The following is a 56,335-nucleotide window of genomic DNA, read 5'->3' as shown; positions in this document are numbered from 1 at the left end:
TTCCCCCAAACCCCTGGACGGGGATCAAAGGGGCATCCGCCCCTTTGCGGGTCCAGGGCAGAGCCCTGGCCTCCTTACGTCCACCCCTTTCAGGGTCTTGTTTTCGCATATGCAAGGACGCGTGCGGTTGCGACGTGGGCGCGTGCGGTTTTGCCATCGACGCAGCCCTTTGGTTTGAGGGTGTTGGGGCCGCGCTTGCTGGTGGCGACCTGCCGCGGGTTGATGTGACGGGCGAGGGCAAGCAGCCGTTGGGCCAGGCGTTCGGGATCGGCGCCGTGCCCGGGCGGCCAGTGCTCAGGTGGCACGGCGATGAGCAGGCCTTCGTAGCTGCCCCTGACCTTCGCAGCTGCCCCTGACCTTCGTAGCTGCCCCTGACCTGCTGGGCCAGGTGGGAAGGTGGACACCTCGGGCGGCGGCTCGTGTTGCCGGTGCGCCTGCTCCACGCAACGGCCCAGCAGGGCAAGGACGTTGTAGGCCAGCACCGAAACCGCAAACCCGAGCAGCGCCGCGCGAGGGTGGCCGAGGCTTGCGATCTCGCTGTGCAACACGCTTTCCCGCCGCCCGAACATGCCTTCGATCTGCCAGCGCGTGCGATACAGCTCGGCAATCCGCCCGGCGCCCACCGCTGCGGGCAGGTTGCTCCATATCCGGATGGTGGCGTCGCCATCCTCGGTGGGCTGATCCAGCGCAAGCTCGATGCGGCGCCACAGTGCTTGCGAGCCGGCCACCGCGATCTCCTGCTCGCGCACCTCACCTGTTTCGGTGCGGCCACAGCCTTGCCATCCACCCTGCCGGACCAAACAGGGATGGCGGCCGTGCTCGCGCACGATGAAGCTGGCGCCTGTCTCCTGCCAGCCGCCCAGGATCGCCCCGGTGCAGAAGTGGCGGTCGGCAATCCACAGCTCACCCGGACCTGCGCCCTCCAGCAGCGGTGCCACCGCAGCGCGCTCACTCGCGTGCGCATCCTCGCAGGCCACCAAGTCCACAGCCAGGCCCATGTCCGGGTCATACACCACCAGCGACTGCCCCGGCAGGGCCGCGCCGCGGTGGCCTCGCAACGGGGCCAGCCGTTGCTCGCTTGCGGGCAGGTGGTTGCCGTCCAGCACACGCAGCCGCCAGCCGGGCAAACCGGCAGGGCCGCCATGGCCCACCGCCGCCATCAACGGCGCCAGCCGCTCCGCACTCCCGCGTATCAGCGCACGCAGGACGCCGGGCTCCGTGTGGTTCACCTTGTCATACAAGGCGGCCAGCGACACCGGCAGCGCCGCCATCTGCCGCGCCGCAGCGTGCAGCGAAGGGCGCAGGCCAAGGCACACAAGCGTCATCAGTTCAACCACGGTGGAGAACAGCAGCTCCCGCGCATACGGCTTCTGACGATCGGCCTCGAAGACCTCGTCCACCCAGCCCGCCGGCATCGCGTGCTCCAGCGCAAGCCGCGCCATCACACTTGCTGGCGCGCGCCGCTCAAACCGATCCAGAACAACAGACCATACCAACCCAGTCCCGTCCGATGCACCGCTCATCCACCAAGGCTGGGAATGAAATGACCACCCTGAAAGGGGTGGGTCTTACATGCCTCACGCCGCGCGGTTTTCGCTGCTGCTCGCGCTATCCGGCACGTCAACCACGCTTTGGCCACTCATCCGCGGATATGGGTGCGAACCGCATGTCACACGGCGCCGCATGCGGTCGCCGCCGGATTGCTGGCGCTAACGCCGGCGCCGACGCCGAACCGGCCGATGACGACGACTTCTCCTCCGGCGATCGCCGTGGATATGCGTCCGTCCGACGGCCTTTTATCGGATCTTTCGGCCATGGACGGTTCGGCACACATGATAGGATTGGATGATCTAATACACACCAGCCCAGTCGCGAGGCTGCCGGCCAGCACGCGCGCCACGATCCCCGTCGAGCAGTCGAAGACTGACGAAATCGCCGTGTTGGATGCCGCCTTGCCCGTGCCATACCTGGTGTCTGCCGCGATCAATGATCTGCCGCCGACAGCATTGGCGGTTTCGTCGCCATTCCTGCCGAGAGCCAGTCCCGTTCCCGAACCGTCATCCGCGCTCGTGCTGGCGGTAGCGCTCTGCGGCCTTAGTCTGCTTGGCCGCGGCGTGCGGTAAGGTTGCCCTTGCCGGACAGCATGCACAGTGGGCTAATGCGGCTGACCGAGACGCGATTGGCGGGGAAGATGACAAAGTTTACCTGGGAGCATATCCATCTGCGTTCGCCCGATCCCGAGGCGACCGCGACATGGTACAAGGACAAGCTGGGCGCCGAGATCATCCGAACGCCGCAGGCCGGCGGCGGTATACGGCTTGATCTCGATCTCAGCGGCCAGAAGATCTTCATTGCGCTGGCGCAGCCAGGCAAGGCGGCGGACGCACCGCATTCCCCCTATCTTGGGCTGGACCATTTTGGACTGACCGTTGATGATATCGATGCCGCGGTCGCTGAACTGAAGGCGAAGGGCGTGACGTTCACCATGGACCCGACCGTCAATCGGCCGGGGGTCAAGATCGCCTTCCTGACCGCGCCGCAAAACGTGTCGATCGAGTTGATCCAGCGCGGATAAACCTCGGCTAACCTGCCTCCATCAACCCGCGCACGGTCTTCAGGTCAGCGACGAACGCGGCATATTCGCGTGCCTTGGCGGCAGCGTCAGGGATGCGCAAAAGATAAGACGGATGGACGGTCACGAAAACGGTCTGCCCATCCTCCATGGGGATCGGGCGACCACGCTCGCGGCTAATCGTGACGGCCCGACGCAGAACGGCGCGTGCCGCCGTCGCCCCCATCAAGACCAGCAGCCGCGGCTTGACATGTACCCGCTCGACATCCAGCCAGAAGTCGCAGGCACGGATTTCCGGCGTCTCCGGAGTCTGATGAATGCGCCGCTTGCCGCGCGGCGTGAACTTGAAGTGCTTGACCGCATTGGTGACGTAGACCGTGCGGCGGTCGATACCAGCTTCCTCCATCGCCCGGTCCATCATCTGCCCGGCGGGCCCAACGAACGGGCGGCCGATGGTGTCCTCCTGGTCGCCCGGCTGCTCACCCAGGAACATGACGGTGGCGCCGGCCGGACCCTCGCCGAATACCGGCTGAGTGGCCGGTCCATACAACGAGCAACGCTCACAGGCCCAGGCCTCTTTCGCCGCCCCCTCCAGTCCCGGATCGGGCGCGAAACGCACGACAACCGGGCCAAGCGCGGCGCGGTTGGGCGGCCGCGGCGCTTCGTCCAAAGCCTCGGCCATCGGGATTGACGTGCCTTCGACTGCGCTGTCCAGAACCTGCGCCCGGTGCGCATCCCACCAGGCCACAAGCGTCGCATCATCCTCGACCTGTCGCGGGCCGGAGCCGAACAGCAGCCTGGTTCCATCCCAATGGGCGCTGCCATCGGGGGTGGCGATCGACCAGAGCTGATCAGGAAAACGCCGTGCCATCAGTTGAGCATTGGCCGGCAGCACGAAATGCGCCGGCGCGAACCACCCCAGGAACCGTTGGCCCGCATCGTCCCGCACCGGCATGAACCGCACAAGGGTCCGCATCCGATGAGCATCCGCCCGCACCGCCAGCGCCATGCGACGCGCCAGCGACAAATCGGGATCCTGGTCATCATCCAGCAATTTTTCGCCATGATGCGCCCGCCAGACCAGGCTGTAGAGCAGGCCGAAGCGATCCGGCTGACGCGCCTGGATGGCGACCGAGGCAAGCTCGACCAGGGCGCGCGGCAGTTGAAAGCTGCCGTCGGCATCCGGCAGGGGGTCCGTTCGGCCGCCAACTGACCAGGTAAGTTCGGCTGGTTCGATGCCTGCCAGCACAAGGAGGCGGGCGGTTCGGCGCCAACCCTGCCAGTCCGTCTCATCAGTCAAGGCAATGTGTCGCATGAAAGCAGAAAAGGCTAGGAAGGCTGGCTTTCCAAGTGGCAGGCCACGGTGCAACCGCGCTTTTTGACGTGGTCGCCAACAACTGCTGTTGAGGCCGGCCATTATGCCTGAGGTATACGCCGTTCATGCGATCGATCTGGAACTCGGCCTGGAGCCTGCTGGCACTGGCCAACCTCTTTTGGGCCGGCAACATCGTGCTGGCCAGGGGACTGGCGGGCCGGGTGCCGCCGGTCACCCTGGCTTATCTGCGGTGGACCGGCGCCTTCCTGGTCGCGATCGGCTTCGCCTGGCCGCTGTTGCGCCGCGACCTGCCGGTGATCCTGCGGCATTGGAAAATGATGCTGCTGCTGTCGGCCACCGGGATCGCGTCCTACAACACGATGTCCTACATCGGGCTGACCAGCACCTCGGCGCTGAACGCACTGCTGCTGCAGTCGGCGACGCCGCTGGTCATCATCGTCTGGGCCTATCTGCTGTTCCGGGAGGTGCCGTCATTGCGGCAGGCGGCCGGCGTGCTGCTGTCGCTGTGCGGCGTGGCCGCCATCGCGGCGCATGGGTCGCTGCAGGTCCTGGCGCATCTGCAACTCAACCGGGGCGACCTGTGGGTCATTGGCGGTCTTGCCATCTACGGCATCTACTGCGTAATGCTGCGCCGGCGGCCGAAGGTCCATCCACTGAGCTTCTTGGTCGCCGCGATGGGGATAGGGTCCTGCATGATGCTGCCCTTCATGCTGATGGAGCTTGCCGCGGGTGCGACAATCCACGGCGGAGCAACGTCCTGGCTCGGGATCGCCTACACCGCGGTCATGCCGTCGCTGGTGGCTTACCTGCTCTTCAATCGCGGGGTTGAGTTGATCGGCGCCGGGCCGGCCGGGCAGTCAATGCACCTGATGCCGCTGTTCGGTTCCATCCTGGCGGTCATCTTCCTGCACGAAAATCTGCAACGCTTTCACCTGCTCGGTATCGCGATGATCGCGGCGGGCATCCTGCTCGCATCATTTCGGCGCGAACAGTCCAGCGTTCAACGGAATGTGATTGCGCCGACGCGTTCCTCCAGTTGATCTCGCTGGGAATCCTGCTGCGCCGAATTGCAAAATGCGGAACGGTTTGGGGACGCCAATGCGACGTTGTGCCTATCTTGCGGTGCTGACTGCCGCCGTATCGCTGTGTTCCGTCGCACGCGCCGATAACACGCCGCCCAAGAGTTCAGTCCAGACCGTGGCACCCGAGGACGCCGAGGCCATTCTGGGTCGGGCGGTGGTCGATCAGTCGGGCAAGGAAATTGGCCGTCTGGTTGACATATTGGTGGACGACTCTGGGCGGCCACAGGCCGCGGTCATCGATTTCGGTGGTTTCCTGGGTGTCGGCAGCCGCAAGGTCGCGGTGCACTGGAGCACGATGCATTTCAATCCAGCAGATGGAAAGCACAAGATCGCCCTGGATATGACGCCGGATCAGATCAAGGCCGCTCCGGAATATGTCAATGGCGACAAGCCGGCGCCGGTCGTTACACCAACGGACGCCTCGCCAACGGACGCCTCGCCACCGGCGCATTGAGCCGGTTATGCGACGTCTCGCCTTGTCCTGGCCCGGCAGCAATCGTGCTCTTGATCTGGTCAATTTCTTCGTCGCCGACGTGCAGACCGGGTTTGGCCCGTTCGTCGCGGTCTATCTGACGACGCACAAGTGGACGCAGGTGCAGATCGGCTTCGCGTTGACCTTGGGAACCGTGACATCCCTGGTCAGCCAGCTTCCGGCCGGCGTGCTGGTGGATGCCGCGCGCAACAAGCGGGCCGTGGCGTCGGCCGCACTGATCGGCATCATCGCCGCGGCACTTCTGCTGGCCTTGATGCCGCAACAGCTACCCGTCCTGGTGGCGCAGATGCTGCACGGTTTCGCCAGTTGCGTGCTCACGCCGGCGATCGCGGCGATCAGTCTGCGCATGGCCGGCCACGCCGCGCTGGGTGAGCGGCTCGGCCGCAATGCCCGCTACGCCTCCATCGGCAACGGCATGGCTGCGGCGGTGCTGGGGGCAACAGGGGCTTACCTGTCCAGCCGAGCCGTCTTCTTCCTGACTGCTGGGTTGTGCGTGCCGGCGTTGATCGCGCTGTGGTCCATGAGCGCGGGCGGTTTCGCGCGGGCGCAGACCACCACCAGGTTTCTGGATGTTGCCAGCCTCAGGCGGCTTGTCGCCGATCGCCGGCTGCTGATCTTCGGCATCTGCGTCCTGCTGTTTCATCTGTCCAACGCCGCGATGCTGCCACTGGCGGGGGCAGCGGTGACCATGCGGGCGGGCGATCTGGCCAATCTGATCATCGCGGCCTGTATTGTCGTGCCGCAGATCATCGTGGCCTTGTTCTCACCCTGGGTCGGCCGGACGGCGGCGCGGATCGGGCGGCGCCCGCTTCTGCTGCTGGGATGGGGTGCGCTGCCACTCCGCGGCTTGCTGCTCGCGGTGTTGCCGGGAGCATGGCCGCTGGTCGCGGGGCAGGCGGTCAGCGGCATCAGTGCGGCGGTCTTCGGCGTCATGCTGCCGTTGCTGGCGGCCGACCTGACGCTGGGTTCGGCCCACTTCAACCTGTGCATGGGTATCCTTGGCCTGGCCTTGTTTACCGGGGCGGCAATTAGCACCACGTTGTCGGGCGGCATCGCCGATACGGCGGGCATGCCGATCGCCTTCCTGACCCTGGCCGGCATCGGCCTCCTCGGCTTTGCCATCGTATGGCTGGTGATGCCGGAGACACGTCCGGCCAGCGAGGCAGCCGATGGAAAACTCAATCCCGCAGTTCGGGAATAATCCACAGCGGCTTCTCGCCGCGCACGACGCGCTGACAGTTGTCGAAGGCGTTGCGGAACCGGGTGTACTGGTTTTCCCACGTCGGGCCGGCGAAGTGCGCGGTCAACACGACGTTCGGCAGCGCGAACAGCGGGTTGTTGGGCGGTGGCGGCTCCTGATCGAACACATCCAGGCCGGCGCCGGCGATGGTGCCGCTGGTCAGGGCCTCGATCATCGCTGGCTCATCGACCACCGGGCCGCGGCAGGTGTTGATCAGATACGCGGTCGGCTTCATCATCGCGAACTGCGCCGCGCCGATCATGTGCTTCGTCTCCCGGCTGAGTGGCACGTGCAACGAGACGACGTCGGAGGTGCGCAGCAGCTCCTCGAACAGCGCGAAGCGCACATCCAGGTCGTCGGCCTGCGCCTCGCTCAGGCGGGCGGTGTCGTAGTACTGCACGGTCATGCCGAAGGCCCTGGCCAGACGAGCGGTCTTCTTGCCGATGGTGCCCAGGCCGACGATGCCAAGGGTGCGGCCCTTCAGCTCATACAGCTTGACATCGTCCACGTTGTTGCCGCGCCAGCGGCCGGCGGCGACGTTGCTGTGCTGCCAGACGATGCGCCGGCAGACCGCCAGCATCAGCAGGATCGCATGCTCCGACACCGCGGTGGAATTGGCCCCGCCGTTGTTGCAGATCGGCACGCCGGCGCGGCGGGCGGCGCCGATATCGCAGCGGTCGTAGCCGGCGGAGAGTAACTGGATCAGCTTGAGCCTTGGTGCCGACGCATAAAACGCGTCATCCATGGTGCCGTCGCCGAAGCCGACGAGGCAGACGGCATCAGCCAGGGCGTCCTTGAACTCCGGGCTGCCATGGCGGGCGATCACCGTGTCCAGGCTGGGCGGCAGCAGTTCACGGGCGATGCTGATTTCGTTCAGCGGATTGTCGGCAATGATGATCTTGGCCATCGGTTTCCCCCATTCCGTCGGGCCAGCAGCCTAAACCAAACGGGCCGCACCATCCAAACGCGTGCGCGGCGGCGGCTTAAGGCGTAGGCACCGCATTGCGGTCCACATCGGCGCAATCAATGAACAGTTTATAGGCATCTTGTGTAAAACGGACATGCCTATCGTCGCCGATTCGCCCAGTTCCGCGGCTTCGCTCATTGGCACATCGATTGCACTTCCAATGCTTGTCTCCTTGAGGCGGGGAAACTTGAACGACAACAGGCACGGGGGAACAGGCACGCGATGTCACCGGTTGAACCAACTCTATCCAGACGGGGTCTAGGCCGGCTTGGCGCTGCCGCGGCGACCATCGCCGCTGTCGGTGCGGTCAACGCCGCCACCTCGCCCGCCGCCGCCCAGGCCACCGGCGGCACCATCAAGGTCGGGATCCTGCACTCCCTGTCCGGCACCATGGCAATCAGCGAGACCACGCTGAAGGACGTCATGCTGATGCTGATCGACCAGCAGAATGCCAAGGGCGGATTGCTGGGCAAGAAGCTGGAGCCCGTGGTCGTCGATCCAGCATCCAACTGGCCGCTGTTCGCGGAAAAGGCCCGTCAGCTTATCTCGGTCGACAAGGTGGCGGCGGTGTTCGGCTGCTGGACCTCGGTGTCGCGCAAGTCGGTGCTGCCGGTGTTCGAGGAACTGAACGGCATCCTGTTCTATCCCGTGCAGTACGAAGGCCAGGAATGCAGCCGCAACGTGTTCTACACCGGTGCGGCGCCGAACCAGCAGGCGATCCCGGCGGTTGACTACCTGTGGACCGAAAACAAGGTAAAGCGCTGGGTCCTGGCCGGCACCGACTATGTCTACCCGCGCACCACGAACCAGATCCTGGAAGCCTACCTGAAGTCCAAGGGCGTCGCCGCGGACGACATCATGATCAACTACACGCCGTTCGGTCATTCCGACTGGCAGAACATCGTGTCCTCGATCAAGAAGTTTGGCTCCGCCGGCAAGAAGACCGCCGTCGTCTCCACCATCAACGGCGACGCGAACGTTCCGTTCTACAAGGAACTCGGCAACCAGGGCGTCAAGGCGACCGATATTCCCGTGGTCGCGTTCAGCGTGGGTGAGGAAGAACTGGCCGGCATCGACACCAAGCCGCTGCTCGGTCACCTCGCGGCCTGGAACTACTTCGAAAGTGTCGACACGCCGGAGAACCAGGCGTTCATCAAGACTTGGAAGACGTTCACCAAGAACCCCAAGCGCACCACCAACGACCCGATGGAGGCGCACTACATCGGCTTCAACCAGTGGGTGAAGGGTGTCGAGAAGGCCGGCACGACGGCGCCGGATGCGGTGATCGACGCGCTGATCGGCGTGTCCGTGCCGAACCTGTCCGGCGGATACTCCACCCTGATGCCGAACCACCACATCACCAAGCCGGTTCTGATCGGCGAAATCCAGGACGATGGGCAGTTCAACATCGTCTCGCAGACGCCTGGCCTGATGGTGGCGCAGGAATGGTCGCCCTATGTCGCCGACACCAAGGATCTGATCGGCGACTGGCGGGCGCCCATGCGATGCGGTGCGTTCAACGTGAAAACCGGCACGTGCACCGCCGGCAAGAAGGCTTGACCGCCTGATTGCCAGAAAGGGGGCGGCCGTTTTCCTCCCGGCCGCCCCCTGTTCTTTTTCGGGACCATGATCGTGCGAAGCGTTATGCTGCTGATGGTTTCGCTGCTGTGCCTGCCCGTCATGGCTCGGCCCATCATGGCTCAGCCCGTCGTTTCGCAGCCCGGTATGCCGCAGTCGGACGACCAGCCGCTGGCGGCCTTCGCATCCGGCAGTTTCGACACGGTGCGCCAGGGCGTCGAGGACTTGGCGCTGTCCGGCAACAAGCGGGCCGCGACCATCATCTCCGCGCTGCAAGGCGGACAACTGTTCTACACCCCGGATCACCGCGTGCTGATCAAGGTCAATGGATCGTTCACCAGCGCCGCGACGGGCCAACCGGTGGCGGATGCCGGGTATGGCGTTAAACCGGTGCGCCTGAACAACGGTATACGCAGCGCCATTGATGCGGCGTTGGGCAGTCTCCGGTTGTTCGACGCCAACCCGGCGGTGCGCCTGGGCGCGGCGGAGGCAGTTTTCAACTCGCATGACCCGGCGGCGCTGCCGGCATTGAACCGTGCCCTGGCGAGGGAGACCGATCCATCGGTGAAGACTCGCATGCGGCAGGCGTGGGCGGCGGCTGTCGTGTCGTCCGACGACGCCAGCCAGACCGATCGTCTGGCCGCGGTTGCCGCGCTGCGGGGGCGGGGCGACCAGGACGCGCGCGGCCAGCTGACTGCCCTGTCGACGCAGTCCGGGCCGGTCGGTGCGGCAGCGCATGCGGCGATCGTCTCCATCGATCGCGTGCTGTGGATGTGGAGCATCGCGCAGAGCGTGTTCTACGGCATCAGTCTGGGATCGGTCCTGCTGCTCGCCGCGGCGGGACTTGCCATCACCTTCGGCGTCATGGGCGTCATCAACATGGCGCACGGCGAGATGGTGATGCTCGGCGCGTACGCCACCTTCGTCGTCCAGCAGGTGATGCACGCCTGGTTGCCATCGCTATATGCCCTGTCCCTGCCGATCGCGGTGCCCATCGCCTTCCTGTTCACCGGTCTGGTGGGCGTATTGGTCGAGCGCAGCCTGATCCGCTGGCTGTACGGCCGTCCGCTGGAAACGCTGCTGGCCACCTGGGGCCTGTCACTGGTGCTGCAGCAGGTGGTACGGTCGATCTTCGGCGCCAACAACCGTGACGTGGACACGCCAGGCTGGATGAGCGGTGCGACGCAGGTGGGCGGCCTGACGCTGACCTGGAACCGGACGTATATCATCCTATTCGCGATCGCTGTCATGGCGGCGCTGATGGCGGCGCTGCGCTTCACGCCGCTGGGTCTGCGGATGCGGGCGGTGACGCAGAACCGGCGCATGGCGGCGGCGATGGGCATCCGCACGCCGTGGATCGACGCGCTGACCTTCGGGCTGGGATCGGGCGTCGCCGGCATCGCCGGCGTGGCGCTGTCGCAGATCGACAACGTCTCGCCGAACCTCGGGCAGGGCTACATCATCGACAGCTTCATGGTCGTGGTGTTCGGCGGCGTGGGCAATTTGTGGGGCACCACCGTGGGCGCACTCACCCTGGGCATCGTCAACAAGTTCCTGGAGCCGATCGCCGGCGCGGTGCTGGGCAAGATCGTCGTGCTGGTGCTGCTGATCCTGTTCGTGCAGCGTAATCCGCGCGGCATGTTCCCGCTCAAGGGCCGAGCGGTGGAGGCATGAACCTCGGCCCCAGTTTTTATATTACGATCCTGCTGGTCCTGGGCGGCGCCATGCTGCTGGCCGTATTGAACCAGATGACCGGTCCGGCAGCGGCGGCGCACGTGCCGACCTATGTGCTGGCGCTGGTGGGAAAGTACCTGTGCTTCGCGATGCTGGCGCTGGCGGTGGACCTGGTGTGGGGCTTCGCGGGCATCCTGTCGCTGGGTCATGCGGCGTTCTTCGCGCTGGGCGGCTATGCGATGGGCATGTACCTGATGCGCCAGATCGGCACGCGCGGGGTCTATGGCAACGCCATGCTGCCGGACTTCATGGTGTTCCTGGGGTGGAAGGAATTGCCGTGGTATTGGTACGGCTTCGACTGGTTCGGCTTCGCCATGCTGATGGCGGTGCTGGTGCCCGCCGTGCTGGCAGGGGTCTTCGGCTGGCTGGCGTTCCGATCCCGCGTCACCGGCGTCTACCTGTCGATCATCACTCAGGCATTGACCTACGCGCTGCTGCTGGCGTTCTTCCGCAACGACATGGGGTTTGGCGGCAACAATGGGATGACCGACTTCAAGGACATTCTGGGTTTCAACGTGCAGGCTGATTCCACCCGGGCTGCTCTGGTCGTCATCACCGCGCTGTTCCTCTGCGGCCAGTTCCTGCTGGCCCGCTTCGTGGTCGATTCACGCTTCGGCAAGATCCTGGTCGCGGTGCGCGACACCGAAAGCCGCACGCGGTTCCTGGGCTACCGGCCGGAGTCCTACAAGCTGGTGGTATGGGTGCTGTCGGCCATCATGGCCGGCATCGGCGGCGCGCTGTACGTGCCGCAGGTCGGCATCATCAACCCCAGCGAATTCGCGCCGGGCAACTCGATCGAGGCGGTCATCTGGGTCGCCGTCGGTGGGCGCGGTACCCTGGTCGGCGCCATCCTCGGGGCGCTGCTGGTGAATTTCGGCAAGACCTGGTTTACCGGCGCGTTTCCGGAAGTTTGGCTCTACGCTTTGGGTGCCATGTTCATCTTCGTCACCCTGTTCCTGCCGCGCGGCGTGATGGGCCTGTTCGACAGACGGATCCGCAAGCAGGCGGAAGCCGAAACGCCGGCCGCCGCCGCGGCGCAGGAGGTCACTGGATGAGCGAGGCGGAGACGCTGCTGTATCTGGATGGCGTCACCGTCACGTTCGATGGCTTCCGCGCCCTGAACGCCTTGTCCCTTGTCCTGAACGCCGGCGAGATGCGCGCGGTGATCGGCCCGAACGGCGCCGGCAAGACCACCATGATGGACGTGATCACCGGCAAGACCCGTCCTGACAGGGGAAAGGTCGTGTTCTCGGCAGCGACCGACCTGACCAGGCTGGACGAACCCTCGATCGCCGCGTTGGGCATCGGCCGCAAGTTCCAGAAGCCGACAGTGTTCGAGCCGCTATCGGTGTGGGACAACCTGCTGCTGGCGCTGGCCGGTGACCGCGGACCCCGCTTCAGCCTGTTCGCCAGGCAGACCAGTCAGGAGAAGGCGCGGATCGAGGCCATTCTGCAAACCACCCGGCTGACCGACCAACGCCACCGGCGGGCCGCCGATCTGTCGCATGGCCAGAAGCAATGGCTGGAGATCGGCATGCTGCTGGCGCAGGAGCCACGGCTTCTGCTGGTCGACGAGCCGGTGGCCGGCATGACCGATGCTGAAACCGAGCAGACCGCAGCGTTGCTGCGGGAGATCAACAAGACCCGCAGCGTGGTGGTGGTGGAGCACGACATGGCTTTCGTCCGCGCGCTGGATGTGAAGGTGACGGTGCTGCACGAAGGCTCGGTGCTGTCGGAAGGCTCGATCGACCATGTCAGCAAGGACCCGAAGGTCATCGAAGTGTATCTGGGACGCTGATGCTGCAGGTCGACAAGGTCAATCTGTACTATGGCGCGGCGATCGCGCTGCGCCAGGTCTCGATCACGGCCGAGGCTGGCGCGGTGACCTGCGTGCTGGGCCGCAACGGGGTTGGCAAGACTTCGTTGCTGCGGGCGATCGTCGGCGCGCATCCGATCGCGTCCGGCACGATCCGCTGGGACGGCGACGATATCTCGCGGCTGCCGCTGTATGAGCGGGCGCGCCGGGGCATCGCCTGGGTGCCGCAGGGGCGTGACATATTTCCGCTGCTGACGGTGCGGGAGAACCTGGAGACCGGGTTCGCCGTGCTGCCGCGCGCGGAACGAAAGGTGCCGGATGAAATATTCGATCTGTTCCCCATACTGAAAACCATGCTGCGCCGGCGCGGCGGCGACCTGTCCGGCGGCCAGCAGCAGCAGTTGTCGATTGCCCGCGCGCTGGTGATGAAGCCGCGGCTGATTGTGCTGGATGAACCGACCGAGGGGATCCAGCCGAACATCATCAAGGATATTGGGCGGGTGATCGCGCTGCTGCGGGCGAGGGGAACAATGGCCATCGTGCTGGTGGAACAATATTTCGAATTCGCCCAGGAACTGGCTCAGACGATGGTGGTGATGGATCGTGGCGACGTGGTGCTGTCCGGCCGGCGGGAGGACCTCGACGAGGCTGATGTGCGACGGCGCCTCTCTGTCTGATCCGGTTCGGCTGCAGCGCGCCATCGGGGAACTTCGGGTTGGCGTCAAGCGGCTCGGTTCGGAGACTGTGCTGGATGAACTGCGGCAGGCAGGCTGCCTAAAGGCGCGATTTCCCCGGCGGCTCGTGCCTGGCTGGATGGATGTCGTCACGCTGAACACCGGCGGCGGGATCGCCGGCGGTGATCGGCTAGATCTGGCGTTCCAGATCGGCGTCGGCGCCCGCGCGACCGTCGCGGCGCAGGCGGCGGAGCGGTTCTATCGGACGCTGCCGAGGGATGCGCCGTCGCAGGTTCTAACCCGATTGGCTGTGAGCGAGGCGGCGGCACTGGAATGGCTGCCGCAGGAGACGATCCTGTTCAACCACAGCGCGCTGGAACGGCGGCTGGAGATCGATCTTGCCCCGGATGCGTCCTTTCTGGGCGTGGAAACCCTGGTGTTCGGCAGAGCGGCCATGGGAGAAACGGTCCGGCTCGGCCGCCTGCGCGATCTGATCCAGGTGCGGCGCGGCGACGATCTGCTGCTGCATGACGCGGTCCGGATGGATGGCGATCTGGCAGCGCGGATGCGGCGGCCCGCGATAGGCAAGGCCGCGCATGTGCTTGCTACCCTGGTGTACGCGGCGCCGGACGCTGAACGGCGGCTGGATGCCGTCCGGGCGTCGCTGGGTTGCCTCGAGGCGGCGGCGAGCGCCTGGGACGGCATGTTGATCGCGCGCATCCTGGGTGCCGACAGCGCCCGCGTCCGGCGCACCCTGATCGGTGTGCTGGACGTGCTGCGGGAGTCTCGCCCGTTGCCGCGCGTATGGTTATGTTGATCGCCTGAAGGAAGCCACGCCGAAGGAAGTCACGCATGAACCTGACGCCGCGCGAGAAAGACAAGCTGCTGATCAGCATGGCCGCGATGGTGGCAAGGCGGCGGCTGGAGCGCGGCGTGAAGCTGAACCACCCGGAGGCGGTGGCGCTGATCACCGACTTCGTGATCGAAGGGGCGCGTGACGGCCGCACCGTCGCGGATCTGATGCAGGCGGGGGCGAAGGTGCTGACGCGGGATCAGGTCATGCCAGGAATTTCCGAGATGATCCACGATGTGCAGGTGGAGGCGACGTTTCCAGATGGGACGAAGCTGGTCACCGTGCACCAGCCGATACGATGAAGACGCAACTCGTCTGTTCCTGAGTGTGAATACATCCGTCGCGTCACGACCCGACTATGCAAGTTATGATCTGCCGACGAACGCCGGCCGCGTGTCACGGTCGCCATAGGCCGTTCCCACGGGCGATGCGGGACACCTGATGAAACTCTGTGCCTGATGATCTCGAAAGACAACAGCTGTAGACGCAGATGGCGGCCTCATCCCGCAGGTTTCACCTGTTACCAGATTCCCCGCCGCCACCTTTCGCTACAGGAATGCTGTCACCCGCCGTACGTGAATGTCGGCATCGCATTCAGCGCATCCTTGCTCGCGCCCGGCATAGCCACCTTCGTCCCGTTATTATCCGTTTCAAGATGAATCTGATCATACGGCACAGCGACGAGCTTGTTCCCTATGCCAAGAAAACCCCCAACCGAGACAACAGCCATGACAATTTGATTGCCATCCTTCATGATCAGGTCGTCCACGGTGCCGACCTTTTCGTTTTGATCATTGTAGACCGCTGAACCGATCAGCTTGCTGATGCGCAGACCGCCCTGCAGCTTCACTGTCGCCACCGTCAGATCGGGGCTTGTCGGAACGCCTGACGGCACCGATGATGTCGCCGCCGGGGACGGATTTGGCGGACTGGATGCCTGTTGCGCCAGTGCTGGCCCGACGGAGATAACCAGGGACATCAAGCCGAGCAACGCAGAACGGATCATTAAAGACTTCCTGGTGTCCTGCCCCTGAAGTTCGTCGCATCTTGTGACGGACGTAGGGGATAAGCAGGCCGCTGAAACAAAAAGCTTGTGGCCTGGATCAGGGGTTTGCCCACTTGTGGTGGACTTCTGACCCAGGACGCAAGCATCAGCGTCGTTTGCTGTCGGTTCACCCAGCACCATCGTCACCTGCCGGTATTTGAGCGGCAGAGGCGTATCCCGACGCCATGACCGTCGGGATACCTGCCACTGTCCGCGATCAGCGAATGATGATCTCCACGCGCCTGTTCTGCGGCTCACGTACGCCAGGGCCGGTGGACACCAGCAGGTGGGTTTCACCAAACCCTTGAATGTTGATGGCGCTTTGCGGCACGCCGTCGCGCACCAGTTCGGCAGCCACGGTTCGGCCACGCCGCAGCGACAGGCCCTCATTGTATTTCGGCGTGCCCGATGTATCGGTATAGCCATTCACCTCGATCCGGGTGTACTGCACGCGGGTGGAATTATCCGCGGCCTCCTTGACGATCGCACGCGCGCGGTCGGTCAACGCAGCCTTGTCCCAGTCAAAAAACACAAGGTAGGAGCGGGCGGCAGCGGGTGCCGGAGCGGCGACCGGCGAGGGCGCCGAGGGCGGGGCCACGGGCGGCGCACCAAAGTTGTAGCGCAAGCCAATCAGCAAGGAATGATTGAAGTCGTTGCCAAACTTTTGCTTGCCATCGACGACGACGCCCGGAGCGATGGTCGCGGCGGTGTCATAGTTCCTGTCCGCCAAGCCGAGAAAGCGATATTCGATCGTCGTTGCCAGATTCGGCAGGAATTGGAACGGAATGACCGCGCCAATGATCGCCTGATAGGCAAGGGCGCCACGCGTATCATCCGAATTGGTCAGCGGATACCGAGCTGAGCTGTAGGAGTGTACGGAGTTGAACTGCCCCCATTGCCAACCAACGCCCACGCCAGCATACGGCGCTGCGTAAGGAAATGGAATAAGGCCTGTCAGGTCGTACAGCACGTTGAACATCGGGCCGTACTTGATCTCGTTGCCACCGGCCGCGGCCGGGTAGCCAAAATTCCGCCCCTCGGAAAAACGGTTTTGGCGATAGTCGCCTTCGAATTCCAGCCGGATCCCATTGCCAAGACCATAGCCGACGGCGCCCACGACAACAGGTCCGATGCGGGACCGAAAGGCGGCGTCCGATGTGTTGCCGCCGCGCCCGATCAGATGCTCGTCTTGCAGGTAGTTGCCGCCAGCGCCGAGGCTTATGTAGAGCCCGGTGACCGGCGGTGGGTTGACCGCCTGAGCGTGCACGCTCAGTGGCGCCCCGATCATCGTGGTGGCAACCAAGACATTTCTTAGCTTCATCATTCAGTTCCTAATCCTGCACGAGTGCTTGTTCTATCCCAAGATAGGACGACGGGACAAAAAACATGCGGGAAACAAGCGATTCTTCATCATTGTGTCTAGAGTACAACAGGATAGTCCAAATGCCGGGATACCAGAACCTTGCCGTCGGGCAGGGCGGATGCCAGCAAGCCAATGCCGGCACCGGACCAAGCTAAATCCACTTGCGGCGACCTCTGCTGTTCACAGGCCGGCTGCTGCGTTTGTCGTCGGTGGTGCTCGATGGCGCAGTGCCGGGTTCATACGATAAGCAGCCGATCGTATCCCACCCCAGGTCGCCTTTTGTTGGGAGAGTGATGTCAGTGCCGCTTGCCAGTCGCGTCAGACGGACATGGTTCCCTCATCCGGAAGCTGTCCATTCGGCGTCATGCCATCGACCGCGCGCGGCAAGTGCTGGCTGAGCTGCGATAGAAAGTCCTGCGGCGCCATGCCCGACTGGCTTGCCATGTTCTGCACTTGGTTATCGCCGAGGACGCTCTGCAATTGCTGCGGCGAGACGGCCTGGTTCGGGCCGTTCCCCACCCAGGACTGAGCGATATGACCAAGCCCTGCCTGTTCAAAACCTGAGATCAAGCCCCCAAGTCCGCCGGCCATGCCCCCGCCCTGGCCGGCCATGCCTGTGCCGGCCTGCGGGTTGCCGCCGCCAAGCATGTTCATCAATACCCCCTGCAGGGGTGACGCGCCGCCAGCACCTCCCATGAGGCTTCCGAGCACCTGATCCAAAAGTCCCATCTCAATGATCCCTTATTGCCGGTTCGTTCCAACGGTCACAAGTGGTTAGTGGACCGCTCGGCGACCGGTAATCGCGTGATAGATCGCCAGGACAACGATCGCACCGATGACCGCGACGATAATGCTGTAGATGTTGAGGCCGGTGACCGGCGCTGCTCCAACAAGTGAGAACAGGAAACCGCCCACCACGGCGCCGACAATGCCAAGGACGATGTCCAGCAGGGGTCCCTCGCCGCTCTTGTTGACGATCTTGCTGGCGATGAAGCCCGCGATGAGCCCGAGTATGAGCCAGATGATGATAGACATTCCATATCCCCGTCTGCACAACGTTGGATGACGACTAGCAGAATGTCCCGTCAGCAAACCAGCCGGACCGGCTGACACGACGGAGTGAGTGACGGCCATACGGTGCCAGATCACAAGAAAATCACCAGTCGTCGAGGGTCGCCAGTAGGGGCGGTGTTCCAAAACTTGCTCAGCCACGGAAAGGGCGTGTCGCGGTTGTCAAAGATAACGTTGATCCCCTGCAGCAGCAGCACAAGTCGTCGCACAGGCTGAATGAAGTTGCGAACCTGCGATTTATAGCGATGATTTCCTCAGCCCGTCTTTCTCGAAGGTGACCATTCCTGACAAATGGCACATGGTAGCCTGCTTCACATCGCCAGCCCGCCGCGCGCAAAGGACCGCTTCATGATTCCCGGTGAACTGCTGCCCGAACCTGGCGACATTGAACTGAACGCCGGCCTGTCGCGCACCATGCTGGCGGTGGCCAACACCGGCGACCGGCCGATCCAGGTCGGCAGCCACTACCACTTCGCGGAAACCAATCCCGCGCTGTCTTTCGACCGCGCCGCCGCCAACGGCCGGCGTCTCGACATCGCCGCCGGCACGGCGATACGTTTCGAACCAGGTCAAAGCCGAGAGGTCACGCTGGTGCCATACCGCGGCTCCCGCCACGTCCATGGCTTTCGCGGCGCTGTCATGGGAGCGTTACCCTGATGGCTCGCATCACCCGCGCCGCCTATGCCGACATGTTCGGTCCCACCACGGGCGACCGCGTGCGCCTGGCTGATACCGATCTGATCGTGCAGGTCGAGAAGGACTTCACGGTGTACGGAGAGGAAGTGAAATTCGGCGGCGGCAAGGTCATCCGCGACGGTATGGGTCAGTCCCAGGCATCGCAGGCGCAGGGTGCCGTCGATACCGTGATCACCAACGCGCTGATTATCGACCATTGGGGCATCGTCAAGGCCGATGTCGCCATCGTCAACGGCCGCATTGCCGGGATCGGCAAGGCGGGCAATCCCGACATCCAGCCGGCGGTCGACATCATCATCGGACCGGGCACCGAGGTCATCGCCGGTGAAGGAAAGATCCTCACCGCCGGCGGCATTGATTCGCACATCCATTTCATTTGTCCACAGCAGGTGGATGATGCGGTCGCCGCCGGCATGACGACCTTGGTCGGCGGCGGCACCGGCCCGGCCACCGGCACCGCCGCAACCACCTGTACGCCCGGCCCATGGCACCTGGCGCGCATGCTGCAAGCGGCGGAAGGGTTGCCGGTGAACCTGGCCTTCGCCGGCAAGGGCAACGCCTCTCAGCCGCAGGCGCTGGAGGAAATGATCCGCGCCGGCGCGTCCTGCCTGAAACTGCACGAGGACTGGGGCACCACGCCGGCGGCGATCGACACCTGCCTGTCGGTGGCGGATCGTTTCGATGTTCAGGTGATGATCCATACCGACACGCTAAACGAGTCTGGCTTTGTCGAGGACACCATCGCTGCCTTCAAGGGTCGCACCATCCACGCCTTCCATACCGAGGGCGCCGGCGGTGGCCATGCACCCGACATCATCAAGGTCGCCGGGCTGGCGAACGTATTGCCCAGTTCCACCAATCCGACGCGTCCCTACACCGCCAACACGTTGGACGAGCATCTGGACATGCTGATGGTCTGTCATCATCTGGATAGCGCGATCCCGGAGGATGTCGCGTTCGCGGAGAGTCGTATCCGAAAAGAAACAATCGCGGCCGAGGACATCCTGCACGACCTGGGCGCGCTATCCATGATGTCCTCCGACAGCCAGGCGATGGGGCGGGTCGGCGAGGTCATCATTCGCACCTGGCAGACCGCGCACAAGATGAAGACGCAGCGCGGCTCGCTGCCCGGCGACAGTGATCGTAACGACAACGCGCGGGTAAAGCGTTACATTGCGAAGTACACGATCAATCCCGCCATTGCCCAAGGGTTCGCTGATGAAGTCGGTTCGGTCGCGATAGGCAAACTTGCCGACCTGGTGCTGTGGTCGCCGGCGTTCTTTGGCGTCAAACCCGACCTGGTGATCAAGGGCGGCATGATCGCCTGCGCGCCGATGGGCGACCCGAACGCCTCGATCCCGACGCCGCAGCCGGTGCACTACCGGCCGATGTTCGGCGCGTTCGGGCGAGCGCTGGGGGCGAGCTGTGTGACATTCGTATCGGCTGCCGCAATCGAGGCTGATCTTAACAAGGCATTGGGCTTGCAGCGCCGGCTCGCGGCCGTGAGCAACACCCGCGGCGGCATCGGCAAGGCGTCGATGATCAACAACGACGCAACGCCGCTGATCGAGGTCGACGCCGAGACGTATGAGGTCCGCGCCGATGGCGTGCTGCTGAGCTGCGAACCCGCCATTGTCCTGCCGATGGCGCAGCGGTATTTCCTGTTCTGATGCGCGCCACTGACATCCTTCCCGCCGGAAGCTGGGACACGGCACGCGAAATCGATCAGGTGCTGATCGACTACGATCGGCGCTTCCGTCGTCGTATTGTTCTGACGACGGTCTCCGCTGCCGAGGTGCTGATCGATCTGCCGCGAGCCGTGCGACTGAGGGACGGCGATGGCCTGGCCGTGGAAGGCGGCATCATATGCGTCCGCGCCCAGGCCGAGCCGTTGATGGAAATCCATGCGCACGACGAGGGCGCGCTGATCCGCATCGCCTGGCACCTCGGCAACCGTCACCTGCCGGTGCAACTGCTGGGCGGCCGCATCCGCATCCGCGCTGATCACGTCATCCGGGACATGGTGGCGGGGCTTGGCGGTTACGTGGATGAAGTGCGGGCTCCGTTCGACCCGGAAGCCGGCGCCTATGTTGCCGCCAGCCATCATCATCACGACGATGACGACCATCACTGACCGCACGCCGCTGCTGCATTTGCTTGCTTGGTTGTCGCCGGCGTTCCCAACCGGCGCCTTCGCCTACTCGCATGGACTGGAATGGGCGGTTGAGTCGGGCGACATCAACGGCGGTGACACGCTGCTTGACTGGCTGACAGATGTCCTGGCGCACGGCGCCGGGCGGTCCGACACGATCCTGCTGCGGCACGCCCATCGAAACGCCTGCGACGCCCTTGTTCTGCGTGCGATCGCCAACCTGGCGATGGCCGCGACGCCCGCCCGCGAACGCCGGGATGAAGCGCTGAACCAGGGCCGCGCCTTCCTGCTGGCCGTCGCGCCCTGGACCAGCCGTCCGCTGCCCGAGCACTTGCCTTATGCGGTCGCCGTCGGCGCGGCGGCAGGCGCCCACGACATCCCTGAAGCGGATACCGCCGTCGCCTACATACAGGCTTTCGCCGCCAACCTGATCTCCGCCGCTGTCCGGCTGGTGCCGCTGGGCCAGACCACCGGCCTGCGGGTGCTGGCGGCGCTGGAGCCTGTCATCGTTTCTGTTGCAGGTGAAACCTGTCACGCGACGCTGGACGATCTCGGCGGCTGCGCCTTTCGCTCCGACCTCGCCGCGATGCGGCACGAAACCCAGTACACAAGGTTGTTCCGTTCATGACCAGATCTCCGCATGGTCCACTTCGCGTCGGCATCGGCGGCCCCGTCGGTACCGGCAAGACCGCGCTGATGGACGCCCTGTGCAAGCATTTCCGACATCGCTACGACATTGCCGCCATCACCAACGACATCTACACCAGGGAAGATGCCGAGTTCCTGACGCGCGCCGGGTCCTTGCCGGTGGAGCGGATCATGGGCATCGAAACCGGCGGCTGCCCCCATACCGCGATCCGTGAGGACGCCTCCATCAATCTGGCGGGCGTGGCCGACCTGCGCCGCCGGTTTCCCGACCTCGACCTGATCCTGATTGAATCGGGCGGCGACAATCTTGCCGCGACGTTCAGTCCGGAACTGGCTGATCTGACGATCTACGTCATTGACGTTTCCGCCGGCGACAAGATTCCGCGCAAGGGTGGTCCAGGCATCATCCGCAGCGACCTGCTGGTCATCAACAAGATCGACCTAGCGCCCTATGTCGGCGCCAGCCTGGAGGTGATGGACCGTGACGCGAGGAAGATGCGCGCCGACCGGCCCTTCGTCTTTGCCAACATCCGCGCCGGCAAGGGCGTCGCCGACATCGCCCGCTTTATCGAACATCAAGGTGCTCTCCACTCGGCCTAGCATGATCGCGCTGAGCGGAACGTTCAAAGCGCGTGAAGCATGCGATCAAACCAGGAGTGACACCGCTTCACGCTGCACTGTCGGCCTAAGCCGGCCTAGCCAAACCGCCGCCGTTGTCGGACACTGATCCTGGCAACGCACGGGGGAGACAACCATGGCCAATGATAGACGCGCGCAAGGTCAGGCAATGCGGCGCAAGCTGATGGGGGAGGCCTATGCGGACAAGCTGGACAAGGGCATCTATAACCATCCGATCATGGAGAAGTTCGCCGCCTACACACAGGAAGCAGTGTTCGGCACGCTGTGGACGCGGCCCGGGCTGGCCCTGAAGACGCGCGCGCTGATCTGCGTGATCTCGGACGTCGCACAGGGTCGGGATCCTGAACTGAAGGTGCATCTACGCTTTGCCCGCAACCAGGGCTGGACCGAGGACGAACTGTCGGAAGCCCTGCTGCATCTGGCTGGATATATCGGTGCGCCCTTGGTGCGGGAGTCGCTGCTGACCGCGATCGAGGTGTTCAAGGAAATGGCCGCAGAGTGACTGTCATTATCCTGGCCATGACGAACAGGCGAAGGCTCGGCAATCCTCAACCGTGCGCAATGGATTGGCCTTCTTGATGTCAAACGGGCCAAAGTTTGTCCGGACCAGAGAGCGGCGCGAAGTCCGCGCTGGGGAGGAATGCAGATGCGCGACATAGCAGGGAAAACCGCCACCGTGACGGGTGCCGCATCCGGCATTGGCCTGGGCATAGCCAAGGCACTGGCGTCGGCCGGCGCGAACCTCGTGCTGGCCGATCTGCGGCCCGAACCGCTGGAAGCCGCCCGTGCGCAGATCGCATCGATGGGTGCCCGCGCGGTCACCGCCGTCGTCGATGTGTCGGACCCGCCGTCCGTCGAGGCCGCCGGCCGGGTCGCGCTGGACAGCTTTGGCGCGCTGCATATCGCGGTGAACAATGCCGGCGTGGCGATGCACGGCACGCCGGTCGAGCAGGTGACGCTGCAGGAATGGAACTGGGTCATCGGCGTCAACATGATGGGCGTCATCAACGGTATCCGTACCTTCGTGCCGATGATCCGCGCGCACGGCCAGGGCGGCCACGTCGTCAACACCGGCTCGGTGTCCAGCCTGTTTGTCCGCGAAGGTCGCGACCAGGGCGCCTATGCCATGACCAAGTATGCCGTGCTGGCGCTGTCCGAAGCATTGGAGCAGGAACTGGCCGGATCGGGCATCGGCGTATCGGTGCTTTGCCCGGGCGGTGTCACGACGTCGATCTTCGACTCGGCGGCGACCCGCCCGGACCGCTTCGGCGGCAGCTACAGCCGGCCGCAGCAGGAGACGCTGAAATCCGCCTTCGCGGCCGGCGCGCTGCCGCCGGAGACGGTGGGCCGGCGGGTCCTGCAAGCCATCCAGGACAATGAATTCTACGTCCTGACCCACACCGGCGAACGCGATGCCATCACCGCGCGGTTCGACCGCATCCGCGCCGCCTTCGACCGCGCCGATGCGATCATGCCGCGGATCATCGGATCATAGATCCAGACGTTCCTGCGCCGCCGGCGGCCGAGACTTCGAGCCGCCCTGCGCCACCGCGTCCACCTGACCGTCGCCGAACCGCAGCCGCAACCGCGCTCCCGGCTTGACCGCGGCCGCGCTGATGACCGGCAGTCCGGCCGGGTCGGTGACCAGCACGTAGCCGCGCTGCAAGATCGCCAGCGGCGAGGCCGACTCCAGGCGAGCGCTCAGGCCCGACAGGTGGGCGTGGGCTTCACGAACCGCGAAGCGTAGCGTCGTCGTCGTGACCCGGGCGGTCAGCCGCTCCGTCCTGCCGCGCGCGGCGGCGACCGTCCGATGCATGGCGGTGACCAGCCGATGCGACATCAGGTCCAGACCGGACCGGCGGCTCGTCACCAGCCCGGGGGCAGCCATGAACAGCCGCAACGTTTGGTCCCGCAGCATCCCGGCGGCCGCGGCGGTCAGGCGGTGCGGGTCCGGCAGGCGGCGTTCCGTCGCGGTCAGTAGCATCCGCCGCCGCGCGACCAGGGCCGGCAGCGCCAGTACCGCGCGCTCCGCCCGGTCGTCCAGCCGCTGGCGTGCCGATCCCAGCAGCGCCGGCAGATCCGGCAGGCCGCGTTCCACCCGCGACAGCCGTAGCCGCTGCTCCTGCGTCATGCGGTTCAGCGCGCTGATCAGCCGGGATCCCTTGTGGCCCAGGTCGGCCACCAGGTCGGATCGCGCCGGGATCGCCATCTCCGCCGCCGCGGTCGGCGTTGGCGCGCGCCGGTCCGACACGAAGTCGATCAGCGTGGTGTCGGTTTCGTGCCCGACGGCGGAGATCAGCGGTATTCGGCAGGCGGCGGCGGCGCGGACGACGATCTCCTCGTTGAACGCCATCAGGTCCTCCAGGCTGCCGCCGCCGCGGGCCACGATCAGCACATCCGGGCGGGGCGGGTCGCCGGCCGTCGGCATGGCGTCGAAACCGGCAATGGCGGCGGCGATGCGTCCGGCGGCGCCCTCACCCTGCACCGGCACCGGCCACACCAGGATGGTGCGTGGGAAGCGGCGGGCGATGGTGGTGCGGATGTCCTGGATGACCGCCCCGCGCTCGCTGGTGACCACGCCGATCACCCGCGGCAGGCCGGGCAGCTTCTGCTTGCGGCCGGCATCGAACACGCCCTCGGCCGTAAGGCGCTGGCGGATCATCTCGATCCGCGCGAGCAAGGCGCCGGCGCCGGCGTATTCCAGCCGTTCGATGATGAGCTGGTACGACGACCGCTCCGCGAAGGCGGAGATCCGGCCGGTAGCGATCACCTCCACCCCGTTCTCCGGCACCATGCCCAAACGGGGGACGGCATTGCGCCAGACGATGCCGGACAGTTTCGCAGCCTCGTCCTTCAGCGACAGGTAGATGTGGCCGGAGGGATACTTCTTCACCTCGGTCAGTTCGCCACGGATGCGGATACGACCGAAGGTCGTTTCCAAAGTGCGCTTCACCGCGCCGGAGATTTCCGACACGGTGTATTCCGGCATGTTGGAGATCGGGACGTCCATGGGTCTCGCCTGGTTTGAGGAAGGCGAGGGGCACTGCCCCTCGACCCCGCCAAGGGCGGATGCCCTTGGAACCCATTAAGGGGTTTGGGGAAGAGGGGGCAACCGAGGTGGTTGAAACCGCTGCGTTGCCCCCTCTTCCCCAAACCCCTAATTAGCGGGGATCAAAGGGGCATCCGCCCCTTTGCGGGTCCAGGGCAGCGCCCTGGCCGTCCTCAAGACAGGAGATGCCCATGAACGTCCTGGTCATCGGCTCCGGCGGGCGGGAGCACGCCCTGTGCTGGTCCATCGCCGCCAGCCCGCTGCTGGAGAAACTCTGGTGCGCGCCCGGCAATCCCGGGATCGCGGCGGTGGCGACCTGCGTGGACATCGCCGCGCTGGACATAGTGGCGCTGGTCGCCTTCGCCCAGGACAACGCGATCGATCTGGTGATCCCAGGCCCCGAAGCCCCCCTTGTCGCCGGTATCACCGATGCGATGGAAGCCGCCGGCATCGCCTGCTTCGGTCCCACCGCCGCCGCCGCCCAACTGGAAGGCAGCAAGAGCTTCACCAAAGGTATCACGGACGCGGTCTCGATTCCCACTGCGCTGTGGGAACGCTTCGAGGATGCCGCTTCCGCCCGCGCTTTCATCCGCCGCCGCGGCGCGCCGATCGTGGTGAAAGCCGACGGCCTCACCGCCGGCAAGGGCGTTGTCGTCGCCACGACCGAGGACGAGGCGATGGCCGCCATCGACGCGATGATGGACCAGCAGGTCTTCGGCGCGTCCGGCGCCGCCGTCGTCATCGAGGAGTGCCTGGTGGGCGAGGAAGTTTCCCTGTTCGCCCTGTGTGATGGCGAGGATGCGCTGGTGCTGGGATCGGCCCGCGACTACAAGCGCGTCGGCGACGGGGATACCGGTCCCAACACCGGCGGCATGGGCGCCTTTACGCCGGTGACGAATTTTCCGCCGGTTCTGGAACAGGCCTGCCTGGAACAGATCATCCGCCCGGCGCTGAAGGAGATGGTCCGCCGCGGCACGCCGTTCCGGGGTATCCTGTACGCCGGCCTGATGCTGGCCGAGGACGGCGCCAAGCTGATCGAATTCAACGTCCGCTTCGGCGATCCTGAGTGCCAGGTGCTGCTGCTCCGGCTGAAATCCGACCTGCTGTCCGCCTTCCAGGCCGCCTGCGAGGGCGAATTGCGGAATTTCGATCTGCGCTGGCACGATACGGCGGCGATTGCGGTCGTCATGGCGGCGCGTGGCTATCCGGATGCGCCCGAACAAGGCAGCGTGATCCGCGGACTGGATCATGCGGCTCGGCCCGGCGTCGAGATCTTCTGCGCCGGAGCGGCGGCCGGTCCGGATGCCGCACTTCTGGCGGCGGGCGGCCGCGTGCTGACGGTCTGCGCCACCGGCCCGACCCTGGCTTCGGCGCACGACCTGGTCTACGCGGCGATTGACGCGATCCAGTGGACCGAAGGCTTCTGCCGTCTCGACATCGGCGCCGGCGCGGCATGAGCGACGATGTGGAGCAGGTTCGCGGCGACCGGATCGCCAAGTACCTCTCCCGCGCCGGGGTCGCCAGCCGGCGGGACGCGGAGAAGATGCTGGCCGGCGGCGCGGTGCGGCTGAACGGCAGGACCGTGACGCATCCGGCGACCTTTGTGTCCGTCGGCGATATCGTGCAGGTCAACGGCCACGTCGTGGACAAGCCGGAGCGCACTCGCATGTGGCGCTACCACAAGCCGGAAGGTCTGGTGACGACGCATCGCGATCCGCAGGGCAGGATGACCGTGTTCGACAAGCTGCGGCAGCAGTTGCCTCGGGTGATCAGCGTCGGGCGGCTGGACATCACCAGCGAGGGGCTGCTGCTGCTGACCAATGATGGCGCGTTGGCGCGCCGGCTGGAACTGCCGACGACCGGCTGGGTTCGCCGCTACCGGGTCCGGGTGTTCGGTGTGCCCGATCCGGCCGCTCTGGCGTCCCTGGCGCGCGGCGTGACGGTGGAGGGCGTGCGCTATGGGCCAATCGAGGCAGCGGTGGACGCGAGGACAGGCGACAACACCTGGCTGAGTGTCAGCCTGCGGGAAGGGCGCAACCGCGAGGTTCGCCGGGTGATGACGCATCTGGGGCTGTCGGTGTCACGCCTGATCCGCATCGCTTACGGGCCGTTCCAGCTTGGCACGCTGGAGCGGGGCGGCATCGAGGAAGTGCCACCCAGGGTGCTGCGCCAGCAGCTGCCGACGGATGTCGTGCCGCCGACGCCGGTGCGCGCCGGCCGGTAGGATGCGGATTGTCGCCGGGGCATGGCGTGGCCGGGGACTGGTCGCGCCGGCGGGACAGACAACGAGGCCGACGGCGGATCGGGTGCGTCAGGCGCTGTTCAATATGCTGATGCATGCCCCTTGGGCGGGCCGGGGGGCGGTTGAGGGCGCGGTTGTGCTGGATGGCTTCGCCGGGACCGGGGCACTGGGGCTGGAGGCGCTGTCGCGCGGCGCGGCGCGGGCATGTTTTGTCGAGTCCGATCCGGCGGCCCTGCGAGCGCTGCGTGACAATATCGCGGCGTGTGGGGCGGGCGATCGATGCAAGGTGGAAGGGGATGTCCTGCGCTTGGGTCCGGGAGAAGCGGCGACGCTGATCTTTCTTGATCCGCCCTATGGGCAAGAGCTTGTGCCCCAGGCGTTGGAGCGGTTGCGGCAGGCGGGGCGGGTTGGCCTGAATGCGCTGGTGGTCGCGGAGATGGGACGGGAGGAGACCTGGACGCCGGGGCAGAACGTGCTGGCGGAACGGGCGCATGGCGCGGCGCGGGTGTTGGTATTTCGAGCGTGACTGAAGCAAGCTCTTTTCGGAGCTGACGGCGTGGTTATTCAATGGCCCATAATGCGCGTCGCCCCCCACCGATACTTGAAAGATCGCCACTGAAAAGAAATGCAGGCGGCGGATCAGGCGAGGGCGCAGGCGCCGAGCGCGTGATCGCCTGAGGCTGATCCAGTCAGAAGGCGTGAATCACGCGATCAAACAATGAGGTAAAGCGCGATCCGTAGGTCAACCTAAACCAATCGCGCTTTATTGTGGCTCAACGGCAAAAGCATCGCCCGCGAAGATCGTGGCAAAGCCAGTTTCGAGCTGGAATCCGCACTTTTCTGGCCCGACCCGGTCATTCTTGGCCATGTAGCGGCGTATATGCCTGTTTTGCCACCTGCGGACATTGCGTGCGCCGCCGATTGCGCGCACGATCTCTGCTTGTCTTGGCGTAGCCCTATAACAAATGGAGCCTGACGCGAGCAATGACTGTTCGGGCAAGAGGCATGGCGAGCACGAGCGCGGCGACTGAGCGACTGCCTCGGGAGCTGGCGCCTTTTCGAAAACGCACCGTTCCATGTCCGGTTTCTCAAGCCGATTTCCTTGATGAATGCAGGCGTCACGGCGCGGGCGCGACCTGCGAAACAGTCCGGATCATGCTTATAAATCGTTAACCGCTACAGGAGAGTTCATCATGCCGACACGTGTGCAGTATTCCGAAGCCATCGAACCTCTGGTCCAGTTCATCGAGGAAACGCCGCCGGCCGAGATCGTCGACCTTACCCTGGAAAAGCTGCGGGCCGGTCAATCGGCACAGACCATGCTGACAGCCTCGGCGCTGGCGGTGGCGCGCTCCTCCGACCTGCCGCCAGGCCACCACGGCGGCCCGCTGCATCCCCTCGCCGGGCTTTACGCGGTATCGCGGATCGTCGGGCGCCTGGAGGGTGAGGAGAGTTTTCTTCCCGTCGTGCAGCACGTTGCCCTGTCCAACAAGCATATTCATCACCCGGCAATGGGGCCGTACAGCCTGCTGGCGTTCGAACCGCTGGATGTTGGCGGGGTGGAGGCCAACAAGGAAGCCTTCTTCGCCGCGGTCAAGCGCGGTGAAACCAACAAGGCGGACCATCTATTCCTCTGGCTGTGGGAGAATGTACCGCCGGTCGAGGCGCTCGATCTGCTGCTGACCGTCGCCATCCCCAAGAACGGCCTGGACGATCATTACTTCATCTTTCCCGCCTATACTTTCCGCGGCCTGGAGGCAATGGGCCGCCCGGACCTGCTGCCGACCTTGATGCGGCCCGCCGTACGCTATGTGACGCGCTTCCCGACCGCTCGGGCCATCCCGGAAACCGAGGCGCTGCTGGAAGAATACAAGCTGCTGACCTGCGTCACCCGCGAAAAAACGGGTGACGATGAAACCACTGCAATCGGCCAGTTGGGCGAGGCAATCGGACGGTGCGACAACTACAACGACATTCCCATACTGACCGCCAAGGCGCTGGCGGAGGGACTGTCGCTGGAGGGCGCCGGCGAAGCCATGTCCATCGGCGCCGCCGGCCTGTTCCTGCGCTCCCTCACCGGCAATCCGATGGACGTCCACCTGCACACCACCGCCAACCTGCGGCGCTACCTGCTCGGCCTCGAGGGCCTGAGCCTGAAGAACAAGCTGTTGCTCCTGCTGCTCTGGCATACCGGGCCCGAGGTCAAGTCAACCCAGTATCGGATGCAGCCAGTCCCGCAGCCCGATCCCGAAGCCGTCGCCGCCCTTCCATTCCGCACCCAGGCGGACCTGCTGGAAGCGATCACCCAGAGCATCTATAATCAGCCGCCGACCGACTGGTCCACGGTCAGCAATCTGGGCTCGATGCGGGCGGTGCCGGAAGTCAAGGGCACAGTGAACCTGGCGCAGCAATATGTTGACCTCGGCTATGACGCGCAGACCTTGATGACCCGTCTGGCGGCGATTGTCTGCCACGACAGTTTCACTGAGATGCACGCCTTCAAGCATCATCAGTCGATCGTCGAGGAGTTCCACGCGACGCGCGAGCCCTGGCGCTGGATGCACCTGGTCTCCGGCGCCCAGGCCGCGGCAATTTCCTTTGGCAAGAACATGGAGATTTACGAGGAAGCGCTGGAGCTGATGCATTCGTAGCGCTGGATCGGAAGGCCGGGGGGCTTTGGTGCCCCCGGTTTGCCTCAACCGTACTGGATGATCTAAGCCCTCGACCGCTGACGGGACAGACGTGTGGGTCGCGGTTTCCATGAAGGATTTTCACGACTCGATCCTGGATTACGGCGGACTGTGATCGGGACAGGGAAAACGTCTCTCGGCGAACGCGACGTCTGCACCAAATTTAGAGCGCCTGCCTTGCGCCAAGCCGACTGGTATGAGATCGCGCGAACCCGCTGAGCGTACGCCTTCCACCCCTGGCAGAACAAGGCCGCATCACCACCGACTGTTACCCTCGCAAGTCTATTGCGCCGCCGGCCCCTCGCTCAGATCGAGCCGATGCTCGCGTCGTTCATGCCGCGCCTCACGCCTGACCGGATGGTGCGTCATCTGGCCGCGGCGAAGTCGCAAGCGTGCGCCAATGATTAGCTCCCCTGCCAATCAGAAATTGTGCTACGTCATACGAGATGCCAAAGCCTTCAGGTCCAGGGACCACGGATGACCGAAACCCATCGAATTACCGTCGATCCCGCCCAGTGCGGCGGACGGCCCTGCCTGCGCGCGCTGCGCATCCGCGTCAAGGACGTGCTTGACCTGCTGGCCGCCGGCGCAACCCGAGAGGAAATACTCAGCGACTATCCTCTGCTCGAAGCCGGCGACATCACCGCCTCGCTCGAATACGCGGCACGCCAGAGCGATCATCCGGTGCTACGTGTGGCCTGATGCGGTTCATTGTGGACGCAGTTGCCGTCGGCACTCGCCCGATGGCTCACGACCAAAGGACATGAAGCTGAGCATGTCGCCGATCGGCAGATGGCCACGGCGTCCGACAAGGCCATTTGGGATGTTGCACTTCAATCGCACGCGGCGATCCTGACGAAGGACGAAGACTTCGCCCAACGTAAGATCCTGATAGAGGATGGACCGGTCGTCATCTGGATAAGGCTGCGGAACACGCGGCGATAGGCGCTGCTCACATGGTTCGAGACGGTGCTGCCAGATATCCTTTCCGCCCTTGAACGCGGCGAGACGCTGATTGAAGTGGTATGAAGCTGATGACAGCCAGTGTTTCCCTGCACCTGGATGATGAACCAGAGCAGTCACCGCCCGTGGCGGCGAAGCATGACAGGGGCGTGGTACAGGGCGATCGCTTGAGTGGTTGAGGGATTCCCGTGCGGGCTAGAATCGGATTCATAGGAAGCCTCTCATCAGGAGGTCTCTATGTCCATGCCAAGCCAGCCCTGCTTCTTGTCCCACTTCGCGGCCCTCCGGGACCCGCGCCAAGCGACGAAGGTGCTATATCCTCTACCGGAAATCCTGTTGCTGATGCTCTGCGGGACCATCGCCGGTGCGGACGACTTTGTCGAAATCAGCCTGTGGGGCAGCGAACGCCAGGGCTTCCTCCGCCGTTTTCTGCCGTTCAAGCACGGCATCCCGAGCCACGACACATTGTGCGACGTGATCGCGGCGATTGATCCTGAGCTGTTCAAGACATGTTTCCTGACCTGGGTAGACGGGTTGCGGACTGACACGCCCGAGATTATCGCGATCGATGGCAAGACCTCGCGTCGCAGCCATGCCCGCGGCAAAGGGCGTCTGCCGCTGCATACGGTGTCCGCCTGGGCGACGCGTCAGCGATTGGTCCTTGGACAAGAGGCGGTGTCGGCGAAATCCAATGAGATCACCGCCATTCCTGTGCTGCTGCGTCGTCTGGAACTGGCCGGCGCGTTGGTGACCATCGATGCCATGGGCACGCAGAAGGAGATTGCCCAGACGATCATCGAGGGTGGTGGCGATTACGTGCTGGCCTTGAAGGAGAACTGGCCAGCGACCTATGCCGAAGTGGAAACCGTCTTTGCCGATCCACCACCAACGCTGACGCTGCAAAGCTTCGAGACCGTCGATGGCGACCATGGCCGGATCGAAACCCGCCGCCATACGATCTGCCACGACATCAACTGGCTGTTCGCCGAGCGGCGTCATCCGGGCGAATTTGCATTCCCTGGCCTGACCGCCATCGGCATGATCGAAAGCGAAACCGAGCGGGGCGGCGTTATCCAGACAGAAACCCGATACTACCTGTGCTCAACCAAACTCAGTGCCGAGACCCTCGCCAGGGTCGTGCGGAGCCACTGGGGCATTGAGAACCGGCTGCACTGGGTGCTGGATGTGGTATTCCACGACGATTTGGCGCGCCTGCGCACCGCTCATGGCCCTGCCAACATGGCGGTCGTGAAACATACTGCCATGAATTTACTGAACCAGGCGAAACCCGTCACCAGCTTTAAGCCGAACTTTGCTGTGTTTTTGAGCCATCCGGTTGATTACCAAGGAAACGTGCCACGAACGTAGTCAAGCATTTGGCGAATTTCTCCTTGACACAGGCCGAACCGGTTTGATTCCATGCCTCATGCACATCGCCAAGGTCCCAAACCGTAACGCCAAACCGTCCTTCCTCCTGCGCCAAACCTATCGCGAGGACGGCAAGGTCAAGAACCGCACGCTGGCCAACCTCTCCAAGCTGCCGGTCGAGCGCATCGAGACTCTGCGTGCTGCCCTGCGTGGCGACCCGCTCGCCCCGGTTGGTGACAACGGCTTCGAGATCCGCCGCTCGCTGCCGCATGGCCACGTGCTTGCGGCGCTGAGCGTGGCACGGCGCATCGGCCTCGACGATCTGCTGCCGCGCCGCGCCCCGCCGCGCCGCCGTGACCTGGCGCTGGCGCTGATCGTCGCCAGACTGCTCGACCCGGCGGCGAAGCTGGCGACAGCGCGCATGCTCGACAGCGCCACCGCCAGCCACTCGCTGGGTGAAAGCCTCGGCCTTGGCTGCGTTACCGCCGGCGAAATCTACACCACCCTCGACTGGCTCGGCAGCGAGCAGGCCTTCATCGAAAACCAACTCGCCCGCCGCCATCTGAAGAACGGCGCGCTGGTGCTCTACGACGTCACCTCCACCTACCTCGAGGGCCGCTGCTGTCCGCTGGCCCACCACGGTTACAGCCGCGACAGCCGTGGCGATCGGCCGCAACTGGTGATCGGCCTGCTGTGTGCCGCGGATGGTTGCCCCGTGGCGGTCGAGGTGTTCGAGGGAAACACCGCCGACCCGGCCACCGTCGCGGCGCAGATCAGCAAGCTGAAGCAGCGCTTGCGGCTGCGCCACGTGGTGATGGTCGGCGACCGCGGCATGCTCACCGCCGCACGGATCGAACAAGCCCTCCGCCCCGCCGGCCTAGACTGGATCACCGCGCTGCGTGCCCCGGCGATCCGGCAACTGGCGGAAGGCGGACAGCTGCAATTCTCCCTGTTCGACACCCGCGATATGGCTGAGATCAGCAGCCCGGATTATCCCGACGAACGGCTGGTGATGTGCCAGAACCCGCTGCTGGCGGCGGAACGCCAACGCAAGCGTGACGCGTTACTGGCGCTGACCGAGGCCGACCTGAGCAAGATCCAGGCCCGGGTGACGCGCGCGAAGAACCCTCTGCGCGGGGCTGGGGACATCGGCCGCGCGGTCGGCGCTCTCCTGGGCAAACGCAAGATGGCCAAGCATTTCGCGTTGACCATCACCGACGCCGCATTTGACTTCACGCGCAAGGCCGAAGCGATCGCCGATGAAGCCAGGTTCGATGGCTTTTACGTGCTGCGCACCAACCTCCCCGCCAAGCAGATCGATACCGCCGGGACCGTGCGGGCCTACAAAGCCTTGGCCCAGGTAGAGCGCGCGTTCCGCTGCCTCAAGAGCGTCGATCTGGACCTGCGGCCGGTGTTCCATTGGACCGCGCCGCGGGTACGCGCGCATGTCCTGCTGTGCATGCTGGCGTATTACCTGGAGTGGCATATGCGCCAGCCGCTGGCGCCGATGTTGTTCGACGATCATGACCGCGCGTCGGCCGAAGCAGAGCGGACGTCGCCAGTGGCCAAGGCCAAGGTCTCCAAGGCGGCTTATCGCAAGGCCTCGACGCAGCGCGTGGTGGACGCTAGCGGCGAGCTCCAGCCGGTGCACAGCTTCCGCACCCTGCTGGGCGATCTGGCAACATTGGCCCGAAACACCGTCTGCTTCGCAGGGCAGAAGATGCTTACCGTTCAGACCACCGCAACGCCGATACAGCGCCGCGCACTCAGTCTGTTGGGGGTCGAATTGACGGCAGCGTAGACAGCAAGCAGGTGGGGTCCGGAGTCGGATCAATGACTTACGTCGAAAAGACGGTAAAGTTCAGTTTAAGAACCGCCGTAAAAAGGCCGGCTGGAATCAGGATTATCTGGAAAACGTCATCCGGCGCATCGCATGAGACACTCAAGCGATTCCCCTGGGGCGTGGTACTTGCTCGCTTGACGGCGGGTCCTGATCTCGTATTTCACGACAGCTCAAGCCCTACTCCAGCCCGCCCTAATCGAACGGCAGCCCGACATAATTCTCCGCCAGCGACCGCGCCGCCGCCACCGATGTACGCACCAGATCGAGATCGGCGAAATGAATCCGCTGCTCGAAATCCGTCTCGTTCTCGTTCCTGTGCAGCATTGTCGTCATGTACCAGGAAAACCGCTCTGCCTTCCAAATCCGCCGCAGGCAGGTCGCGCTGTAGCGGTCCAGACCGTCCTGATCATTCCGCCGATACTTCGCCTCCAGCGCGCGCGACAGCACCAGCACGTCGGCCACCGCCAGATTGAGGCCCTTGGCACCCGTCGGCGGCACGATATGCGCGGCGTCGCCGGCGATGAACAGGCGGCCATGCTGCATTGGCTCGCAGACGAACGACCGCAGCGGAACGATGCCCTTCTGGAAGATCGTCCCTTCCTTCAGCGACCATCCCTCAACATCCAGACGCGCGTGCAACTCGTCCCAGATCCGCGCATCCGGCCAGTTGGCGATGTCGTCGTTGGGGTCACACTGCACATACATCCGCTGCACGTCCGGTGAGCGGGTACTCAGCAGCGCGTACCCCTTGTCCTGGTTGGCATAGATCAGCTCATGCCACGACAGCGGTGCCTGGGCCAGAATGCCCAGCCAGCCGAACGGATAGATCTTCTGGTACTCAGTCCGCAGCGACGCTGGAATCGCCTGCCGCCCGGGTCCGTGGAAACCATCCGCGCCGACCACGTACTCGCAGTGCAGCGTGTCCCGTTCCCCTGTCCGCTCGCGGCGAAATCCGATCCGCGGGCGGTCCGTGTCCACGTCCAGGATCGTTGTGCCGGCAACCTCGAAGATGATGTCCCCGCCATCGGCCAGCCGCCCGGCGATCAGGTCCTTCAAGAGCTCATGCTGCGGATAGACCGTCACTCGCTTGCCATCCGTCAGGGCCGGGATATCCACATGGTGACGCATCCGGTTCCATTGCAGCGAGATGCCGTCATGGAACCGACCTTCCCGCCGCAGACGCTCACCCAGGCCAAGCTCGTGCATCAACTCGCCGACCCAGTATTCCAGCACACCGGCGCGGGCCATGCCCTCCACCTCCGCTCGGCTGCGGGATTCCAGGATGATCGAGTCGATCCCGGCGCGGTGCAGCAGATGTGCCAGGAACAGTCCGGCTGGTCCGGCACCAATGATTCCGACCTGTGTCCGCATCGGGTCCAACCCTTCCGCAAATCGTTTGCAACGGCCGGCATACAGCACGGCGGGAGCGCCACACCAGTGATCAACGCTTTTTTCATGATGCGACCGGACAGTTAAGGCCATAAGCTGCCCGCGCAGGCCAGGCAAACCGGCCGCCAATCAGGGAGTGTCCAGAACGATGCTGAACAGACGATCGCTGCTGACGGCCGCCACCGCCGCCGGCTTCATCCCCGCCATGCCGGCGATCCTGCGCGCCGCGGAAACACCCGGTGTCACCGCGACCGAAATCCGCATCGGCAACACGATGCCCTACAGCGGCCCCGCATCCGCCTATGGCACGATCGGCAAGGCCATAGCTGCCATGTTCCGCATGTACAATGACCAGGGCGGCTTCGCCGGACGCCGGGTCAACTTCATTTCTTACGACGACGGCTACAGCCCGCCCAAGACGGTGGAACAGACGCGGCGGCTGATCGAGGAAAACGCTGTCGCTGCGCTGTTCGCTCCGCTGGGCACGGCGACCAATTCGGCGACCGTGCGCTACGTCAACCAGAAGAAGGTGCCCGACCTGTTCCTGTCTACCGGCGCGGATAAGTGGGGCGACTACAAGGCACATCCCTGGACGATCGGCTGGCAGCCCAGCTACGTAACGGAATCCCAGGTCTACGCCAAGTACATCCTGCAACAGAAGCCGGACGCGAAGATCGGCATCCTGTATCAGAACGACGACTTCGGCAAAGACTACCTGCACGGCGTGCGCGACGTGCTGAAGGATCGTTTCGACAAGCAGGTCACAACCGCGTCATACGAGGTCAGCGACGCCACGGTGGACAGCCAGCTCGTCAGCCTGCAATCGGCCGGCGTCGGTGTGCTGATGACCATCGCCTCGCCCAAGTTCGCCGCCCAATCGATCCGCAAGGTGGCGGACATGCGCTGGAAGCCACTGCATGTCTTGACCGGCGTCTCGGCCTCGGTCGGCGCGGTGATGATCCCCGCCGGTCCCGAGAATGGCATCGGCATCGTCAGCTCGGCCTACCTGAAGGACTCGACGGACCCGCGGTGGGACACCGACGCCGGCATGAATGAATGGCGCGCCTTCATGGCGAAATACTATCCGGAGGGCGATCTGAAGGATGGCGGCAATATCTCCGCCTTCGGCCTGACCTACACTATGATGCGGGTGCTGAAGCAGTGCGGCGGCGATCTGTCGCGCGAAAGCCTGATGAAGCAGGCGACCAACCTGCATGATTTGGAGGTTCCGGTGCTGCTGCCGGGGATCAAGATCAACACCAGTCCAACCAATTACCGCCCGATCCGCCAGCTTCAGCTCATGCGCTGGACTGGCAAGACCTGGGATTTGTTCGGCGACGTCATTGCGGGCGCGTCCACCTGAGGCAGCCGGCCACGCTGCATTCCTATCCCCAAGCCGAGCCGCCGGCGCGGGCTTGAATTGGGATGAGGATGGCCGGAATGACGATGGCCTGCGATGGCGCTGGATAGAGTCCCGCGACGGTCCGCAGGCGTCATCGACGCAACAGCCTTGCGATACAACTCGGCAGCGTCCCGCTCATGCGTCGGGCGGTCGCTCCGCGGTCGCGGTGGCTTTGTCGACAGCGTCGTCCAGCTTGAGGATGCGCGCGGCGTTCTGGTGGAACAGTTTCTCGACGATCCCCGGCCTGAAGCCTTCCATCTCCCACTCGTCGCAGCACTGGCCGGGACTCCAGCCGGGATAGTCGGAGCCGAACAGCACCTTGTCCTGCAGCCGCCGCTGCATGTCGTGCTTCAGCGGGGCGGGAACATATTTTGGCCCCCAGCCGGAGATGTCGATCGAGACGTTGGCCTTGTGGATCGCCACCGCGATCAGTTCCTCGGTCCAAGGCCAACCCGGATGCGCCGCGACGATGTTCAGATGCGGAAAATCCGCCGCCACATCGTCGAGGTTCGGGATCGGGCGCGCGTGCGACAACTTGAAGCCCAGGCCGCCGGGTTCGCCGGCACCGATGGCGGTGGTGCCGCAGTGGATCAGCACCGGCGCGCCCAGCGACTGCAGCAGATCCCAGATCGGGTAGAACTGACGATCGTTGGGTGAAAATCCCTGCACCGGCGGCTGGTATTTCACCCCCAGCAGGCCAAGGTCCCTGATCGCGTGCTCGATCTCCTGCAACCCCTTGCGGCCGCGCCAGGGGTCGACCATGGCCCAGCCCGGCAGGAACACATCCGGATAGTCCCTGGTCAGCGCCGCCAGGGCGTCGTTGGAGAATATGCCGCCCGCCGCGCCGTTCTCCGCATCCCACGCGATCGGGATGGCGAGGCAGTCGTCGCGCCGGAAATCGTCAGCGATCTGGCTGTCCGGACGAGCACCGAAGCGGCCCTTGAACATCCTCTGAGCCGCCGGCATGAAGGGTCCGTTGGCTTGCGCATAGGCGTCGTTCATCGGGTGGACGTGCACATCGATGGCGCGCAAATCGGTGTCTCCCTGTCAGTGGGCGCTGCTCATGGGCGCCGTCAGTCGGCGATGATGCCGGGCAGTGCGTCCGCCCAGCTTCGTCGCGCGGCGGCAATGGTGGCATCATCGGCGATCAATACAAGACGCGATTGCCGACCGGCTGTGGCCGACCCGGCTTGCGGCCAGGCGTCGAGGACCACGGGGGCATTCAGCACATGGTGGACGCCCTGCACCACGACAGGTCCCACGGCACCCTCGATGTCCAGCATGCCCTTCAGCCGCAGCAGCGTCTCGGCGTGGCCAAGCCGGATGCCGCGCAGCCAGTCGTCGAAGGCGCGCCATCGCAGCGGCCGGTCGGCGCACAGCGAGACCGAGGTGATGCGGCTCAGGTGCTCGGGATCGACCGCCTCGGCGAACAGGCCGGAGCGCGGCCGGGTGGCCGTGACCGAATTGTCGAAGAACCCCGGGGGGAACAGCAGGGCGGCGTCGATCTCGCCATGCGACGCGTCCAGGATGGGTGCTACCGGATTGAGGCCGCGCAGCGCCGTGCGCAGCCGGTCGGTCGCTTCGGTGAATGCGATGTCCAACTTGGTCAGCACGATCCGGTCGGCCAGCGCGATCTGCTTGCGTGTCTGCGGATGCCGCTCCAACTGCCCAGTGGCGAACACGGCGTCCACCGTGGTGACGATCGCCTCCAGCCGTAGCGAGCGGGACATGACCGGGTTGCGCAGGATCGCCTGGGCGATCGGCGCCGGGTCGGACAGGCCGGACGGTTCGATGATCAGCCGCTTGAACCGAGGCAGCTCGTTGTTCTCACGCCGGCTGAACAGACGCATGATGGCCTCATCCATGTCGCCGGCCAGGTTGCAGCACAGGCAGCCGTTCGCCAGCACCACGGTCCGGTCGGCGCCATGATCGATCAGGTCGCGGTCCAGCGGCACCGCGCCGAATTCATTCACCGCGACGGCGCTGTCGGCCATCCGTCTGTCGCGGAGCAGCGCGTTCACCAGCGTCGTCTTGCCGCTGCCCAGGAAGCCGCTGAGCAAGGCGACGGGCAGGCGACCACGATCGACGTTCTGGCTGAGAAAGGGAAACCCGATGTTAACGCGCCGCATTGGTACTCTCTTGCGCACCAGCGGCGTGGAATGGCTCCGGCCGGCTAAAGCGCGATTGGTGTAGGTTGACCCAGAAGTCGTAAGTCGCGCTTTAACTCATTGTTTGATTGCGTGATTCACGCCTTCTGACTAGGTCAGCCTCAGGCGATCACGCTCTTATGGGATACGATATCGTCATCGCGGCGGTCGCCACAATGTCGCATACACCCAAGTGCCAGCGGGAGAGCCGGTTTCTGGGTCAAATCAACCAATGCGCCGCCCGGATGGACACCGTACCTTCGACCAGTTCATCGCACGCGGCCACATTCATCCGGGCATCAATACAAACGCCGGGGCTTTGTCCTCAGCCCGGCGGCGGATAGCCCGGCTGCCGTGGATAGCCCGGCTGCGGCGAATAGCCCGGCGGTGGGTATCCCGCCGATGGATAGACCGGCTGCCGCGCATAGCCCGGCGGCGGGTTTCCCGTTGACGGGTAGCTCGGCGCGTAACCCGGCGGCGGCGGGGGCTGAAATCCTGGCACCTGGTTGCCGCGGGCATACATGCACTGGGAATAACCCAGGTCATAGCGCTGCTGCAGGCTGTACTGGGAACGAGCCGACGGTCCGGCACCCACCGCGGTGCCCCCCAGCGCGCCGGCGCCGGCGCCGATCGCCGCACCCCGGCCGCCGCCGACGGCCGCCCCCAGGCCGGCACCCAGCAACGTGCCGACGATCGCGGTGCCAACCTGCGCATTGTTGGCACGCTGCGCACCGCCGCCAACCTGGCCCTCCGCGAACTGCTTGCATGTGGCCTGGTCGCCCTGAAATACCTCGAACGGTTTCCCCGGCGCGGGCATGACCGCCACGGTCGGCCCCAGCGGCTGCGACGCACACGCATCGAGCAGCAGCAGCGGGGCCAGCATGACGACAGGTAGTCTCAGCGATCGCATCAAGCGCACTGTCCTTATCTGGTGGGTTGAGCAGCCAGAACCCGCCATTGGGTCCGGCAGGCCTCGACATAGGGGTAATAGCCGGCTGGGTTATCGCACCGATACCTAAATCCCGCGGGTGCAGGAACGGTTGGCGGACTGCCTACCGGGGACATCATGACAGGCGGGTAAAGCCGGCTTCGTGGATGTTCGTGGCGCCATGGCTCGTCATGCTGAAAAGCGCGCGGTCCTGGCATTCGCGGATCGTCATGATCCGTCCACGCCGAAGCGGGGCGAACCATCGTGGGCGCGGCGGATAACATCAGAACGCCAACGCAGAACCGAAACCAGCGCATGAGAGACCCGAATGTCGTTGCCCAGGCGGGATCGCCGTCAAGCCGTTAAAGCGCGATTGGTTCAGGTTGATCCAGGGGTCGCGCTTTAACGCATTGTTTGATCGCGTGATCCATGCCGTCTGACTGGTCAGCCTCAGGCGATCACGCGCCAAGGATCGCTTGATGCGGCGTGCGAAGTTCACGGCGGTGCTGTCAGATGGACCAGGATTCGGCACCCTGACCCGTCAGGTGCACGCCGCTCGCGCTGCCGCCGGCCGCATTCAGCGCCCGCACCACCGCGATGCGCCGGTTTGGCGGCACGATGAACATCATGAATCCGCCGCCGCCCGCGCCGGAGACCTTGCCGCCGATCGCCCCGTTGGCGAACGCAAGCTCGTACAGCTCCTCGATCCGCCCGGTGCTGATGCCGGCGGCGGTGCGCTTCTTCGCTTCCCACGACCGGTTCAGGATCGCCGCCATGCGCGTGATCTCGCCGCGCAGCAGTGCCTCCTTCATCTCGATGGCGTCGCGCTTGAGCCGGTGCAGACTGTCGATGTTGGTTCGGTCCGGCGTCGCATCCCGGCCTTGCGGCATCGTCGGCGCATGGTCCGTGGACGGCACCATCCGGCGTTGCTGTTCGACGATGATCGCCTCCGACCGCCGGGATACGCCGGTGAAGCAGACGACCATGGAGGTCTCCAGCTCCTTCAATGCCGCTGGCGCCACGCGCAACGGGTTGACGATGACGCGATCCGCGGCGTGGAACTCGATGAAGTTGGTGCCGCCGAAGGTCGCGGCGTACTGGTCCTGCTTGCCGCCGGCCAGGCAAAGGTCGATCCGCTCGATCTCGAACGCCGTGTGCGCCACGTCGTACGGCCCCAGCGGCGCGGACAGCCGCGCGGCGAACGCTTCCACCAAAGCCACCACCAGCGCCGAGGACGATCCCAGACCGGATCCCGGCGGCGCATCGACATACGACGTCACCCGCATCGGCGTGACCCGGCCACCGCCAAACTGGGTGATCATCCGGCGCACCACCCCGGCATGCAGCGGCAGACGAGCCTGCCCCAACGCCGCAAGGTCGGCCGGAAAGGTTTCTTCCAGCTCCATGTCAGGGGCGACGAAATGCAGCAGGCCATCATCGGATGGTTCGATAAAAGCATAGGCGTAGCGATCGATCGTGGTGTTCAGCACCGCACCGCCGAACTCATCGCAATACGGGCTGAGGTCGGTGCCGCCGCCGGCCAGGCCGAGGCGGAGCGGGACCCGGGCACGAATGGTCTGTGGACGAGCCGACAAGGACAACTCCTGATCACGCAGTCAGGCGTGCTTATCCAGGATGGGCCGCAGGAAAGAAAGCAAATTACCACCGCGAAACAAGTAGCCCGCGACACCGGCCGCGGCGGCGGCCTGCATGTCGGTTGCCTGGTCGCCGATCATCACCGCGCGCGACGCCTCGACCTGCCAGGCGCGCAGCAGGTCCAGCAGCATCCCCGGCATCGGTTTGCGCCAGTCGTGCGCCTGCCGATATGACTGAAGTTTCGCCTCCGGGTGGAACGGGCAATAGCGCCAGTCGTCAATGGTGCCGCCGCGCAGGCGGGCCTGGTCGCCGATCCACTCCAGCAGCGTGCGCACCGCCGCCTCGTCATACAGGCCGCGGGCCACGCCGGATTGGTTGGTGACGATGAAGACGTGCCAGCCGGCGCTGGTGGCGGCGCGGACGGCGTCCAGCGCGCCGTCCACCCAGGTGAACCGGTTGCGTGAGCCGACATGGCCGTGGTCGATGTTCAGCACCCCGTCGCGGTCGAGAAACAGCGCCTTGCGGTGCAGCAGGATGGGGATCTCGGTCTGCGCCTGGGCGAAATCGTCCGGCACGCCGATGTCGCGGAAGTAGCCTTCCGCCAAGGTTCCCCGCAGCGCGCCCCGCGCCGCCAGGCCGGGCATCACATCCGCTTCCAGGGAACAGGCCGGGGCCAGGCTGTCGATCAGCGCTCGACCAAACAGATAGACACCGCCGTTGATCACGCCATTCGTTCCGGGTGGCGGACGCGCGCGGAACGCCGTTACACGATTCGCTTCCAGCGCCACGACACCATAGCGGGAGGCATCCTCCAGTCGGCGCAGCACCATGCGGCCGACGACATCCGGCCCGTCGGCCGCCGCATCCGCCAACAGACGTGCGATGTTGCAGTCGAACAGCGAATCACCGTTGCACAGCAGAAAGCGCTCATCCAGCCGATCGCGGGCGTGGAACACGGCGCCGCCCGTGCCAGCGCGGATCGGCTCCTCCGACAGCGTGATCCGCGCCGCACGTGGCAACGACGCCTGGATATCCGCCGCGGCTCGCTCCACCGCATTCGACAGATGCCCGGTCAGCAGCAGGAAATCAGTAACGCCATAGCGCACGAACTCACGCAGCAGCCAAGCCAGGAAAGGCCGGTCACCACACGGCAGCAGCGGCTTGGGCGTCGCAGCGGTCAGCGCCCCCAGCCTCGTGCCCAGCCCCCCCACCAGCACGGCGCACTGCGTCAGTTGGGCCACTGGCGGGGGCTTTAGGGCGTGTAAATGGAAGCAGGCAAGGCGGGGGCTCCGCCCCTCGACCCCGCCAAGGGCTGACGCCCTTGGAACCCACTTATTAGGGTGTGGGGTGAGAGGGGGCGACCGAGGCGGTTGCAACCACTGCGTCGCCCCCCCTCACCCCACACCCTAAAATCAACGGGATCAAAGGGGGCCAGCCCCCTTTGCGGGTCCAGGGCGGAGCCCTGGCCTTGCTGCCTTCCACTCACGTCCCTAAACCTCCGCCGCCGGCTCCCGGCCAGCGAGGACCTTGTCGACGCGGCGGCCGTCCATTTCAAGTACTTCGAAGCGCCAGCCGCCGAAAATGATACGGTCGCCGATGCGGGGCACGCGGCGCAGCAGGGCCAGCAGCAGGCCAGCCAGGGTGTGGTAGCTGCCTTCCGCCGGCAGGTCGGGCAGTGACAGCCGCGCCTTCAGCTCATCGACCGGGGTCATGCCGTCCAGGGTCATGGAGGTTTCTCCTTCCGGCCCTGGCACGCCGTCCTGGTGGTCCGGCCCGGAGGGGTCGCCGACGATTGCCTCCAGCACGTCGGCGGCGGTCACCACGCCTTCGAAGCTGCCGTATTCGTCCATCACCAGGGCAAGGCCGAGCGGATCGGACTTGAGGCGTTCCAGGGCGTCGAGGGCGGTGACGGTGTCGGGCACGATCATCGGCTGGCGCAGGCTGGCGCTGACCGACAATTCGCCGCCGCTCAGGATGCGGTCTAGCAGGTCCTTCGCCTGGACCACGCCGACGACGTTGTCGATCGACCTGTCGCAGACCACGAAGCGGGAGTGCGGCGCGGCCTTCAATGCCGCGGCGATCGACTTGGCGGGATGCGTGCGGTCGATCCAGGCGAGTTCGGTGCGCGGCGTCATGATGGCGCGCACCGGCTTGTCCGCCAGGCGCAGGACGCGCTCGATCATGTCGCGTTCCTCGATCTCCAGCACGCCGGTCCGGGCGCCCTCGACCAGCAGCGCCTTGAGTTCTTCCTCGGTGACCGAGCGCGGGCTGGCGCGGTGCAGGCCGAACAGCCGCAGCACCACGGTGGAGGACTTGCCCAGCAGCCAGACGATGGGGCCGGCGATGCGCGACAGCCAGATGATCGGGTGGGCGACCCGGGCGGCCATGATCTCCGGCTGGCGCAGGGCGATCTGTTTCGGCACCAGTTCCCCCAGCACCAGGGTCAGGAACGTGGTGACGACGACGACGAGGACCAACGCGAGGCTGTCGGCATAGCCGGCGAGGGCGGGAAAGCCCGCCAGCCAGGCCTGCAGGTGCGCGGCGATGCGGGCGCCGCCGAAGACACCGGTCAGCACGCTGACCAGGGTGATGCCGACCTGCACGGTCGGCAGGAAGCGCTGCGGTTCGTCCGACAGGCTGCGCGCGGCGGCGGCGCCGGCGACACCCTTGCGCTCGAGCACCGCAAGGCGTGCCCTGCGGGCGGAAATCAACGCCAATTCACTGAGGGAGAACAGCCCGTTCAGCAGGATCAGCAGCAGGATGATGACGACTTCGAGGCCGATAGCCATGGGTTTCCGGATCGGATGAAGGCAGGCACTGGAGCAACGAAGAGATGAACGAAGGGGGGATCAACAGGGGTCTCAAACTACTATCATATTCCCGCGGCCGGCATGAGTGGTCATCGCTGGACCCGACCCAGGAGCCTGCATGCCGACGATGATCATTCCGCTTAGTCTGCTTGGCCTGGTGCCCTTCGTGATCTTTGGCCTGGCCGCCGTGGGGCATGTTCCGCAGACCGCGGAGAGGGGCTTGGTCGCGCTGATCGATTATGCGGCGCTTGTGCTGGCCTTCTCCGGCGGGGTGCACTGGGGCCTGGCGCTGCTGCCCGGCGTGGTGCGGCCCGCGACACGGATCGTGGCGGGGGTCCTGCCGATGATCGTGGCATGGGTCGGGGTGATCCTGGCGCAGATGGTGGCGCCGACGGTTGCCCTGGCGGTGCTGATCCTGGGCTATCTCGCCACGGTTTTGACCGAGCATCGGGCGGCGCAGCGCTTCCTGGTGCCGTCGCGCTACGTGTGGATGCGCTGGGGTTTCAGCGCCGCCGCCGTGCTGGTGATGGCGATCGTATTGATCCTGTTAGGTCTGGGACAGACCCTTGTATTGTAACGTAGATTTTTCTCGCATTTCAGGATGATTCATGATTTGTTAATGACTGCTTGACAACTGACCGGAGCGTGCTGCGATGACCTCGATACCGACAGGCCTGCCCATGCAACAGCCGGTGATACACAGCGCCGAGATCATTGCTTTTCCATTGCGCCGGGCGGTGCAGTCCGTGGCATCTCCGGTGCAACCCGAGGACCTCCCGGCCCAGGCGTTCCGGCAAGTATTGCCGGCGCAGGAACGGCTGGCCCGTGCGCTGGACGCGCTCAATAACGCCATGGCGGAACAACGCGCCGCAATGACGGCCTGGCGCAGCGCGCTGGCGGAGCTGAAGACGTCCACCAGCGGCCTGGGCCAGAGCCTGGAGCGTTACCGCACGAACCTGGGCGCGCTGAGCCAGGGCGTGGCGTCGCTGCGGAGCCAGACGAAGGCGCTACAAAACTGGGCTGAAACCGCGGCGCCGGCCAGGAAAGCCTGAAGCGTGACCGCCTGAAGCTGACCGGTCAGAAGGCGTGAATCACCCGATCAAACACAGAATTAAGCCATGATCGCGCACCAACAAGGATGCAACCTCAAACGATCATGGTGCAAGACTCGGTTCATGCCTGGTAGGCAGGCCATCAGACATCTCATTCTGGATCCTTCGCCGGGATGCCAGCGTCGGCAGTCTCCCATCCGCCTCCCAGCGCGCGATACAGGGTTACAAGGTCCGTCGTGATCTGCGTATTGCTGTCCGCCAGATCGTTTTGTGATTGCAGCAGTTGCGCCTGCGCCGAGTTGACGTTCAGGAAGTCGATCACCCCCTCGATGTAGCGCTGCCTCGCGGCCCGTAATGCGATCTCGTTCTGCTTGACGGATTCGACTATATCGGTCTGCCAGCGCTGTGCCTCGGCATAGGCGGTCAGCGCATTGTCAACCTCTTGCCACGCCTGCAGCACCGTGTTCTGGAACTGGATCGCGGCCTCCCGCTGCTGCGATTTGCGCAGGCGCAACTGGCCGGTCAGCCGGCCGCCCTGGAAAATCGGGATGGAAATGGTCGGTCCGACCGACACCGCTCCGTCTTCAAAGCTGAAGGCGTTGGCGAGCTTGCGTCCGTCAAGATTGCCCATCCCGGTCAGCGAGACATCCGGATAGAAATCGGCCACCGCCACGCCGGTCTGCGCGGTGGCCGCGTGCAGCCGGGCTTCCGCCTCCCGCACATCGGGCCGACGGCGCACCAGGGTGCCGGGCAAGCCGATCGGCACCAGCAACGGTACCTTGGGCGGCGCGGCGTGCGGCTGCAGCTCCGCCTCCAGCGCGCGCGGCGGTTCAGCCAGCAACAGGCCGATGGCGTTGATCAGCGCTGCCTGCTGCGTGCGCAAGGTCGGCAAGGTGCCGGCGATCGTTGCCTGCTGCGCCCGCGCCTGCGCCATGTCCAATGTGGTGGCGACGCCGTTGGCGAACTGATTGCTGACCAGCCGGCTGTTCTGTCCCGCCAGCCGCAGGTTGCGCTCCGCGATATCCAGGCGGGCCTGCGCGTCGCGCAGTTGCAGATAGTCCTGCGCCAGCTCGGCCAGCGACGACAGGGCGATGCCCCGCCGGTCCTCGATCGAAGCCAGCGTGTCGGCGTTCGCCGCCTCCACCCCGCGGCGCACCCGGCCGAACAGGTCCAGCTCCCAGGAGACGTTCAGGCCGTTCTGCCAGATGTTGTACGAGAACGGCGCGCCCGGCGCGGGCGTGATCAGTGAGAGAAAGCCGGCCGGGCTCTGCCGCTCCTGCATGTAGGATGATTGCTCGTTGATTTGCGGCAGGCCCTGGGAAGCTGCCACCTGCCGCTGCGCGCGTCCCTGCAGAACGCGTTCGGCGGCCGCTTTAAGGTTCAGGTTCTGCGCCACCAGCCGGTCCACCAGCGACGTCAGTTCGGCATCGTTGAAGCTTGCCCACCACTGCGGGTTCACCTCGGCGGCGATGGTGCGGCTGGGCACGTCGGTGCGCTCCGGCCCCCAGACGCCAGGCGCCGTCACCACCGGCGGATGGAAGTCCGGTCCCACGGTGCAGCCGGCGACAGCGGCTGCAAGCCAGATCGCGCGCACCGGCGGATGCGGAAATCGCACGCGCATGGCTCAGTGCGCGGTGACGCGGGCGGCCGCGTTGTCTTGCTCGCCCACGACGTTCTCAAGCCCGGTGTGGATGGTCGTCTCGACCGAGAAGCCGACTCGCAGCAGCCTGGCCAGCGGCTGGTTTGGCGAAATCAGGATCTTCACGGGCAGGCGCTGGACGATCTTGGTAAAGTTGCCGGTGGCGTTGTTGGGCGGAATCGGCGAGAAGGTCGCGCCGGTCGCCGGCGGCACGCTGTCCACCACGCCGTCAAGATCGATATCATAGGCATCGACGTGGATGGTGACGTGCTGGCCGCCGCGGACATGCCGCAGATCGACCTCCCGGTAGTTCGCCTCGATATAGACCAGGTCCAGCGGCACCACGGTCATCAAGGTCGCGCCCGGACTGACGTTGTTGCCGACATCAACGGTCTTTTCCCCGACCATGCCGTCCTGCGGCGCCAGGATGCGGGTGTAGGACAGATTGAGGTTGGCCTGATCGATGCGCGCCTGGTCCGCCTTGACCGTGCCTTCCTGGGCGGACTTCTGCGCCTTGAGCACATCCATCTGGCGGCGAGACGCATCCAGCGCCGCCTGTGCGCTTTGCAGCGACATCTGGTCCTGCCGCAATGTGGTGTCCGCCTGCTGGCGCTGCTGCGCCGTGCCGGCACCGGTCGCCGCCAGGTTGCCGTAACGGCGCTGGTCGGATTGGGCAAAACTCAGCCTGGCCTGAGCCGAGGCAACCTCCGCCTCCTGCTCGGTGATCAGTGACGGCTGGCGTGCCACGTTGGCCGCGGCGTTGTTGACCTGTGCCGTATCGCGCTCCAGCGCCGCCTTCGCGCTTTCAAGCGTCGTCTGATCGTCGCGCGGGTCGAGCGTCACCAGCACCTGGCCGGCCTTGACCACCTGATTATCAGCCACGTCCACGGACGCCACCTGGCCGGAGATGCGCGGCGAGATGGTCGCGTAATGCACCATCACGTAGGCGTCGTCTGTCCATACATCCGGTTGGGGCGCGAACACGATCCACAGCACGACGCCGACGAAGCCCGCGACCACCACGCCCGCCAGCACGAATGGCCACCACGGCAGCGGCTTCTGCTCGTCCTTCTTGTCATCCTTGCCCTTGTCCGATCCCTTCGGCTCGCTCCTGTGCTTGTTCTTGTCGGTCGGGGCGTCCATTTTCACGTCGGACATGGGGACCTCAATGATCAGCCAACTGGATGCGCGGCGGCAGGGTCCGCACCGGTAGCACCAGCAGCACGACCGTAAGTGCCGCGGCGATCGCCGCCATGACCAGATAGGCGTCGCTCAGCGTCAGGATCGTCACCTGCTGGCGCACCGCCTGGTTCAAGGCCGCCGGACCGCCAGGCACGGCCACGCGCCAGCGGTCCTGGCCCAACTGGTCGATGATGCGATCGGAATGCAAACCGCCGCGCCAGCGGGTGATCAGGTCCAGCAGCCAGATGCCCGTCGCCTCGGACAGCGCGCGCGGCGCGTTCACCAGGCCGGAGGCGAATGGTCCTTCCTGCGGAACGACGCTGTTCGTGGCCATCAGCAACAAAGGCATGACGACCATTGGCTGGCCGACCGCCTGGAGGATTTGCCACAGCAGGAACTGGGTAGTGTCCCAGTACACCGTCACGAAGGAGGAGCCGATGCACGAGGCAATGATCAGCATCAGGCCAATAAAACTGACCACGCGCGAGTCGACCCGGCGATAGTCCAGCAACAGCGCCATCGCCGGCAGCATCACAAGCTGGCTCGCCGCGATCACCAGCGTAATGATCTCCGACTGGAGCGGCAGGAAACCCTGCACCTGCGTCAGGAATTGCAGCGGCACCGTCGAGGCCGACTGCCCGATCAGCAGGAACAGGAACAAGGCGATGGCGCCGTAGCCAAAGTTCGGCCGTCCGAGCAACTGGAGCTTGAAGAGCGGCAACGGATGGAACCATTCATTGGCCAGCAGCAGCGGCACCGCCACGACGCTGGCCAACGCCAGGACGCAAATCAGCTTGGAATTAAACCAGTCCAGCCGGTCGCCCTGGAACAGCATCGTACTAAGCGCGCCGAAGCCGATGATCAGCAGCAGCAGGCCGCGCCAGTCCAGCATGCGGAACCGCTGGTAGTCCGCCTTGTCCTGCGGCAGGCCGTACCAGCTCAGCAGCGCGGCCAAGGTGCAGAACGGGATTGCCTGAAAGAACGCAAAGCGCCAGCCGACGATATTCGTCCACAAGGCGGCGAAGGGTGCGGCAATCGCCGGTGTGAATGTCGCGGTCAGCGCATACACGGCTAACCCGTATAGGCGGATGTCCGGGGTCAGCACGCGCAGCGCCGTCGCCATCAGCAGCGGGATCGTCAGGCCGCCTGACAAACCTTGCAGCACCCGCAGCACATAGATCCCGAAAATGTCGGGGCTGAAGGGGATCAACATGCTCGAGACACAGCACAGCGTCATCACGAACAGGATGAAGCGTCGCAGGGTGAAGGTCACCATCAGCCAAGGGCCCGTGGCCATGCCGATGATCTCGGCGGAAATATACAGGCTCTCCATCCAGGTGCCTGGATCAAAGCTGATATTCAGCCCGCCCCTGATCTCGGCAATTCCGATCGACGTCACCTGATCGTTAAGCTCGGTTCCCATGGCCGCGATCAGCACGCCGCCTAGCCCGAGTAACGGTTTGATCTCCATGAAGCTCTTCGCCCGCCGATCATTGAATAGTCAGTAAATGATAGCAATCGCCGAACGTCTTTTGCTCGGCATCAATGCTTCCATGGTATCAGGGTTCCGATAGCAGCGAAGCCACCCGTGGGTCCTGGAATGTCGGACAGCGCGGTTCGGCTTCCGTCGCGCTGCCTCCACGTCGGCATGCACGGCTTGCCTATGCTGGTCATGTTCGTGGCCAGCTCAAACAATGGCATGCGGCGGATGCGACGCGTGATAGTAGGCTCATATGGCGCTGATGTTGTGAAGCCGGCTCTGGTCGAACGCGGGAACGATTAGCTTGATGACTGCGTCGAGCAGCCCGCACTGGTCGCGGAAGCGGGCCACGCACTTCCAAAGCGTGTAGGGCGTGCTGGGCATGATCGGGTCCTGGTGACGAGGATCATCGCCTTAAAATGCAGACGAGCGTTTTCAAACCCGGTTTGGCATCACGATCGCTTGCATGGGACTATCGTCGCACTGATGACAAAAGCCCCCGTCAGGCCACAGTGATGCGCTACGACCGAGGCAAGGATGCGTTGTTCGCAACCGCTGCCCAGGTAAACTTTCAGATGCCGGACCTCGCGGCCATGCCGCCATCGCTGCGGGGGGAGGCAGCGATCGCGCACCTTCTAGGACGATGGGAAGGGTCCACAGCCAGAGCCGAGCTTCCCGTCTTGCCGCGGGTAGCCGGAACGCATGAAACAGCGCGGCCTATCCCACCCTGGGCCGCCGCCTGATCTCCGCCCGCACGTGCCGGAAGTTCAATACCGCCGGATCGGCCACCACTGGGCCGGGCGCGATCGCCACGATCACCTGCTGCGCGATCGGCCCGAAATCGGCGCGGAAATGCACCGACGACTTCAGGGCGATGATCGGGCACTTGGCCGGCTCGATCCCGACATGCCGCAGGATCGCCTGGTCCAGCGCCTGCATCTTGCGTGAGGCGATGATCACCCGCACGCCCTGGACATCCACCAGCGCGGTATCGCCGATGTTGCCGGGATTGCCCGCGCCCATCGGGCCGGTCAAGGTGAACACGCCGTCGGTCAGCCGCTCGACCCGCGCCGAACAGGCGAACGGCATCCCGTCCGACTTGCCGCCCAATGACAGGTCGATCGTCGCGCCGACACCGGCGGCATGACAGGCGGCGGCACTGTCCGCGTCATTGATCAGGCACACCACCGCGCCCTTCGCGCCCTGCCGCACCAGTTCGGCCAGCAGCTCCGTAGTGTCGCCATGACCGCCGCCGCCGGGATTGTCCTGCGTGTCCGCCAGCACCACCGGACGGTCCGCGCCGGCGGCGATCCGCTTCGCCTCGGCCACCGCTGCGGCCGATGGCAGCGTGTCCTGCACGAACAGCGCTTCCTGCGCGTTCACATGCGCCAGGAACGCATCCGCCGCGGCGTCCGCCTGAGCCTGCTGGTCGGCGAAGGCGGCGATGGCCACGCCGCATCCGTCGAAGTCCGCGTAGGGAAAGCCGAAGCAGAACGCCAGTTCCACCGCCCCCAGCCGGTGCGCCAGCGCGCCACGTTCGGCCATCACCGCCTGCATCGGCGGCATCAGGGTGCACTGGCTGCCAAGCGGGATCCAGAAATCCAGGGCGCGGAAGGCGCGCGCCCAGGGTTTTCCTCGTTCAATCCGATCCAGCAGCAACCGCATCGCCTGCGCGCCCGCCGCCTTCATGTCCACATGCGGATAGGTGCGGAACGGCACCGCCACGTCGGTCAGCTCCACCATCCGCCGGGTCAGGTTGGCATGTGGGTCCAGGCTGATGGTCAGCGGCATCGCCGCGCCGACGATGGCGCGGACCCGGCGCAGCAGCTCGCCCTCGGCATCCGGAAAACTCTCCACCAGCGCCGCGCCATGCAGGTCGAGATAGACCCCATCCAACGCGCCGTCGTCCAGCGCCACGGACAGCGGCGCGCAAATGCGGGCGGCGATCCGCTCGAACGCCTCGTCCTGCACCGGGCCGGCAGGGTTGGCGAACGCCCAGGCCAGCGGCACCAGGGACACGCCTGCTTTCTCCGCCACCGCGATGGCGCCGGCGAGCGGGATGGAGCGTGGCCGCATCGCGTCGATCAGATCCTCCCCGGCGGTGAACGGCGGCAGCCCGCCCGGCTGCAGGAAATCCACATAGGTCGTCGGCCGTGGCGCGAAGGAGTGGCTCTCGTGCAGGAAGCCGCCGACGGCGATACGCCGCGCCTTGACACTGGACTGTGGGGACATGGCTCAGGACACCAGATTGGCGGGCGACCGGCCGGCCAGGATGGCGGCGATGCCATCCAGCACCACGCGGCCCATCGCGTCGCGGGTTTCCGTCGTGGCGCTGCCCAGGTGCGGCAGCAGGACGACGTTCTGCAAGGTCAGGTAATCCGAATGCACGTTCGGCTCACTGTCGTAGACATCCAGGCCGGCGGCGGCGATGTGGCCGCTGCGCAGTGCAGCGATCAGCGCGGCATCGTCCACCAGCGTGCCGCGCGCCGCATTCACCACCACGGCGCCGCCCGGCAGCCTGGCGATCCGTGCGTGATCGAGCCAATGCCGCGTGCCATCGCCGCCCGGCGCATTTAGCGACAAGAATTCACACATCGGCAGGAAGCTGTCGTCGCTGTCATGGAACATCGCACCGCATTCCAGGTCCGGCGGCAGGCGTGCCATGTCGCGGTAGTGGATTTCCATGTCGAAGCCTCGCGCCATGCGTGCGATTTCCCGCCCGATGCGGCCCATGCCGAAGATGCCCAGGCGGCGGCCGGACACCTGCGTGCCGAGCAACTGCGTCGGCGCCCATCCCGCCCATTCGCCGGAGCGTACCAAACGCTCGCCCTCACCGGCTCGGCGGGCGGCGGACAGGATCAGCAGCATCGCGCACTCGGCCGTGGCGACGCTGAGCACATCGGGCGTGTTGCAAACCTTGATGCCGCGGGCGCGGGCGGCGGCGATATCGATGTGGTCGTGGCCGACGCTGAAGGTGCCAATGACTTTTACCCGGTCGGGCAGGGCGGTTATCGTTGCAGTGTCCATCCGGTCGCCCGGGCAGCACAGGATGGCGTCGGCCCCTTCGGCCCGTGCCAGCAGGTCCGCGATGGCCGTGTCCGATGCCGTCAGCCGAGCGTCGTAGTCTTGGGCGGCAAGCGCCTCGATCTCGACGGGAAGGCGGCGGGTTACCAGCAGGACAGGCTTCGGCATCTCGGTCTCCCTCGGGCGGACTGACGCAGATTCCGCCCGCCGGTCATCCAGGATGTTAGGATATATCGCGGTCACGCATCAGTCGACAACAGAGGCCGCCGCGCAGGCTGGTCGTCGCGACAGTCGATTGCGAACACGGGTCCGCTCGAGCGCCACCTGGATCATTCCGCCGAGATGCGATGACCGCGGCGGATGCTGGTTTGGCTGGTGGACCGAGGTGATCCAATTCGCCGCAACCTTGACATTCGCAAACCTGCCACATTCCATTTCAACGCGCGGCTACAGCGCACGCCAATCAAGCCCGCGCAACGTGCGCGACAGAGTCGCCGCAATCGTCATGTTCCCCAACCCATGCCGCTTCGTCTGTCAACTTTGGCAACAAGCTCATCAAGTTGCCGCACAGCAAATTACATATGAAACAAGGATTGCAACCATCGTGCTGGTCGAAGCGCCAGCCGAGGAATTCATTTGATTGACGAGGCTGCAAGTAGGCTTGAAATTTCCACTTGCACAGAATGCTGCACTGCACCATTTACCGCGTTGAAGTGGTCTTTTTCGGATGCGGTGCTGATACCGACCCGATAGAGGCATGTTCGCGCGTCCAACAACGATCATCTGCCACCTGACGACAGGCAAAGGAAAATACCATGAGTTTACGAACGTTGATGCAAGCCGGCCCTGCCAAGGCAAACGAGCTGTTCGCCAGGCTCTCCGACACCTCGGACGGGGCGGTGAAGACTCGTGAAAAGCTGTTTGCCGAGCTACGAGCCGAATTGGAACTCCATGCCGGTCTCGAGGAGCAGCATCTTTTTCCGGTCCTCCGGCGGAACCCCGAGACAAAGGAACTTGTCACCGACGCAATCAAGGACAACAAGGCGCTTCGCACGAAGCTGGCCGAACTCGATGCGCTGCCGAAGAACGACGAAACCTTCTCCGAGCGGCTGAAGGAGCTGCAAAGGGCGTTTCGCCAGCACGCCCGCGACGAAAAGCGGGAGCTTTTGCCGGCGGTGCAGCGGGCCCTGAGCGAGGAGCAGGTGCAGAGCGTCACCGACAAGATCGAGGCCGGCGTCGTCGAGGCCGAGCGGGCCCGGCATGATGAGGTCGAGGCACGCCGCACCAAGGCTCGGCAGGAACGCGAAGAGGCGGAACATCACGCCGAGCAGCAGGAAGCGGCAGAGCAGGCACGGCAGGCCGCGGCAGAGCATGCCCGTCAAGCCAAACAGGAAGCCGCCGCCAAGCGGGTGCAAGTCGAGACCGAGGCGCGCCTTCAGACGATTGCCAAGACAGTCGGGCAGACGGCCACGGCGGCCCAGACAGGTGTTCTTCGAACCGCCGAGAACGCCGCGATGGGCGCCCAGCGGGTTGGCACCGAGCTGCACGATGTTGCCAGCACCTACAGCAATTCGGTGCAATCGATGGCGCCGGACCTTCGGGCGGTTGCCGCCTTGCCTGGCGTTGCGGTCGGCGCCATGACAGAGATCCGCTCGGCGTGGATCGAGTGGATTGGCCAGACCGCACGCGCCAGCACGCAAATGTCTCAGGACCTCCTGGGCCAGGTTGCCGAGCAGCAACGGCGGTTCGCCGCCGCGACCGTGCATGGCTGGATGGAGCACAATGCTCGCGTGATGCAGGTCACCAGGAACCTGGCGCAGGCAGGCTTTAATCCTTTTATCAACCGGTCCACCAACGGCTCGACAAAGCGCGGGAACGATCAGTAGCGCGTAATGCCGGCATGCTAGCGTGATCGCCTGAGGCTGACCCAGTCAGAAGGCGTGAATCACGCGATCACACAATGAGTTAAAGCGCGGTTCAGCGATTCGTGGGTCAACCTAAGCCAGTCGCGCTTTAACATGTTGACCGGTCAGCCAGACGGCCTCAATCGTCGGGGCGGGCCTGCCTCGGCCTCGGTCGCAAGGGTCGACATGACGAGGTAGCGCCGCCGCGTTGGACGGCGTTGCTCGCGCAGTGGCAGCCCGGTTTGATCGTCGTACAGCGAATGCCTCGGCCACGTCCCGCGCGATCTACGCCGGCTGCAGCCGGAACGCGCTGAGCGGTTCCTCGGCATAGGACCGTGGCCCGCGTGTCAACGCGGCGGCGCGGTCCATATCCTTCACCAGGGCTTCCAGTTTCGCCATGTCCTCCGGCCTGGGACGCAGTCCGGTGGACTTCACCCGGGCCTCGAACGAAATCTCGGTCATCGCAGTCTCCTGTCAGTCGGCGGCGGCCGAAACGAGTGGGGTTGAGAATAGCGGTGGGCGGCGGGTCCGCAACGCGGTGGTTTGCTCGAACGCGTCGCCCGCCCGCAGCACGATGTGGTCCTGGAACGGCCTGCCGGCGATCTGTAACGATGTCGGCAGCCCGGAGGCGGCGAAGCCATTGCAGATCGACAATGCCGGGAAGCCGGTCATGTTGAACGGCCGGGTCAGTGACGGACCAACGGCGGAGTCATAGCCGCCCAGCACCGGCGCCACCATCTGCCGTGTCGGCATCATCAGCAGATCGACATCGGCCATGACCGAGGCGACCTCCCGCGTCAGCCGCGTGCGTTCGCGCTGCGCGTTGACGTAGTCCGCGGCCTGCACGAAGGCGCCAGCCATGATGCGCAGTCGTCCGCGTTCGCCATAGAGTTCCGGCGTCTTCTGCAGCCACTGCCGATGGATGGCATAGGCCTCGGCCGCGGTGATCAGGCTGTTAATGTCGGTGAACAGGCCAAGCGGAGACAGCGTTATATCGCTGATGGTGGCGCCCAGCGAGCGGAAGACATCCATCGCGTCGTTGAACGCCGCCAGCACCTCCGGCTCGCAGATCAGGTCATGCTCGAAGAAGTGGCGGGGAACGCCGATGCGCACACCGGCCAGGCCGCCGCCCAGGGCAGCGGCGAAGTCCGGCACCGGAACCGCCGCGCTGCCGGCGTCCAGCGGATCGTGGCGGGCCAGCACCTGCATCATCAGCGCGCAGTCCTCGGCGGTCCAGCACATCGGGCCGGCGTGGTCCAGCGAGAACGACAGCGGCAGCACGCCGCGCCGGCTGACATAGCCATAGGTCGGCTTGTGGCCGGCGATGCCGCACCACGACGCCGGCCCGCGGATCGATCCGCCGGTGTCGGTGCCCATCGCCGCCATCGCCAGGCCGCTCGCCACCGCCGCGCCGGAACCGGACGACGATCCGCCGGGGTCCTGCGCCGGGTTCCAGGGATTGCGCGCCGGTGGCCAGGGCAGGTCGAACGATGCGCCGCCGATGGCGAACTCCCAGGTGGACAGCTTCCCCAGGATTACCGCGCCGGCGTCACGCAGGCACTGGACGGTAAAGGCGTCGTCGGTCGGGACGTGGTCCTTGAACAAGGCTGAGTGGCCGGTCGTGCGGATGCCCACCGTGTTGTAGATGTCCTTCAGGCCGATCGGTAT

General features: G+C 65.1%; 54 protein-coding genes and 1 pseudogene (1 of these 55 cut by a window edge). 32 read left to right on the top strand and 23 right to left on the bottom strand.

Going from position 1 to position 56,335, the window contains the following annotated elements:
- Positions 1-89 precede the first annotated feature (89 nt).
- Complete coding sequence (locus ACQY4S_RS05650) at positions 90-1,442, bottom strand: transposase (protein ID WP_428484212.1); 1,353 nt, start codon at positions 1,440-1,442, stop codon at positions 90-92.
- Positions 1,443-1,841: 399 nt separating this feature from the next.
- Between ACQY4S_RS05650 and ACQY4S_RS05645 the strand changes: the two genes are divergently transcribed.
- On the top strand, positions 1,842-2,123 hold the full coding sequence (locus tag ACQY4S_RS05645; RefSeq protein WP_428484211.1) for a hypothetical protein: 282 nt from the start codon (positions 1,842-1,844) through the stop codon (positions 2,121-2,123).
- Between the two features lie 68 nt (positions 2,124-2,191).
- Positions 2,192-2,575 carry a VOC family protein gene (locus tag ACQY4S_RS05640; RefSeq protein WP_428484210.1) on the top strand — a complete coding sequence of 128 codons (384 nt, stop codon included), beginning with the start codon at positions 2,192-2,194 and terminating at the stop codon, positions 2,573-2,575.
- Between the two features lie 7 nt (positions 2,576-2,582).
- On the opposite strand, the gene ACQY4S_RS05635 is transcribed toward ACQY4S_RS05640, so the two are convergent.
- Entirely contained in the window at positions 2,583-3,872 is a 1,290-nt protein-coding gene (locus ACQY4S_RS05635) for a UdgX family uracil-DNA binding protein (RefSeq protein WP_428484209.1), read from the bottom strand.
- 140 nt (positions 3,873-4,012) lie between these two features.
- Here ACQY4S_RS05635 and ACQY4S_RS05630 point away from each other — a divergent pair, with 140 nt between their 5' ends.
- The 3 genes from ACQY4S_RS05630 to ACQY4S_RS05620 are packed head-to-tail and all read left to right on the top strand — an operon-like array spanning position 4,013 to position 6,684.
- Positions 4,013-4,948, top strand: coding sequence for a DMT family transporter (locus ACQY4S_RS05630; protein ID WP_428484208.1), 936 nt, complete (start codon positions 4,013-4,015; stop codon positions 4,946-4,948).
- Between the two features lie 58 nt (positions 4,949-5,006).
- Complete coding sequence (locus tag ACQY4S_RS05625; protein ID WP_428484207.1) at positions 5,007-5,444, top strand: PRC-barrel domain-containing protein; 438 nt, start codon at positions 5,007-5,009, stop codon at positions 5,442-5,444.
- Positions 5,445-5,451: 7 nt separating this feature from the next.
- Positions 5,452-6,684, top strand: coding sequence for an MFS transporter (locus ACQY4S_RS05620; RefSeq protein WP_428484206.1), 1,233 nt, complete (start codon positions 5,452-5,454; stop codon positions 6,682-6,684).
- Here ACQY4S_RS05620 and ACQY4S_RS05615 read toward each other — a convergent pair.
- A complete protein-coding gene (locus tag ACQY4S_RS05615; protein WP_428484205.1) occupies positions 6,662-7,630 on the bottom strand; it encodes a 2-hydroxyacid dehydrogenase in 969 nt (322 codons plus the stop codon). The genes ACQY4S_RS05620 and ACQY4S_RS05615 overlap by 23 nt on opposite strands.
- A gap of 282 nt (positions 7,631-7,912) precedes the next feature.
- On the opposite strand from ACQY4S_RS05615, the gene urtA reads away from it, so the two are divergent.
- The 7 genes from urtA (at position 7,913) to ACQY4S_RS05580 (ending at position 14,647) form a co-directional block, all read left to right on the top strand.
- The gene (gene urtA, locus ACQY4S_RS05610; protein ID WP_428484204.1) at positions 7,913-9,250 is read left to right on the top strand and encodes an urea ABC transporter substrate-binding protein; all 1,338 of its coding nucleotides are present in this window, start codon (positions 7,913-7,915) and stop codon (positions 9,248-9,250) included.
- Between the two features lie 72 nt (positions 9,251-9,322).
- Entirely contained in the window at positions 9,323-10,942 is a 1,620-nt protein-coding gene (gene urtB, locus ACQY4S_RS05605) for an urea ABC transporter permease subunit UrtB (protein ID WP_428484203.1), read from the top strand.
- Positions 10,939-12,057: an urea ABC transporter permease subunit UrtC gene (gene urtC / locus ACQY4S_RS05600; RefSeq protein WP_428484202.1), complete on the top strand. Its 1,119-nt coding sequence runs from the start codon at positions 10,939-10,941 to the stop codon at positions 12,055-12,057. The genes urtB and urtC overlap by 4 nt, the downstream gene beginning before the upstream one ends.
- Entirely contained in the window at positions 12,054-12,800 is a 747-nt protein-coding gene (urtD, locus tag ACQY4S_RS05595; RefSeq protein WP_428484201.1) for an urea ABC transporter ATP-binding protein UrtD, read from the top strand. Before urtC ends, urtD begins: the two co-directional genes overlap by 4 nt.
- On the top strand, positions 12,800-13,495 hold the full coding sequence (gene urtE / locus ACQY4S_RS05590; protein ID WP_428484200.1) for an urea ABC transporter ATP-binding subunit UrtE: 696 nt from the start codon (positions 12,800-12,802) through the stop codon (positions 13,493-13,495). The genes urtD and urtE overlap by 1 nt, the downstream gene beginning before the upstream one ends.
- Positions 13,470-14,309, top strand: coding sequence for an urease accessory protein UreD (locus tag ACQY4S_RS05585; protein ID WP_428484199.1), 840 nt, complete (start codon positions 13,470-13,472; stop codon positions 14,307-14,309). Before urtE ends, ACQY4S_RS05585 begins: the two co-directional genes overlap by 26 nt.
- 35 nt (positions 14,310-14,344) lie before the next feature.
- Positions 14,345-14,647 (top strand): urease subunit gamma, encoded by a 303-nt coding sequence (locus ACQY4S_RS05580; protein ID WP_428484198.1) that lies wholly within the window; start codon positions 14,345-14,347, stop codon positions 14,645-14,647.
- Positions 14,648-14,907: 260 nt separating this feature from the next.
- Here ACQY4S_RS05580 and ACQY4S_RS05575 read toward each other — a convergent pair whose 3' ends face one another.
- The 4 genes from ACQY4S_RS05575 to ACQY4S_RS05560 all read right to left on the bottom strand — a co-directional run bounded on the left by ACQY4S_RS05575 (position 14,908) and on the right by ACQY4S_RS05560 (position 17,788).
- Entirely contained in the window at positions 14,908-15,351 is a 444-nt protein-coding gene (locus ACQY4S_RS05575) for a PRC-barrel domain-containing protein (RefSeq protein WP_428484197.1), read from the bottom strand.
- Between the two features lie 256 nt (positions 15,352-15,607).
- On the bottom strand, positions 15,608-16,714 hold the full coding sequence (locus tag ACQY4S_RS05570) for an OmpA family protein (protein WP_428484196.1): 1,107 nt from the start codon (positions 16,712-16,714) through the stop codon (positions 15,608-15,610).
- A gap of 357 nt (positions 16,715-17,071) precedes the next feature.
- On the bottom strand, positions 17,072-17,464 hold the full coding sequence (locus ACQY4S_RS05565; RefSeq protein ID WP_428484638.1) for a YidB family protein: 393 nt from the start codon (positions 17,462-17,464) through the stop codon (positions 17,072-17,074).
- A 63-nt stretch (positions 17,465-17,527) separates the two neighbouring features.
- The gene (locus ACQY4S_RS05560) at positions 17,528-17,788 is read right to left on the bottom strand and encodes a GlsB/YeaQ/YmgE family stress response membrane protein (protein WP_428484195.1); all 261 of its coding nucleotides are present in this window, start codon (positions 17,786-17,788) and stop codon (positions 17,528-17,530) included.
- A 384-nt stretch (positions 17,789-18,172) separates the two neighbouring features.
- Between ACQY4S_RS05560 and ACQY4S_RS05555 the strand changes: the two genes are divergently transcribed.
- From ACQY4S_RS05555 to ACQY4S_RS05525, 7 genes are all read left to right on the top strand, one after another.
- A complete protein-coding gene (locus ACQY4S_RS05555; protein ID WP_428484194.1) occupies positions 18,173-18,481 on the top strand; it encodes an urease subunit beta in 309 nt (102 codons plus the stop codon).
- Positions 18,481-20,190: an urease subunit alpha gene (gene ureC, locus ACQY4S_RS05550; protein WP_428484193.1), complete on the top strand. Its 1,710-nt coding sequence runs from the start codon at positions 18,481-18,483 to the stop codon at positions 20,188-20,190. The genes ACQY4S_RS05555 and ureC overlap by 1 nt, the downstream gene beginning before the upstream one ends.
- The gene (locus tag ACQY4S_RS05545; protein WP_428484192.1) at positions 20,190-20,654 is read left to right on the top strand and encodes an urease accessory protein UreE; all 465 of its coding nucleotides are present in this window, start codon (positions 20,190-20,192) and stop codon (positions 20,652-20,654) included. The genes ureC and ACQY4S_RS05545 overlap by 1 nt, the downstream gene beginning before the upstream one ends.
- Positions 20,638-21,300: an urease accessory protein UreF gene (locus ACQY4S_RS05540; RefSeq protein ID WP_428484191.1), complete on the top strand. Its 663-nt coding sequence runs from the start codon at positions 20,638-20,640 to the stop codon at positions 21,298-21,300. The genes ACQY4S_RS05545 and ACQY4S_RS05540 overlap by 17 nt, the downstream gene beginning before the upstream one ends.
- Positions 21,297-21,920 (top strand): urease accessory protein UreG, encoded by a 624-nt coding sequence (gene ureG / locus ACQY4S_RS05535; RefSeq protein WP_428484190.1) that lies wholly within the window; start codon positions 21,297-21,299, stop codon positions 21,918-21,920. The genes ACQY4S_RS05540 and ureG overlap by 4 nt, the downstream gene beginning before the upstream one ends.
- 154 nt (positions 21,921-22,074) lie before the next feature.
- A complete protein-coding gene (locus tag ACQY4S_RS05530; RefSeq protein WP_428484189.1) occupies positions 22,075-22,461 on the top strand; it encodes a carboxymuconolactone decarboxylase family protein in 387 nt (128 codons plus the stop codon).
- Between the two features lie 144 nt (positions 22,462-22,605).
- Complete coding sequence (locus tag ACQY4S_RS05525) at positions 22,606-23,454, top strand: SDR family NAD(P)-dependent oxidoreductase (protein WP_428484188.1); 849 nt, start codon at positions 22,606-22,608, stop codon at positions 23,452-23,454.
- On the opposite strand, the gene xseA is transcribed toward ACQY4S_RS05525, so the two are convergent.
- Positions 23,449-24,969 (bottom strand): exodeoxyribonuclease VII large subunit, encoded by a 1,521-nt coding sequence (xseA, locus tag ACQY4S_RS05520; RefSeq protein ID WP_428484187.1) that lies wholly within the window; start codon positions 24,967-24,969, stop codon positions 23,449-23,451. The genes ACQY4S_RS05525 and xseA overlap by 6 nt on opposite strands.
- A 230-nt stretch (positions 24,970-25,199) precedes the next feature.
- Between xseA and purD the strand changes: the two genes are divergently transcribed.
- From purD to ACQY4S_RS05480, 8 genes and pseudogenes are all read left to right on the top strand, one after another.
- The gene (gene purD / locus ACQY4S_RS05515) at positions 25,200-26,465 is read left to right on the top strand and encodes a phosphoribosylamine--glycine ligase (protein WP_428484186.1); all 1,266 of its coding nucleotides are present in this window, start codon (positions 25,200-25,202) and stop codon (positions 26,463-26,465) included.
- A complete protein-coding gene (locus ACQY4S_RS05510) occupies positions 26,462-27,232 on the top strand; it encodes a pseudouridine synthase (protein WP_428484185.1) in 771 nt (256 codons plus the stop codon). The genes purD and ACQY4S_RS05510 overlap by 4 nt, the downstream gene beginning before the upstream one ends.
- 1 nt (position 27,233) lies before the next feature.
- Positions 27,234-27,776, top strand: coding sequence for a 16S rRNA (guanine(966)-N(2))-methyltransferase RsmD (gene rsmD, locus ACQY4S_RS05505; RefSeq protein ID WP_428484184.1), 543 nt, complete (start codon positions 27,234-27,236; stop codon positions 27,774-27,776).
- Between the two features lie 667 nt (positions 27,777-28,443).
- Complete coding sequence (locus ACQY4S_RS05500; protein ID WP_428484183.1) at positions 28,444-29,901, top strand: hypothetical protein; 1,458 nt, start codon at positions 28,444-28,446, stop codon at positions 29,899-29,901.
- A gap of 516 nt (positions 29,902-30,417) precedes the next feature.
- A complete protein-coding gene (locus ACQY4S_RS05495; RefSeq protein ID WP_428484182.1) occupies positions 30,418-30,642 on the top strand; it encodes a DUF433 domain-containing protein in 225 nt (74 codons plus the stop codon).
- Between the two features lie 9 nt (positions 30,643-30,651).
- Positions 30,652-30,885: a DUF5615 family PIN-like protein gene (locus ACQY4S_RS05490; protein ID WP_428484181.1), complete on the top strand. Its 234-nt coding sequence runs from the start codon at positions 30,652-30,654 to the stop codon at positions 30,883-30,885.
- 255 nt (positions 30,886-31,140) lie between these two features.
- Positions 31,141-32,187: pseudogene (locus ACQY4S_RS05485) on the top strand (ISAs1 family transposase); the annotation flags it as partial.
- 142 nt (positions 32,188-32,329) lie between these two features.
- Positions 32,330-34,072, top strand: coding sequence for an IS1634 family transposase (locus tag ACQY4S_RS05480; RefSeq protein ID WP_428484180.1), 1,743 nt, complete (start codon positions 32,330-32,332; stop codon positions 34,070-34,072).
- A 234-nt stretch (positions 34,073-34,306) separates the two neighbouring features.
- On the opposite strand, the gene ACQY4S_RS05475 is transcribed toward ACQY4S_RS05480, so the two are convergent.
- The gene (locus ACQY4S_RS05475) at positions 34,307-35,485 is read right to left on the bottom strand and encodes a 4-hydroxybenzoate 3-monooxygenase (RefSeq protein ID WP_428484179.1); all 1,179 of its coding nucleotides are present in this window, start codon (positions 35,483-35,485) and stop codon (positions 34,307-34,309) included.
- Positions 35,486-35,651: 166 nt separating this feature from the next.
- On the opposite strand from ACQY4S_RS05475, the gene ACQY4S_RS05470 reads away from it, so the two are divergent.
- The gene (locus ACQY4S_RS05470; protein WP_428484178.1) at positions 35,652-36,866 is read left to right on the top strand and encodes an ABC transporter substrate-binding protein; all 1,215 of its coding nucleotides are present in this window, start codon (positions 35,652-35,654) and stop codon (positions 36,864-36,866) included.
- A gap of 174 nt (positions 36,867-37,040) precedes the next feature.
- Here ACQY4S_RS05470 and ACQY4S_RS05465 read toward each other — a convergent pair whose 3' ends face one another.
- From ACQY4S_RS05465 to ACQY4S_RS05440, 6 genes are all read right to left on the bottom strand, one after another.
- Positions 37,041-37,937, bottom strand: coding sequence for an amidohydrolase family protein (locus ACQY4S_RS05465; protein ID WP_428484177.1), 897 nt, complete (start codon positions 37,935-37,937; stop codon positions 37,041-37,043).
- Positions 37,938-37,978: 41 nt separating this feature from the next.
- Entirely contained in the window at positions 37,979-39,034 is a 1,056-nt protein-coding gene (locus tag ACQY4S_RS05460; protein ID WP_428484176.1) for a CobW family GTP-binding protein, read from the bottom strand.
- Positions 39,035-39,377: 343 nt separating this feature from the next.
- Complete coding sequence (locus tag ACQY4S_RS05455) at positions 39,378-39,962, bottom strand: glycine zipper family protein (protein WP_428484175.1); 585 nt, start codon at positions 39,960-39,962, stop codon at positions 39,378-39,380.
- 527 nt (positions 39,963-40,489) lie between these two features.
- The gene (locus ACQY4S_RS05450) at positions 40,490-41,575 is read right to left on the bottom strand and encodes a hypothetical protein (protein ID WP_428484174.1); all 1,086 of its coding nucleotides are present in this window, start codon (positions 41,573-41,575) and stop codon (positions 40,490-40,492) included.
- 21 nt (positions 41,576-41,596) lie between these two features.
- Complete coding sequence (locus tag ACQY4S_RS05445; RefSeq protein WP_428484173.1) at positions 41,597-42,817, bottom strand: HAD-IIIA family hydrolase; 1,221 nt, start codon at positions 42,815-42,817, stop codon at positions 41,597-41,599.
- Positions 42,818-43,066: 249 nt separating this feature from the next.
- Positions 43,067-44,365, bottom strand: coding sequence for a hemolysin family protein (locus ACQY4S_RS05440; RefSeq protein ID WP_428484172.1), 1,299 nt, complete (start codon positions 44,363-44,365; stop codon positions 43,067-43,069).
- 139 nt (positions 44,366-44,504) lie between these two features.
- Between ACQY4S_RS05440 and ACQY4S_RS05435 the strand changes: the two genes are divergently transcribed.
- Positions 44,505-44,963 carry a DUF3429 domain-containing protein gene (locus tag ACQY4S_RS05435; RefSeq protein ID WP_428484171.1) on the top strand — a complete coding sequence of 153 codons (459 nt, stop codon included), beginning with the start codon at positions 44,505-44,507 and terminating at the stop codon, positions 44,961-44,963.
- Positions 44,964-45,039: 76 nt separating this feature from the next.
- Positions 45,040-45,438 (top strand): hypothetical protein, encoded by a 399-nt coding sequence (locus ACQY4S_RS05430; RefSeq protein WP_428484170.1) that lies wholly within the window; start codon positions 45,040-45,042, stop codon positions 45,436-45,438.
- A gap of 151 nt (positions 45,439-45,589) precedes the next feature.
- Here the strand turns inward: ACQY4S_RS05430 and ACQY4S_RS05425 are convergent, their stop codons facing one another.
- The 6 genes from ACQY4S_RS05425 to ACQY4S_RS05400 form a co-directional block, all read right to left on the bottom strand.
- Complete coding sequence (locus ACQY4S_RS05425; RefSeq protein WP_428484169.1) at positions 45,590-47,059, bottom strand: efflux transporter outer membrane subunit; 1,470 nt, start codon at positions 47,057-47,059, stop codon at positions 45,590-45,592.
- A 3-nt stretch (positions 47,060-47,062) separates the two neighbouring features.
- A complete protein-coding gene (locus ACQY4S_RS05420) occupies positions 47,063-48,235 on the bottom strand; it encodes an HlyD family secretion protein (RefSeq protein WP_428484168.1) in 1,173 nt (390 codons plus the stop codon).
- A 7-nt stretch (positions 48,236-48,242) separates the two neighbouring features.
- Positions 48,243-49,730, bottom strand: coding sequence for an MFS transporter (locus tag ACQY4S_RS05415; RefSeq protein ID WP_428484167.1), 1,488 nt, complete (start codon positions 49,728-49,730; stop codon positions 48,243-48,245).
- 258 nt (positions 49,731-49,988) lie between these two features.
- Positions 49,989-50,123: a hypothetical protein gene (locus ACQY4S_RS05410; protein ID WP_428484166.1), complete on the bottom strand. Its 135-nt coding sequence runs from the start codon at positions 50,121-50,123 to the stop codon at positions 49,989-49,991.
- A gap of 333 nt (positions 50,124-50,456) precedes the next feature.
- Complete coding sequence (locus ACQY4S_RS05405; protein WP_428484165.1) at positions 50,457-51,971, bottom strand: M81 family metallopeptidase; 1,515 nt, start codon at positions 51,969-51,971, stop codon at positions 50,457-50,459.
- Positions 51,972-51,974: 3 nt separating this feature from the next.
- Positions 51,975-52,931, bottom strand: coding sequence for a 2-hydroxyacid dehydrogenase (locus ACQY4S_RS05400; protein ID WP_428484164.1), 957 nt, complete (start codon positions 52,929-52,931; stop codon positions 51,975-51,977).
- Between the two features lie 52 nt (positions 52,932-52,983).
- Between ACQY4S_RS05400 and ACQY4S_RS05395 the strand changes: the two genes are divergently transcribed.
- Both ACQY4S_RS05395 and ACQY4S_RS05390 read left to right on the top strand, forming a co-directional pair.
- A complete protein-coding gene (locus ACQY4S_RS05395; RefSeq protein ID WP_428484163.1) occupies positions 52,984-53,403 on the top strand; it encodes a hypothetical protein in 420 nt (139 codons plus the stop codon).
- A gap of 175 nt (positions 53,404-53,578) precedes the next feature.
- On the top strand, positions 53,579-54,649 hold the full coding sequence (locus tag ACQY4S_RS05390) for a hemerythrin domain-containing protein (protein WP_428484162.1): 1,071 nt from the start codon (positions 53,579-53,581) through the stop codon (positions 54,647-54,649).
- Positions 54,650-54,952: 303 nt separating this feature from the next.
- On the opposite strand, the gene ACQY4S_RS05385 is transcribed toward ACQY4S_RS05390, so the two are convergent.
- Both ACQY4S_RS05385 and ACQY4S_RS05380 read right to left on the bottom strand, forming a co-directional pair.
- Entirely contained in the window at positions 54,953-55,129 is a 177-nt protein-coding gene (locus tag ACQY4S_RS05385; RefSeq protein ID WP_428484161.1) for a hypothetical protein, read from the bottom strand.
- A gap of 12 nt (positions 55,130-55,141) precedes the next feature.
- Positions 55,142-56,335, bottom strand: partial view of an amidase gene (locus ACQY4S_RS05380; protein ID WP_428484160.1) — the 3' portion only. 219 nt of this gene lie beyond the right edge of the window; 1,194 of the gene's 1,413 nt are visible here — the last part of the coding sequence; the start codon falls outside the window, past its right edge; it ends in the stop codon at positions 55,142-55,144.

The sequence above is a fragment of the Rhodopila sp. genome (assembly GCF_965276935.1).
Lineage (GTDB): Bacteria > Pseudomonadota > Alphaproteobacteria > Acetobacterales > Acetobacteraceae > Rhodopila.
Note: the sequence above shows the minus strand (reverse complement) of the source record. Positions and strands in the feature narration are given on the sequence as shown.

Bases quoted from the DNA above. Each gene is read 5' to 3' on its own strand.
- ACQY4S_RS05650 (WP_428484212.1), bottom strand. From the start codon at position 1,442: ATGGCGCGGCTTGCGCTGGAGCACGCGATGCCGGCGGGCTGGGTGGAC.
- ACQY4S_RS05640 (WP_428484210.1), top strand. From the start codon at position 2,192: ATGACAAAGTTTACCTGGGAGCATATCCATCTGCGTTCGCCCGATCCC.
- ACQY4S_RS05630 (WP_428484208.1), top strand. From the start codon at position 4,013: ATGCGATCGATCTGGAACTCGGCCTGGAGCCTGCTGGCACTGGCCAAC.
- ACQY4S_RS05625 (WP_428484207.1), top strand. From the start codon at position 5,007: ATGCGACGTTGTGCCTATCTTGCGGTGCTGACTGCCGCCGTATCGCTG.
- ACQY4S_RS05620 (WP_428484206.1), top strand. From the start codon at position 5,452: ATGCGACGTCTCGCCTTGTCCTGGCCCGGCAGCAATCGTGCTCTTGAT.
- ACQY4S_RS05615 (WP_428484205.1), bottom strand. From the start codon at position 7,630: ATGGCCAAGATCATCATTGCCGACAATCCGCTGAACGAAATCAGCATC.
- urtA (WP_428484204.1), top strand. From the start codon at position 7,913: ATGTCACCGGTTGAACCAACTCTATCCAGACGGGGTCTAGGCCGGCTT.
- urtC (WP_428484202.1), top strand. From the start codon at position 10,939: ATGAACCTCGGCCCCAGTTTTTATATTACGATCCTGCTGGTCCTGGGC.
- urtD (WP_428484201.1), top strand. From the start codon at position 12,054: ATGAGCGAGGCGGAGACGCTGCTGTATCTGGATGGCGTCACCGTCACG.
- urtE (WP_428484200.1), top strand. From the start codon at position 12,800: ATGCTGCAGGTCGACAAGGTCAATCTGTACTATGGCGCGGCGATCGCG.
- ACQY4S_RS05585 (WP_428484199.1), top strand. From the start codon at position 13,470: ATGTGCGACGGCGCCTCTCTGTCTGATCCGGTTCGGCTGCAGCGCGCC.
- ACQY4S_RS05580 (WP_428484198.1), top strand. From the start codon at position 14,345: ATGAACCTGACGCCGCGCGAGAAAGACAAGCTGCTGATCAGCATGGCC.
- ACQY4S_RS05575 (WP_428484197.1), bottom strand. From the start codon at position 15,351: ATGATCCGTTCTGCGTTGCTCGGCTTGATGTCCCTGGTTATCTCCGTC.
- ACQY4S_RS05570 (WP_428484196.1), bottom strand. From the start codon at position 16,714: ATGATGAAGCTAAGAAATGTCTTGGTTGCCACCACGATGATCGGGGCG.
- ACQY4S_RS05560 (WP_428484195.1), bottom strand. From the start codon at position 17,788: ATGTCTATCATCATCTGGCTCATACTCGGGCTCATCGCGGGCTTCATC.
- ACQY4S_RS05555 (WP_428484194.1), top strand. From the start codon at position 18,173: ATGATTCCCGGTGAACTGCTGCCCGAACCTGGCGACATTGAACTGAAC.
- ureC (WP_428484193.1), top strand. From the start codon at position 18,481: ATGGCTCGCATCACCCGCGCCGCCTATGCCGACATGTTCGGTCCCACC.
- ACQY4S_RS05545 (WP_428484192.1), top strand. From the start codon at position 20,190: ATGCGCGCCACTGACATCCTTCCCGCCGGAAGCTGGGACACGGCACGC.
- ACQY4S_RS05540 (WP_428484191.1), top strand. From the start codon at position 20,638: ATGACGACCATCACTGACCGCACGCCGCTGCTGCATTTGCTTGCTTGG.
- ureG (WP_428484190.1), top strand. From the start codon at position 21,297: ATGACCAGATCTCCGCATGGTCCACTTCGCGTCGGCATCGGCGGCCCC.
- ACQY4S_RS05530 (WP_428484189.1), top strand. From the start codon at position 22,075: ATGGCCAATGATAGACGCGCGCAAGGTCAGGCAATGCGGCGCAAGCTG.
- ACQY4S_RS05525 (WP_428484188.1), top strand. From the start codon at position 22,606: ATGCGCGACATAGCAGGGAAAACCGCCACCGTGACGGGTGCCGCATCC.
- xseA (WP_428484187.1), bottom strand. From the start codon at position 24,969: ATGGACGTCCCGATCTCCAACATGCCGGAATACACCGTGTCGGAAATC.
- purD (WP_428484186.1), top strand. From the start codon at position 25,200: ATGAACGTCCTGGTCATCGGCTCCGGCGGGCGGGAGCACGCCCTGTGC.
- ACQY4S_RS05510 (WP_428484185.1), top strand. From the start codon at position 26,462: ATGAGCGACGATGTGGAGCAGGTTCGCGGCGACCGGATCGCCAAGTAC.
- rsmD (WP_428484184.1), top strand. From the start codon at position 27,234: ATGCGGATTGTCGCCGGGGCATGGCGTGGCCGGGGACTGGTCGCGCCG.
- ACQY4S_RS05500 (WP_428484183.1), top strand. From the start codon at position 28,444: ATGCCGACACGTGTGCAGTATTCCGAAGCCATCGAACCTCTGGTCCAG.
- ACQY4S_RS05495 (WP_428484182.1), top strand. From the start codon at position 30,418: ATGACCGAAACCCATCGAATTACCGTCGATCCCGCCCAGTGCGGCGGA.
- ACQY4S_RS05480 (WP_428484180.1), top strand. From the start codon at position 32,330: ATGCACATCGCCAAGGTCCCAAACCGTAACGCCAAACCGTCCTTCCTC.
- ACQY4S_RS05475 (WP_428484179.1), bottom strand. From the start codon at position 35,485: ATGCGGACACAGGTCGGAATCATTGGTGCCGGACCAGCCGGACTGTTC.
- ACQY4S_RS05470 (WP_428484178.1), top strand. From the start codon at position 35,652: ATGCTGAACAGACGATCGCTGCTGACGGCCGCCACCGCCGCCGGCTTC.
- ACQY4S_RS05460 (WP_428484176.1), bottom strand. From the start codon at position 39,034: ATGCGGCGCGTTAACATCGGGTTTCCCTTTCTCAGCCAGAACGTCGAT.
- ACQY4S_RS05455 (WP_428484175.1), bottom strand. From the start codon at position 39,962: ATGCGATCGCTGAGACTACCTGTCGTCATGCTGGCCCCGCTGCTGCTG.
- ACQY4S_RS05440 (WP_428484172.1), bottom strand. From the start codon at position 44,365: ATGGCTATCGGCCTCGAAGTCGTCATCATCCTGCTGCTGATCCTGCTG.
- ACQY4S_RS05435 (WP_428484171.1), top strand. From the start codon at position 44,505: ATGCCGACGATGATCATTCCGCTTAGTCTGCTTGGCCTGGTGCCCTTC.
- ACQY4S_RS05430 (WP_428484170.1), top strand. From the start codon at position 45,040: ATGACCTCGATACCGACAGGCCTGCCCATGCAACAGCCGGTGATACAC.
- ACQY4S_RS05425 (WP_428484169.1), bottom strand. From the start codon at position 47,059: ATGCGCGTGCGATTTCCGCATCCGCCGGTGCGCGCGATCTGGCTTGCA.
- ACQY4S_RS05420 (WP_428484168.1), bottom strand. From the start codon at position 48,235: ATGTCCGACGTGAAAATGGACGCCCCGACCGACAAGAACAAGCACAGG.
- ACQY4S_RS05415 (WP_428484167.1), bottom strand. From the start codon at position 49,730: ATGGAGATCAAACCGTTACTCGGGCTAGGCGGCGTGCTGATCGCGGCC.
- ACQY4S_RS05410 (WP_428484166.1), bottom strand. From the start codon at position 50,123: ATGCCCAGCACGCCCTACACGCTTTGGAAGTGCGTGGCCCGCTTCCGC.
- ACQY4S_RS05405 (WP_428484165.1), bottom strand. From the start codon at position 51,971: ATGTCCCCACAGTCCAGTGTCAAGGCGCGGCGTATCGCCGTCGGCGGC.
- ACQY4S_RS05400 (WP_428484164.1), bottom strand. From the start codon at position 52,931: ATGCCGAAGCCTGTCCTGCTGGTAACCCGCCGCCTTCCCGTCGAGATC.
- ACQY4S_RS05395 (WP_428484163.1), top strand. From the start codon at position 52,984: ATGTTAGGATATATCGCGGTCACGCATCAGTCGACAACAGAGGCCGCC.
- ACQY4S_RS05390 (WP_428484162.1), top strand. From the start codon at position 53,579: ATGAGTTTACGAACGTTGATGCAAGCCGGCCCTGCCAAGGCAAACGAG.
- ACQY4S_RS05385 (WP_428484161.1), bottom strand. From the start codon at position 55,129: ATGACCGAGATTTCGTTCGAGGCCCGGGTGAAGTCCACCGGACTGCGT.